Below are 54,035 nucleotides of genomic sequence, written 5' to 3'. Positions count from 1 at the left end.
GGCTGCGGTTTTCCGACTGACAAGAACACAACAATAATAGCGACCTGGACCAATCTCATGGAAAAGATCCCGATGACCCCCACGGGTCACGCCGCGCTGGAAAGCGAACTGAAGAACCTGAAATCCGTCGAACGCCCGGCGATCATCAAGGCGATTGCCGAAGCGCGCGAGCTGGGCGATTTGTCGGAGAACGCCGAATACCACTCCGCCCGCGAAAAGCAGTCCTTCATCGAGGGCCGCATCAAGGAGCTGGAAGGCATCCTGTCGCTGGCAGATGTGATCAACCCGGCGAAACTCTCAGGGGCCATCAAATTCGGCGCCAGGGTGACCGTGGTGGACGAGGACACCGACGAAGAGAAAACCTGGCAGATCGTTGGCGAGCATGAAGCCAACATCGAAGCGGGTCTGCTGAACATCAAATCGCCGATTGCGCGCGCCTTGATCGGCAAGGACGAAAGCGACAGTGTGGAGGTGCGCACACCCGGCGGCATCCGCGCCTATGAAATTCTCAAGATCGTCTATTCCTGATCCGCAAAACAGCGAGTGTTCATGACAGGCTCCAGCAGCAGTCCCGGCCCCAATCCGACTCCCGCGGGCAATCGCCCGCTGCGGCGGCTTGACGGAACTTCGGGTTATGGGCTGGGCGGAGCCGAGTTGGCGGCCATCGGCCTGGGTGCGGTCTGGCTGCTGGCGGCGGCGGCTGTGTATCTGGTTGCCCCGGAAGACGCCGGGCTGGCGCATTGGACCGGCCTGATCACTGGCGGCCTTGCCTTGGTGCTGCCGCTGGCGATGCTGTGGGTCGCGGCCTCGGCTGCGCGTTCGGCCCGGGTGATGCGGGAAGAGAGCGAGCAGCTGCAGGCCGCCATCGACGGGCTGCGGCAGACCTATCTGGCCCAGTCCCAGCAGCATGCCGCAGTGGCCGAGCCGGCCATGGTCAAGCGGCTGGAGGAGATCGCCGAGGCCACCCGCAAGACCGAAACCGCGCTGGCCACCTTCCACACCAGCCGCCGCAATCCGCAGCGCCCGCCAATCCCCGCCGAAGCGGCCCAGCTGGCAGCGGCCGAGCAAGGGTCGCTGGCTTTGGGCACCCAGGCCGAGGATGCCGCGCCGCCGCTGCCCGCAGAACATTTTATCCGGGCGCTGAACTTCCCGGAAACGGCTGAGGATCAGGATGGTTTCGCCGCCCTGCGCGCCGCCCTGCAGGACCGCAAGGCCGCCCAGGTGATCCAGGCCGCGCAGGATGTGCTGACCCTGCTCAGCCAGGACGGCATTTACATGGACGATCTGCGCCCTGACATGGCCCGCCCCGAGATCTGGCGCCAGTTTGCCCAAGGCGCGCGCGGCCGTGCGGTTGCCCCCCTTGGCGGCGTGCGCGACCGCACCTCGCTGGCGCTGACGGCGGCACGGATGAAGCAGGACCCGATTTTCCGCGACGCCGCGCACCATTTCCTGCGCCGCTTCGACCAGATGTTTGCCGAGTTCGAAACCGAGGCCACCGACGGCGAGATTTCCGCCCTTGGCAACACCCGCACCGCCCGCGCTTTCATGCTGCTGGGCCGGGTGGCGGGCACCTTCGACTGACAGGGCGGCCCTGAGGGGCCGCTGCCTCCCCTCCCGGCGGCAAAGCCGCCTGCCGGGCAGCGGGACGCGCGTATATTGAGAAAGATGACGCAGCGGGGTGCCACGCCGGGCGCAAGCCCGGCGCCCGGCCAAACGGCGGGCAAGCATCTGTGATGCGCTGTGCCGCGGGCGGGAGCATCCCGCCTAAAGGGTGAAACTGCCGTAGGGGATGAAACGCACCGGATCGCCCGGCTTGATATGCCCAGGCCCGTCGCCAAGCTCCACCAGCCCCTCGGCCCAGCTGAGGCCGCTGATCCGGCCGGAGCCTTCGGATTTGAAAACCTCCGCGCAGCCCTCGCGCACCCGCGCGCGCAGGTATTCGCGGCGGCCCGGCTTCTTGCGCTTTTCGAAAGCCGCCGGAACCTCGAAACCCTGCGGGGCCTGCCAGCCCGCGCCCGCCATCAGCCCCATCGCGGGGCGGGCAAAGATCAGCGTGCAGACCAGCGCTGCAACCGGGTTGCCCGGCAGGCCGAAGACCGGTGTGCCCTGCCACATGCCCAAGGCCAGCGGGCGCCCCGGTTTCAGCGCGATGCGCCATTCCTGCATCGCACCGGCCTCGCGCAGCAGCGCCGACATGTGATCCTCGTCCCCGGCCGAGGCCCCGCCCGAAGTCAGGATCACGTCCGTCCGGGCTGCCGCGCCGTCGAGATGCGCGCGCAGGGCTTCGCGGTCGTCTGCGGCCTTGCCCAGATCCACCGGCATAAAGCCCAGCTGCCGTATCAGCGCCAGCAGCATCGGGCGGTTGGCATCGAATATCTGACCCTTGCCCGCCGGTTCCCCCGCCTCGACCAGCTCGTCGCCGGTGGAGAGCACCCCGGCCCGCAGCGGCAGCCGCACCGTGAGTTCCGCCAGCCCGGTTGCAGCGGCCAGCGCCAGATCGGCAGGCGACACGACACGGCCCGCGGCCAGGATCACCTCATCTGCGGAGACATCCTCGCCTGCCTTGCGGGTGTTTGCCCCGCGCTTCAGCGGACCGTTGAAGGCGATCCGGGCGCCGTCGGTGTTGACGTCTTCCTCCAAAATCACCGTGTCCACGCCATCGGGCAGCGCTGCCCCGGTCAGCACCCGGATGGCGCTGCCGCCGGGCACCGCGCCATCAAAAGGGACACCGGCCGCTGCGCGGCCCTGAACCAGCGGCAGCACATGCGGCCCCTCTGCCCGGCCGCCTGCGAAACCGTATCCGTCCACCGCCGTATTCGGCAGCGGCGGGTTGGCGCGTTCGGCCACCGCATCCTCTGCCAGCACCCGGCCCAGGGCGTCTGCCAGCGGCACGGTTTCCACCCCGGTGACAGGGCCGAGCCGGTCCTTTAGCAGTTGCAACGCATCATCGACCGGGGTCCAGTCGACGCCCGCAGGCAGGGCAAAGCAATCATTGCTGAGCGGCGGCGGTGTCAACCGGCCCGGTTCGTCCGGGGCCAGCGCATTCAAGCGGTCTTCGTATCCGGTGCCCAATATCCAAGCCTCCTCTTGCGCTGCCTTTGGCGCTGCGGCCAGCATCGCCGCCAGTTCTTCTGCAGGCAAACGGCCGAGCGCCTGCGACAACAGCCGCATCTGCACCCGGTCGCGTATCTCTTCCGGGCCTGCAACCGCCATGGCAGCCTTGACGGCGGGTTCGATCAAACCCGGCCAAATTTCCGCCAGCACGGTTTGCGCAGTCTCAACCTTCTCGAACGGCCAGACGGCGGCCTTGTGCCGCAGCCGCAGCCGCTGCAGCACCGGCACCCCCATGAGGGTCTGGCTGCCGACCGTCGGGTTGAAAAACAGCTGAAAACAGGAGGACGACGCCTTGGCCGCCAGATCGGCGCTGCGCCGTTCTGCCACTTCTTCATAGCTTATGCCGGCCTTGAGGTAGGGAATGTCCGGCCAGTTCTTCTGATCCGGCTTGCCCCAGAACGGGCCGGGGCCGGCAAACAGCCGGTTCATTGCAGAGGCCACATCAAACCGGTTGTTGCTGCCGTCCTCAGAGTCTTCGATCCGCTCTTCCAGCCAATGCCACAGGGCAAAGGGATCATCCGAGCCGGTCACCCGGCGCGCAAATCCGCGCGGATAGCCGAAGGGAAAATCAAAAGCTGCCAAGACCCGCCGCCCTGCCGCCTGTTCAACATCAAGGAATTTGCTGATCCACGCCTCTGCCTCCTGCCGGCTGCGGCAATAGATCTGCTGTTCGGCGGTTCCGCCGCGCGCCACCCCGAGCCAGACCGCATCCTTGCTTTGACGCCGGGGTTTGCGCTTGGCAGCGGACCAGTCGACGGTCAGAATGGTGTCAAAGCCGGTCACAGTCCCAAGTCCGTTTGGATGAAATCCGCAATCTCCGAAGTGGCGTTCAGATCAAACACCGGGCAGTCCAGCGCCAGCGGGGTGTCGCTGGCGACGGCCCGGATGCTTGGATCCCGCGGGGCGATCAGATCGGTGCCTGCGTCCTGCCGGCAGGCCTCGACCTTAGGGTGGGGTTCGCGTTTGTAGCCCTCGACCAGCACCAGATCGACCGGATTGAGGCGGGCCAGCAGCTCTGCCAGCGGCGGCTCTGCTGCGCCGCGCAGCTCCTGCATGATCGCCACGCGCCCTGCCGAGGCCAGCACCACCTCGGACGCGCCAGCCTGACGGTGGCGGTAGCTGTCGGTGCCGGGCTGGTCCACGTCCGTTGCGTGATGGGCGTGTTTAATGGTGGACACGGTGAAGCCGCGGGACGTGAACTCCGTTACCAGCCGTTCCATCAGCCCGGTCTTGCCGTTGTTCTTCCAGCCGGTGACGCCGTAGACCTTCATTTCAGAAGCGCCTCGGCGCGGGTCAGATCCTCTGGCGTGTTGATGTTGAAGAACGGGTCGAAACGATCAGCTTCGAACATGGCCTCGCGGCCGCCGTGCCGGTCGGTCCACAGGACCACCTTGCGCAACCCGTCCTGCAATGCGGCGCGCAGGTCATCGCGCAGGGCGACGGGCCAAAGGCCAAAGGCCGGGTGCCGGTTGACGCGCTTGCCACCTCCGGATTTCAGCGCCTCATCGCCGGTGCGCGGAGTGGTGGCCATCACCAGCGGGTGATCCATGTCCGCCGCTGCGGCGGCCAGCCGGGCGACCAGATCCTGCGGAAAGAAGGGCGTGTCTGCGGCAGCGGTGACGATGGCCTCAGCCCCCTGCTCTGCGGCCCAGTCGAGCCCCGCCAGCACGCCCGCCAGCGGCCCGGCGAAACCCTCGATCGAGTCGGCAATCACCGGCAGGCCCATGTCACCGAACCGTTCCGGATCACCATTGGCATTGAGCGCCAGCCCTGAGACCTGCGGCGACAGCCGGTCCACGACGCGGGACAAGAGGCTCTGGCCGCCGACCTGCAGCCGCCCCTTGTCGCCGCCGCCCATCCGGGTGGCGAGGCCGCCTGCGAGAATCACGCCGAGGGGGGGTATTTCTGTCATGCCTTCTCCTCCAGAGCAGGAAAACACGCGTTTCCCGGACCGAACTCCGCGCGGAAACCGGTTAGCCGTCCGCGCTCTTGCGCCGGTGTTTCTTGTCTTCAACCGGCGCGTTTTTCGGGTCCATGTCGCGCAGCAGCCTCTCGTCGCCCGACAGGCAGATGAACCGCTGGCCGCGCATCCGGCCAATGAGGGTGAGGCCGACCTCGCGGGCGATCTCCACGCCCCAGCCGGTGAAGCCGGAGCGCGAAGCCAGAACCGGGATGCCCATCATCGCGGTCTTGATCACCATCTCCGAGGTCAGCCGCCCGGTGGTATAGAGGATCTTGTCCGCGGGTTCGGCCCCTTCGGACAGCATCCAGCCTGCGATCTTGTCCACCGCGTTGTGGCGGCCAACATCCTCCATATAGACCAGCGGGCGGTCCTGGTGGCAGAGCACGGTGCCGTGGATGGCGCCGGCCTCCAGGTACAAGGACGGCGTGCGGTTGATCTTGTGGGCCAGCGTATAAAGCCAGGAGGTTTTCACCTGCACCTCAGGCAGGCGCACGTCCTCCAGCCCCTCCATCATGTCGCCAAAGACGGTGCCGACCGCGCAGCCGGAGGTGCGGGTCTTCTTTTTCAGCTTTTCCTCATGGCTGGTTTCCACCGCGGTGCGGACCACCACGGTTTCCAGGTCCTCGTCATAATCGACGCGGGTGACCTCATCCCCGTCCAGCAGCATGCGCTGATTGCGCAGGAAGCCAAGCGCCAGGTATTCCGGATAGTCGCCGATGGTCATCGCGGTGACAATTTCCTGGGAATTCAGGAAGATGGTCAGCGGCCGCTCCTCGACCACGGCAATCTCGCCGGCCTCGCCGTCCTGGTCCACCCCGGTGACGGTGCGGGTCAGCCGCGGATCGGCGACGCCGGGCGCGATCAGATATTCTGACGTGATATCCATACTCACCAATTGCATTCCTTCTGCCACCGCCTTAGTCCGGGTGCAGGCAATCTAGGACGCGCAGATGGCAATCACCACCACCAAATCGGCCTTCTGGAAGGGGTTTCGCGACAGCGCCCCTTTTATCTTCATGGCCTCGCCCTTTGGCTTTCTGTTCGGAGTACTGGCCGCGGAGGCCGGGCTGATCGTGCCCGAAGCCTTTGCGTTTTCATTGGCGGTCTTTGCCGGCGCCGCCCAGTTCACCGCGCTGCAGCTGATGCAGGAGAACGCGCCGCTGATCATCATCCTGATCTCGGCGCTGGCGGTGAACCTGCGGATGGCAATGTATTCGGCATCGCTGACGCCTTACCTGGGCGATGCGCCGATGTGGCAGCGGGCGCTGGCCGCCTATTTCATGGTGGATCAGTCCTATGCGCTGTCGATCGTCAAATTCGAGGCTGAGCCGGAAATGACCGCACCGCAGCGGATGGCCTATTTCTTTGGCACCAATGGCATTGTGGCCCCGGCCTGGGTGATCGCCACCGCAATTGGCGCGCTGGTCGGCACCCGGATCCCCGACAGCTGGGGGGTTGATTTCGTGCTGCCGCTGGCGTTCCTGGCGATGATCGGCCCGATGCTGCGCACGCCTGCCCATATTGCCGCCTGTTTCGTCGCCGTGGCCACCGCCCTGCCCGCCGCTGCCCTGCCCTATAACCTGGGTTTGATTGTGGCCGGGATTGCCGGCATGATTGCCGGTGCCCAGGCGGAGCTGTGGCTGGAGCGGCAGAAAACCAAGATGGAGGCCGCGCAATGAGCAGTATTCCCGCCCCGCTTCTCTGGACTGTGATCCTTGGCCTGGCCGTGGGCAGCTATGCCCTGCGGTTTGCCTTCATCGGCTTCATGGGCGGCAAGCCGATTGCGCCCTGGCTGATGCGCCACCTGCGCTATACCGCCGTTGCCATCATTCCGGCGCTGGTGGCGCCGCTGGTGGTCTGGCCGGCGCCCACCGACGGCAGCCCCAGCCTGATGCATTTTGCGGCCGCCGCCGCGACCTTGGCAGCGGGTTACCTGACCAGGAACGTGCTGTGCGGGCTTGGCGCAGGCGGAGTATCGCTGCTGCTGCTGTACCTTGCGGCCTAGCGCTCCGCACCGGGCAGCATTATTCAGTAGCGGCGCTCAGCGCGGCGTCGCCTTTGGCAAGGCCCGCCTGCAGATCGGCGCTGTCGTTCTCGTAGTAGCGCTCCGTCACCACGCCCGGAAACTGGCCGAATTGCGCTGACAGCTTTTCCGGATAGAAGGTGCGGTTCAGACTCTCGAACCCGGGGATCTGCTGCAGGATGCCGATGGTGGCCTGAGCGCAATAGGCGCCCGGCACAGGGCCATTGGCGACCGCCAGCCGATAGGCTTTCTGGGCCTGCTCCGGCGTGACCTCGATCCGCTGTACAACCACATGGAAGGTGCTGCGGGCATGAGCCCCGCGATAGGCCTGCTCCACCGCGGGGGTGATGCCATAAAGCACGTCGTTGCGTTCCGGCACCACCGAGGCATAGAAGGAGCCCGCCGGATCAAAGATCACCCGCTCTGACGCATTGATCATCAATGACGCATGGCCGCCCCGGCCGGTGCGGTTGTTGATCATGGTATAAAGGGTCAGCGCGGGCGGCCCGGGATCGCGGTAAGACACCCGGGCCAGGGTTTCGGCATCCGCATTGGGCTGCTGCGGGGCCGCGCAGCCCGCCAGTGCCAGCAAAACCGCGCCAAGGCCCAGAAGATTGCGCACGGCGCGCTCTCCGGATCAGGCGGTCAGGTGGCGAAGATCGCCAGGAAGACGGCGAAAATGACCAGGGCAATGCTGGAGCGGGTGATGAAAGTCAGAAAGCCCGCGTAGACTTTTTCCTGAACCGCGGTGTCCATGGTGCCGTGCTGATGTTCAGCCATGTGAGTTATCCCTCAATTCACGTGCATTTTTCCGGTGATTACTGGATTTGCCGCCCTCTGTCACCACGTCATTCGGGCGCATCAGCCGGAAATACGCAGTGAATTCCGCAGCCATGCCTGCAGTCTTGGCATCCGGCCGGCCCGGCACCGCCGCAGAGGCGAATCGGCCGGGCCCTGCCCCTGAGCTTATACCTGCTCCAAATCCGAAGCGAGCCGGAAGCCGATCCGGTTGGCCGGAGCTTTGTCCTGCGCCTTGGGCACCGCCCGCAGCATCACATTCAGCTGACTGACATGCTGCACCAGCTGGGTGCGCGCACCGGGGCCTTCGCTGCCATAAAAGGTGATGATATCGGGATCGTAATAACCCATGCCTTCGATCCGGAGCACCCCTGCATTGCCGCCGGCAAAGCCCATCGCAACCTCGTGCTCGGCGTCCAGCTGCTGTTCGAAGTTCTGGATATAAAGAATCAGCCGCTCGTAGGCCCAGCGCGCCGGGCTTTTGGCCGCATCCTGAGTTTGCAGTTTGTCCGGAATCTTGCGCAGGCCTGCACAGGCCTCGGGATCGGTATGAACCTCGTGCACGCAGGGCAGCACCGCCGCCTCTGCCGCTTCGGCGCTGGTAGAAATCTCGTCGCTCATGGTGTCTCCCTCGAATGCGGGGTGCGTCACCCCTTGCGCTGATAGAGCCAAGCGCCGTCTTCGCGTTTCCAGCGGTCCACCTGGCCGGTGTGGTACAGATGATTTACATGGGCCACCGCCTCGACCAGCGCAAGCCCGTACTCGCCTTCACCGATTGTGCGCTTGAACAGCGGCGCAAAGCAATCGGCGGCTGTCTGCGGCACACTAAGGTGGTCCATCAGCCGCTCCAGCGCGCCGTGGTGATTGCCGATCAGCTGCTGCATCCGCAAGGGCAGCCGGGTGAACGGCAGCTTGTGCCCGCCCAGGGCCAGATGGTCGGGCCGCGCCAGTTTCGACAGGCGCTCGCAGGCCTCCAGCCATTCGCCCAAGGGGTCCGCCATCGGCTCGGTCGCATAGACGCCGATATTGGGGCTGATGGTTGACAGGATCTGGTCGCCGGTGATCACCAGATTGTCGTCGCGGCTCCAGAAGGTTGCCTGTTCGGGGGCGTGGCCGTTGCCGATATGCACATCCCAGACACGCCCGCCCATGCGGATCACGTCATCCTGCTGAATGCGGGTAAAGCCCAGCGGCATCGGATGAACCGTATCGGCAAAGTTGAAGGGCCGGTCGCTGGCCCGTTTGTCATAGAAAGCCGTGTCCATGCCCGCACTGCGGTAATAGGCCAGCGTCTCCTCCGGCCAGGTCTCCTGCACATCCAGCGTCAGCATGCGGGCAAACAGCCAGGCGGTGCGGGTGGTGACCAGTTCGGCGCCATGCTGCGACTGGAACCAGCCGGCCAGACCGATGTGGTCCGGGTGATGATGGGTGCCGACAACCCGGGTGACCGGCTTGCCCTTCAGCGGGCCCGCCATCAGGCTGTCCCAGATCGCCCGGCTTTTGCGGCTGTTGAAACCGGTATCGATCACTGTCCAGCCATCGCCGTCATCCAGCGCGTAGATATTGACGTGATCGAGCTTCATCGGCAGCGGCTGGCGCATCCAAAGGACGCCGTCGGCCACTTCGATGGCTTCGCCCTGTGCGGGCGGTTCTTCCCAAGGGGTGCGGGGGGAGACGTCGGGAATGTCAGTCACAGATCAACCTGCCAATTCATCAAGGGTGAGGGCAAAGACCCCCGCAGCGCCGGCCTGGGCATGGGCCAGCAGGCTGCTATGTTCTGGCAGCATCCGGGTGATGTAGAACCGCGCCAGTTTTTCGCGCGGACCACCCTGATCCGCCATCGCTGCCGCCAGATGGTAATGGCTGCCCAGCACCCGGGCGAAGGCCCGCAGGTAGGGCACGGAACCGGCAAAGCGGTCCTGCATGTCCTGCTGGGCGACCAGCCACTCGGTGGCTTCGCGCAAGCTTTCACAGGCCTGCCAGACGGCTTCGGCCATGTTCGGATGGGTGGTGCGGGCGCGTTCGGCCTGCTCTTCGATCTCGTCGATCAGGGCAAATCCCATCTCGCCGCCGTCCATCATCTTGCGCGCCACCAGATCCATCGACTGAATGCCATTGGTGCCCTCGTAGATCGCCGTCACCCGCACGTCGCGGTAATATTGCGCGGCACCGCTTTCCTCGATGAAGCCCATGCCGCCATGCACCTGCACCCCGGTCTCGGCCAGCCGGATACCGGTATCGGTTCCGAATGCCTTGGCTATCGGCGTCAGGAATGCTGCGCGGGCGGCCCAGTCCTTTGCACCGGTGGCGGTCTGCATGTCGATGGCCTGCGCACAGGCCAACAGGATTGCGCGGGAGGCAAACAGGTCCGCCTTCATCTCCATCAGCATCCGGCGCACATCGGCGTGGTCCGCAATCGTGCCGCTGGCAGTCTTGCCCTGTTTGCGTTCCAGCGCATATGCCAGCGCATGCTGATAGGCGCCTTCGCCCGCCCCCACGCCCTGGCCGCCGACGCCGAGGCGCGCATTGTTCATCATGGTGAACATGGCTGCCATGCCGCCATGCTCCTCGCCGATCAGCCAGCCGGTGGCACCGTCATATTGCATCACGCAGGTGGGGGAGCCGTGCAGGCCCATCTTGTGCTCGAGGCTGACGACCTTCAGATCGTTTTCCGCGCCCGGATTGCCATCTGCGTCCGGCAGGAATTTCGGCACCAGAAACAGGGAAATCCCCTTGGTCCCCGGCATGCCGTCCGGCAGCCGCGCCAGCACCAGATGGCAGATGTTGCCGCAGAAATCATTATCGCCCCAGGAGATGAAGATCTTCTGGCCGCTGACCGCATAGGTGCCATCGCCGTTCGGCTCGGCCTTGGAGCTGAGCGCCCCCACGTCCGAACCGGCCTGCGGTTCGGTCAGGTTCATGGTGCCGGACCACTCGCCGGAGATCAGCTTGGGCAGATACAGCTCCTTGATCGCATCCGAGGCGTGATGCTCCAGCGCCTCGATCTGGCCCTGGCTCATCAGCGGTGCCAGCTGCAGCGACAGGCAGGCGCCCGCCATCATTTCGTTGACCGCGGTGGCCACCGTCAGCGGCAGCCCCATGCCGCCATGTTCCTCCGGCGCGCTCATGCCGATCCAGCCGCCCTCGGCGATGGCTTTGAACCCATCGCCGAAACCGGGCGAGGTCCGCAGCACGCCGTTGTCCAGAAAGGCCGGGGTCAGATCCCCGTTGCGTTGCAAGGGGGCCATCACTTCGCCGCACATCTTGCCCGCCTCGTTCAGGATCGCACTCACCACATCCGGCGTTGCCTCGGCAAAGCGGTCTGTGGCCGGGATGGCGTCATAGCCGACGACGTGGTTCAGCAGAAACTCATACTCGGAAACGGGGGCACGGAAAGTCATGGGCGTCCTCTGGAGGTCATTTAAGGGGCAACCTGGCACGGGCGGCCTTGGCTTCCCGGCACTGGCCTATTATGGTCACTGGCTTGACCGATTACCTAATCGGACGCTCATCTCAATCAACCAAAACGCCGCGTCACCTGGAATGCCCCTGCACAGCACCGAAACTCTTGCCGCCACGGCAACCGGCATTGCCCGCGCCGCCCAATTGCTGCGGGACGGCAAGCTGGTCTCTTTCCCGACCGAGACGGTCTATGGCCTTGGCGCCGATGCCCGGCAGGGCAAGGCTGTGGCAGCGATCTATGAGGCCAAGGGGCGGCCCTCCTTCAACCCGTTGATCGCACATGTGCATTCCGCAGAGGCCGGCCGCCGCTATGTGGTCTGGAACGAAACCGCTGAGCGGCTGGCACAGGCCTTCTGGCCCGGTCCGCTGACCCTGGTGCTGCCGCTGCGCGCGGGCCACGGAATATCGCCGCTGGTCACTGCCGGCCTCGGAACTTTGGGCTTGCGCGTGCCAGCGCATCCCGCAGGCCAGGCCCTGCTGCAGGCGCTGGACGGTCCGGTGGCCGCGCCCTCCGCCAATCCCTCGGGCAGGATCAGCCCCACCACCGCGGCCCATGTGCGGGCCGGGCTGGACGGCCGCATCGCCGCGATTCTGGATGACGGCGCCTGCGGGGTCGGGCTGGAATCGACCATTGTCGGGCTGGCAGGCCCGGCGCCGATGCTGCTGCGCCCGGGCGGGCTGGCGGCAGAAGATATCGAGGCCGTGCTGGGCAAACAGCTGGTACTGCGCGACGTCGAGGACCCGCTGACCGCCCCGGGCCAGCTGCTGTCCCACTACGCCCCGGGCGCGCCGGTCCGGCTGAACGCCGTCAAGGCTGAGGATGGAGAGCTGTATCTTGGGTTCGGCCCGGGAGGAGGCGATCTGAACCTCTCCGCCAGCGCAGACCTGGCCGAGGCCGCCGCCAATCTTTTTGGCCACCTGCACCGTCTCGACGCCCTTGGCAAACCCATCGCGGTGGCGCCGGTTCCGGATCACGGATTGGGCGAAGCCATCAACGACCGGCTTGTCCGCGCTGCCGCGCCCAGGGATTGAGCCGCCCCGGCACCCGGCCGTCCGACCAAGACACTCCCGCCCGATTGAACCGATCAAAGACGAGTGCCAATCTGTTTGGCATAGCGCTGCGCAAGCGCGGCGCGGCGTCTCATATCAGCCGCTCAGGCGTGGCCGGCGCTGGCTGACAATGTCAGCGGATCGACCCCAAGGGTTTTTAGCGATGCTTCCCATTTGCTGTCGTCCGCCAGGCTGAAAACAAGCTCCGGGCTGGCGTCGGCCGTCAGCCAGCCGTTCATGGCAATCTCCGCTTCCAGCTGACCCGGCCCCCAGCCCGCATAGCCCAGCAGCACCAGCAGTTGCTCCGGTCCCTGCCCCAGGGCGATGTCTTCCAGGATGTCCAGCGTCGCGGTCATCGAAAACCCGCCCGGCACCTTCAGCGAGCTGACGTCCGATTCGTAATCCGGCGTGTGCAGCACGAACCCGCGCTGGGTCTCCACCGGACCGCCGAACCGCACCGGCAATGCCGCTGCCGCGCTGCCCTCTTCGCCCATGTCCAGCTGCTCCAGCAGATCGCCCAGCGCCACCCCGTCCGCAGGCTTGTTGACGATGAGGCCCATCGCCCCTTCCTCACCATATGAGCACAGGAAAACCACCGAATGCTCAAACCTTGGGTCGCCGATTCCGGGCATTGCAATCAATAGCTTGCCAGTCAGATCCATGTAATTCCGTCTTTCCTGCTGCCTGTCTCCACCATGACGCCCCCCCGGGCCGCACGCAAGGGGTGCAAAGGGTCAGCCCGGTCAAGCCTCCGGCAAAATTGCCGCAAACCTGCCCATACTCCAAGACAATGACCGGAACGTGACTTGGCAAACCCTGCTGCCAGGCGCATGTATCGGGGCATGAGACCGAAGCTGAACAGACCCATGGCCGCCCTGGCGGTTTTGCTTGCCGCGGCATCAGGCGCCCCGGCCCTTGCCGGCGCCGCCGACGGCGGGATCGTGCAGATAGAAGTGCTGGACGGCGGCATGACCCCGCGCGGCACCTATATGGGGGCGCTGCGGATCAAGCTGCAGCCCGGCTGGAAGACCTATTGGCGCGCGCCTGGCGACGCCGGCATTCCGCCCAGCTTTTCCTGGCGCGGCGCGCGCAATGTGGGCGGGCTGTCGATCACCTGGCCCGCACCCGAGGTTTTTCAGACCTCCGGCTACCGCACCATCGGCTATCACGACCAGCTGGTGCTGCCGCTGGAGATCACTCCGGAAACGCCGGGCAAGCCAGTGCGCCTGAAAGGCCGGATGCAGCTGGGTGTCTGCAAGGACGTCTGCGTGCCGGCCGAGCTGAGCTTTGACCACCAGCTGGACAGCACCGCAGGCCGCAACCCGGCAATTGCCGCTGCGATGGCCAGCCGCCCCTGGTCGGCCAAGGAAGCCGGTGTGCGCCATGCCGCCTGCAGCCTGCACCCGTCCGAATACGGCATGAAGATCACCGCCCGCATCTCGATGCCCTCTGCCGGCGGCAAGGAGGTTGCGGTGATCGAACCGGGCAATCCCAAGCTGTTTGCCGGTGAGACCACCACGCGGCGCGAAGGCGGGCAGCTGGTGGCTGAAGCCGAATTCCTGCCTGCCGATGACAGCGCCTATGCCATTGACCGCTCGCAACTGCGGATCACGGTGCTGGGGCAGAACCACGCGGTGGACATCCAGGGCTGCAGCGCCGGATGAGCCCTGCCGCCAGTCCCCAGCGTCCGGTTCTGGGCACCATTGCCGTGGTCTGCCGCCGCATCGGCGGCCGGGACCAGGTGATTCTGGTCCAGCGCGGCAAAGAGCCGAATGCGGGCTGGTGGGGCTTTCCCGGCGGCCATGTGGAGATGGGGGAGACCGCCCTGCAGGCCGCCGCGCGTGAGCTGCAAGAGGAAACCGGGGTTATTGCCAGACCGCTGGAGTATCTTACCAATGTCGATGTGATTGCCCGCGGCGAGACTGGCGCGGCACAGCGCCAGTATCTGCTGACGGTGGTCCTGTGCGGCTATATCAGCGGCGAGCCGGTGCCGGATGATGACGCCGAACAGGCCGAGTGGATCCCGATTGCCGAGATCGAAACCCGCGGACTGCAGCTGCTGGAACAGGTGGCGGATGTGGCCCGGCTGGCTCAGGCCCGCTGGCGGGCGTTGAACCGGTAGGCGGCGCTTCCGGCCAGATAGGCCAGCAGCGCCAGAACCAGCGCCCCCGCAACGCAGGCCAGCAGCCCGGCGCGCACCGGCTCCATCGCCGCCAGCGCGGGAAAAGCCCGCAGCACCGGATGCAGCGCGCCGGTGGCCATGGCCCAGCCCAGCGTCAGCACCAGCCAGCCAAGCTGAGCCAGCGCGGTGCCCAGCACCAGCCAGCGCAGCCCCCCTGCGCCGCGCCGCAGAGCCCGGCGCAGCGAAGTCATCGGGCGCGTCAGATCCCGCTGCATGGCCACCAGTGCAGGCACCACCAGCAGAACCAGGAACATGCCGAACCCAAGGCCGTAGACGAGCGTGATCACCGTCGGTTTCAGGAACTGCGCCTGTTGCGAGCGTTCGAACAGCAAGGGCGCCAGACCCAGAACCGTGGTCATCGTGGTCAGCATCACCGGCCGCAGCCGGTCCGCCGCCGCATCGATGATCGACGGCACCAGCCCGCGGTCTTCGGCGTACTGGTCGATGGTGGTCACCAGCACGATGGAATCGTTGATGATGATCCCGGTCATCCCCAAAAGACCCACCACAGTGAACATGCTCAGCGGCACCTCCCACATGTAATGCCCCCAGATCGTCCCGACGAGACCGAAGGGAATGATTGCCATCACCACCAGGGGCCGGGTCCAGCTGGCAAAGATCCAGGCCAGCACCAGGTAGATTCCCGTCAGGCACAGAATCAGCCCGGTGCCGGCCTCTTGCAGGAAGGTCTGCTCCTGCTCTGCGAGGCCCGACAGGGTCCATTCCACCTGCCGCTCGCTGGCAATCTTCGGCAGGATTTCGTCCTGAAGCGCTTTCATCACCCCTTCGGCCCGGGCGGGATCGTCCTCGGAGATATCGCCCGAAACACTGATCACCCGGATGCCGTTTTCCCGCCGCACGGTGGAAAAGCCAGTGCGCTGGGTGACCGAGACGATATCGGCCAGCGGCACGTAGATGCCGCTGGGCGCCCGCATCAGCGTGCGCTCCAGGAAATCGGCGGTCAGCTCATTTTCGGGCAGCTCTACCCGGATGGTGGCACTGCGCGGCCCGTCCGGGTAGGTGGCCGCCTCAATTCCATTCAGCCGCGCCCGCAGTGCCTGGCCAAGGCTGCCGATGGTGAAATTCAGCGCCTGCCCCTGCGGGGTGAGGTCGAGGATCACCTCCTCCTTGTCGTAGGCCAGATTGTCCTCGACGGCTGAAACCTCGGGAAAGCGCAGCAGTGCGGTTTTCAGGTCTTCCGAGGCATCCTTCAGCACCTGCACGCCGGGGCCGGAGAACTGCACGTCAAGCGCATCGCCGCCCGGTCCGGAACGCCAGCTGCGGAAAGACACCGTCTCGGCCATCGGATGCCGTGCCACCCGCTCCTGCAGCTCAGCGACAAACGCAAAGCTGGAATAGGGGCGCAGGTCGGCGTCGATCAATTCAATCGAGATCCCGCCCAGCAGATCTGTGTCCTTGGCCTCCACCCCGCCCAGGCCGCGGCCGGCATTGCCGCCCACCTCGGCCATGACGAAATCCAGCGGATTGCGGCCATAGCGGGTGGCATATTCCGCGCCCAGCGCCTCGGTCGCGCGTTGCATTTCCTGCATCATCGCCAGGGTGTCACTGCGGCTGGCGCCCTCCACCATGGCGAAATTGCCGGTCACCGAGCCGCGCTCAGGCGCGTTGAAAAAGCGCCACTGCACATCGCCGCTGATGAACAGCGCCGCCTGGCTTGCCAGAACTGCAAGCGCCCCGGCCAGCACGGCATAGCGGGCCTGGACCACCCAGCCCATGAACGGGCGGAACGCGTTGTCGCGCAGCCAGCGGAAGCCGCGGTTCACCATCCGGTTCGGCCAGTCATACCAATGCCGCGCCTGGGCATGTGTCAGCGCATGGGCCAAGTGGTTGGGCAGGATCAGAAAACATTCCACCAGCGAGGCCGCCAGCACCGCGATCACGGTGAAAGGGATATCGCGGATCAGCTCGCCAAAACGCCCCCCCACAAGGGTCAGGCCAAAAAAGGCGATGATGGTGGTCAGCGTTGCCGCGAAGACCGGCATCGCCATGCGCCGGGCCGCGTTCTCGGCGGCCTGAACCGGGCTTTCGCCCAGCCGCCGCACCCGGAAATCGGCGTGTTCACCCACCACGATGGCATCGTCCACCACGATCCCCAAGGTGATGATCAGGCCGAACAGGCTGACCATATTGATGGTGATCCCGGCAGCATACATCAGCGCCACGGCGGCAAACATCGAGGCGGGGATGCCCATTGCCACCCAGAAGGCAATGCGGGTGTTGAGGAACAGGAACAGCAGGCACAGCACCAGGGCGAGCCCCATCAGCCCGTTGTCGACCAGGATATCCAGCCTGTTGGTGATGTGCTCGGCCCGGGTGCGGATCAGCTGTGCCGTCACCCCCTGCGGCAGGCTGGCCTGCATTTCCGCAACCACCTCCTGGACCTTGCCCTGCAGGCGGATGGCATTGCCCTGGTCCGTGCGGTCAACCCGGATCGACATCGCCGGATGCTCGCCGACGAAATAAGAGCGGTTGCGGTCCACTCCCTCCACCCGCACCTGTGCCACATCCGCGATCGTCAGCACCGAGCCGTCGGGATTGGTGCGCAGAACGATCGCTTTCAGCTCATCGGGCTGGCGTTTCTCGCTGCCGGTGCGGACCCGCGCATTGGCGCCGGTCACATCGCCTGCGGGGTCGGCGTCCACCTCGGCGGCAATGGCCCCGGCGATCTCGCGCATGCTGATGTCATGGGTGATCAGCTTGGCAGTGGGCACCTCGACGATGGTCTCCGGCGCCGCCACGCCGCGGATGGTGGTCCGGGTGACGCCGGCCTCGAACAGGCGGGCGACCAGTTCGTCTGCGAAAAGGCCCAGCTGCGCCGCCCCGACCGGCCCGGTGATCACCACATCGGTCACCCGGTCGCGCCAGGCGCCGCGGCGCACTTCCGGCTCCTCTGCCTCCTCCGGCAATGTGGTGATGCCGTCGACCGCTGCCTGCACATCGTCGGTTGCCTGCCCCATGTCCGAGCCCGGCTCAAACTCCAGGGTCAGCGTTGCCCATCCTTCACGCGAGCTGGAGACGGTCTCCTCCACACCGTCCACGGCCAGGAGCGCCGGTTCCAGAACCTGCACGATGCCGCTGTCCACATCCTCGGGGCCGGCGCCCTCCCATTCGACGGTGACGGTGACGCTTTCGACAATCACATCCGGGAAGAACTGCGCCCGCATGTTGGGCATTGCTGCGGCCCCCAGCACCAGCATGATCACCAGCAACAGGTTCGCGGCGGTGCGGTGGCGGGTGAAGTAACTGAACAGCCCGCGGGCCGGCCGGGGGAGCTTGCGGGCCATGCGCTTCAGCCTCCCATCCGGGTTTCGATGCGGGAGACCAATTGCGCGGGCACCTTGGCCTCGGCCAGCTGCTGCAGCATCCTGGCCTTCATCTCCGACGGCATCCGGCTGTTGCCTTCCACCATGGCCACCAGTCTTGCCCGGCGCTCATCGCTCAGTTCGATCAGCTCGGGCAGCGCCGGTGCCGCGGCGCCCTGGCGCAGCGGACGCACTTTGATGCCAGGCCCCAGAAGCGGTGTGCGGCCGGTCACAACCTCGCGCCCTTCCAGTCCCGATCCGCGGATCAGCACGTCGCCGCCCTGACGGCGCACCAGCTCAACAGCCAATGCTTCCAACCGGTCCCCGGCGCCCAGCACCAGAATAGAACCATCCGCGCCCAGCGCCGAGGCCGGAACACGGGCCACCGCTGCGACCTCAGGCTCAGTCACTTTCACGGTGACAAAATCGCCCGGTTCAAACCCCGGCGCGGCCTGCAGCCGGGCATAAACAAGCCGCCCGGTCTGCCCGTCGCCGGCAGCGCCGCTGGCGCGGGAAATCTGCCCCGTGGCGCTGAGACCCGCCCCGGCCGCATCCAGTGTCACCCGTACCGGCGCCTGCAGCAGATCGCCATCAGCGCCGAGCAGCCTTGTGTATTGCGCGGTTGAGACCCGGAACGCTGCCTCCAGCAGATCCGGATCAACCAAATCCGCCAGCTTTTCATTGGCTGAAACCAGCCGTCCCTGCACCAGGTTCACGGCTTGCAAGGTCCCGTCAAAACCCGCTTTGATCGTGGTATCGTCCAGCTCGCGCCGTGCCTCGTCCAGCGCGATTTTCGCCCGGGCCACACGGGTGGCAGCCTGATCGGCGCGCGCTTCGGCCTGGCTGACGGCCTGGCGGCGCGAGATCACCGCCTGGCGCGCCTGAACCGCCGCAAATTCTGCTGTTTCCACGGTGGCAGCGGTGCCGACACCGCGCTCCTGCAGGTCCACTTGCCGCTGAAACGCCCGCTGGCGCAATTGCGCCTGGTCCTGGGTGGCCTGCAATTCGTCCTGCGCCAGGATCAGCGCCCGGCCGGCATCGCGTTCCTCGGCGCGGGCATCCATCATGTCAGCCTCGGCCCGGTCCAGTGCGGCTTGCGCGTCCACCGGATCGATTTGCACCAGCACCTCGCCCGCACGGACCGCGCCGCCTTCCTCGAAATCCTCGGCCAGCTGCACCACCCGGCCGCCAACGGCCGTGCGCAGCTCCAGCGTGCGGCGGCTTTCCACCCGGCCAAAGGCGGTCAGCTCCGGCGCCACAGTCTGCAGGTCCGCCGTCACCACATTGACCGCAAACACCCGTTCGCGCACCGGCGGCGTCTTTTTCTCCGCATTCAGCTGTGCATCAATCGCACTGAAAATCAGCTGCCCGGCATAAAGCAGCAGCGCCACCGTTACGGCCGCCAGGAACACCCCTGTCACACTCTGACGCAAAAAGCGCATGTCTCTCCCTTCCGGTGGCGGATGCTGCCGGGGCCGCCATTGCAGCCAGCCAAATTGCAAATGCCTTGTGCCCGCTTGGAAATATACGATTTTCCGCACAGGTTTACGAGGTTACACGCCGTACCGGATTACTTCCGGCGCAGTTGTTCCTCCAATCTGGGCATAATTTCCACGAAATTGCAGGGCCGGTGGCGGTAATCGAGCTGTTTTGACAGGATTTCATCCCAGCCGTCCTTGCAGGCGCCGGGGCTGCCGGGCAGTGCAAACAGATAGGTGCCGCCCGCAACGCCGCCGGTGGCCCGCGACTGCACCGCGCTGGTGCCGATCTTCTGCATCGAAACCAGGGTGAAGACGGTGCCGAAGGCCTCGATCTCCTTTTCATAAACGTCGCGGTGCGCCTCGACGGTGACGTCCCGCCCCGTCAGCCCGGTGCCGCCGGTTGAGATCACCACATCGACTTGACGGTCGGCGATCCAGGCACGCAGCTGCGCGGCGATCGCTGCCCGCTCGTCCGGGATGATTTTGCGGGCTGCCAGAGCATGGCCCGCGTCCCGCAGACGGTCTACCAGCACCTGGCCGGAGCGGTCGTCCTCCAGCTTGCGGCTATCCGAAACGGTCAGCACCGCAATGCGCACCGGGATGAATTCCATGCTTTCGTCAATCCGGGACATTTCCTGTCACGCCCTTTCCATAATGGCCAGCCGCATGGCCAGCCCTGCAAAAATTCCGGCCGAAACCCGGCCCAGCCAGCGCGCAAACACCGGCGAGCCGGTCAGCCGCCGCCCGGCCTGGCCGGCAAAGATGCCGACCAGCCCGTTGATGAAGAACCCGCCCACCGCCAGGATCAGCCCGAAGATCAGGAACTGGACCAGCACCGGGCCTGCCTCGGGTTTTACGAATTGCGGCACAAAGGCCAGCACGAACAGGATCACCTTCGGATTGGCCAGGTTGACCAGCAGCCCGCTGCGAAAAGCGCTGGCGCCGCGCCGCTCGGGCAGTTCATCCGCCGCAAGACCGCCGCGCAAAGCACCCCAGGCCAGGTACAGCAGATAGGCGACACCAAACCAGCGGATCACGTCGAACAATGCGGGCATGGCAGAGACCGCCGCGCCCAGCCCCAGCCCGGCCAGCGCCACATGCACCATGCTGCCCGCCGAGATCCCTGCGCTGGCCGCCACCGCCGCACCGCGCCCCGAGCGCAGCCCCTGGCCAAGGCAGAACATCATGTCCGCCCCCGGCGTCAGGTTCAGCGCCAGCGCTGCCGGGACAAAAGCCAGCAAAGTCACCGCATCGATCATGGTATCACCTCGAACCAGCTCACCGCAGGACCAAGATTGGCCACCTGCGTTTTTCCTAAATTTCCGCGAAAGCCCCAGCAATCATGCACATGGCCGCAAAGCAGCAGCTGCGGCTGGATCCGCTCCGCCGCTGCCCTGACCGCCGCTGAGCCCACGGACAGCCCGCCCGAGGTGATATCCCCCAGCCCCTTGGGCGGCGAGTGCGAAATCAGGATATCCGCATGATCACAGGCTGCCAGCATCGCCGCCGCCTGAATCTCGCTCAGGTCGCAGGACCAGCTGCCAAAGGGTGTTTCCGGCACGCCATAGCCCAGACCGAACAGACGCAGGCCCTCAAAGTCCATTCCCTCGCCATGCAGCACGGTTGTGCTGGGAAACCCCGCCGCACGCAGTTCACCGGCGCTTTCGCCATTGCCGGGAACCGCCACCATCGGCACCTTCAGACCCGCCAGCATCGCCATCGCCCGGTCCATTCCCTGGCGCATGTTGCAAAAATCGCCTGCACCGATCACCAGATCAGCGCCGGCGCTGGCCGCCACGATCTCCGCCGCATGGCTGTTTGACAGATGCAGATCCGAAAATGCGAGAATCTTCATGACGCTCCTCCTCCGTCAGGACAGGGCGCCCAGCCGTGCCTTCAGCTCCAGCAGATCCCCCCAGGCCAGCCGCTTCTGCTGCGGCTGGCGCAGCAGATAGGCAGGGTGGAACATCGGCAGTACCGGCTTGCCCCAGGCCTGATCCCATTGCCCGCGCAGCCGGGTTATGCCGCGTTTGCCCAGCACTGCCTGGCAGCTGACATTGCCCATCAAGACCAGAATATCCGGCTCCGCCAGGGCAACATGCCGCTCCAGAAACGGCGTCAGCATAGCAATCTCCGCGGGCAGCGGGTCACGGTTCTGCGGCGGCCGCCAGGGCAGCACATTGGTAAGATAGACGCTCTCGGCACGTGATAGCCCGATTGCCTCCAGCATTTTGTCCAGCAGCTGCCCGTCCCGGCCCGCAAACGGTTTGCCCTGCAGATCCTCATCGCGCCCCGGTGCTTCGCCGATGATCATCACCCGCGCCCCCGCCTGGCCGTCCGAGAACACCAGATTGCGCGCGCCGCGTTTCAGGTCGCAGTGGCTGAACCCCTCCAAGGCATCGCGCAAGCCAGGCAATGACGCAGCCCCTTTGGCGGCTTTACGGGCCGCCTCGACCGGATCCGCCTCCTTGGGCTTGGGCGGCGGCGCAGGCACGGCCCCCGGTTTCGGCTTGGGTGCCGCCTGTTCCAGCGCGTACCGGTCGATTGGTTCGTCGCACAGCGCTTCGGTCGCGCCAAGCTCCGCCTGCCACTCCAACAGCGCCCGGGCGCTCCAGTAATCCAATGCCGATTCCATGCGCCCAAGCTACTCCGCCTGCGCCCCAAGCGGAACACCTCCCCTTTCATCTTGCTGCAAATACTCAAATTCCCTAGCTTCGCCTGTGCCGGCCGTTGCCCGTCTGGCCCGCCCCGCCTATAAGAACCCGCAAATCACGCGGAGCTGCCCCCATGTCTTTCGAACACCGCCACCTGCTTGGCATCGAACCGCTGAAACCGCATGAGATCACCGCGATTCTTGATCTGGCTGACGAATATGTCGCCCTGAACCGCCGCCCGGAAAAACACTCCGACGTGCTGGCGGGGCTTACTCAGATCAACATGTTCTTCGAGAATTCCACCCGCACCCAGGCCTCGTTCGAACTGGCGGGCAAACGGCTGGGCGCCGATGTGATGAACATGGCGATGCAGGCGTCCTCGATCAAAAAGGGCGAGACGCTGATCGACACCGCGATGACGCTGAACGCGATGCACCCGGACCTGCTGGTGGTACGGCATCCCCATTCGGGCGCGGTGGATCTCTTGGCGCAAAAGGTGAACTGCGCGGTGCTGAACGCCGGCGACGGCAAGCACGAACACCCGACCCAAGCGCTGCTTGATGCGCTGACCATCCGCCGCTCCAAAGGCCGGCTGCACCGGCTGAACATTGCAATCTGCGGCGACATTGCGCATTCCCGCGTCGCCCGCTCCAACCTGATCCTGCTGGGCAAGATGGAAAACCGCATCCGTCTGATCGGCCCGCCGACCCTGGTGCCCGGCCAGTTCGCCGAATTCGGCGCCGAGATTTATGACGACATGCGCGAAGGCCTGAAAGACGTCGACGTCGTGATGATGCTGCGGCTGCAGAAGGAACGGATGGACGGCGGTTTCATCCCGTCGGAGCGCGAATACTATCATCGCTACGGCCTCGACGCCGACAAGCTGGCACAGGCGAAACCCGACGCCATCGTCATGCACCCCGGTCCGATGAACCGCGGGGTCGAGATCGACGGGACGCTCGCCGACGACATCAACCGCTCGGTCATTCAGGAGCAGGTTGAGATGGGCGTTGCGGTGCGGATGGCGGCAATGGATCTGCTGGCTCGCAACCTGCGCGCCGAACGGCAGGCCAAGGCGGGCTGAGCAGCATGGAGGGCGTCATCCATATCCCTGCAGGCGAACGCGGCGTGATCCGGTTGTTCAGGCTCGACATGCGGCCCGAGCAGGCGGCCTTTCTCAAGGAGCCCGGCGCGCTGGCGCAGGTTTTAGGGGTCGCGGCGCTCGACCCGGATCAGGTGGAGATCTTTCCGGTCTCCGACCTGGAGGACATCGGCCTGGCTGGTTACCTCACAGACGGCTGCGGTGTGCCGCGGGCGCAGGTCGAGGAAGACCGCGGCATGCTGGACGCGCTGGAGGGCCATGTGCTGCTGATCCGCTCGCGCGCCTTTGACGGAGCCGAAACCCGGCTGACCCCGGCCGGGCAGATCAGCCTGATCGGCACCTACGGCGAGCGGCAGACCAATTGGAACGCTCCGCCCGTAACCGCCGAAAGCGCCAAGCCCTATTCCGCCCCGAAACTTCCCCCGCGGCAAGCCCGCAGGCAAGCCCGCCGCATTGGCGCTGTCCTGTTTGCCGTGGTGATGCTGCTGGCCGCATTGCTGGTCTGGGTTGTTGCAGTTTGATGGCGGAGACCGAATTGAAACCGGACCGCCGTGCCTATGTCCGCGCCCATGCCTGGATGGCGGCGATCGGCATGGGCGGCGCCATGGCTGTTCTTTGGGCCGTTGACAGCCCGCATATCTGGACCGGCGCTGCCGGCGGGCTGGCCGCCATAGCTTTGCGCGGCTGGTATATGGCCAGCGAGGAGCTGGCGGTGGTATGGACCCTGACAGATACGGCCCTCACCGGCCCTGCGGAACGCTACATCCCGCTGACCCGGATCAAGACTATCCGCACCATGGGCAGCTATGTGCAGGTGATCACCAGGACCGGCGACAAACACCTGATCAAATACCAGGCCGACCCGGCCGCGACCCTCCATGCAATCGAAAGAGCCAAGGCATGACCACTCTCTTCATCAACGCCCGCCTGATTGATCCCGAGGCAGGCACCGATGCACCGGGCACGGTTCTGGTGCAGAACGGACGGATCGCGGCAGTTGAAACGAACACCGCCGATCCTGACCAGCTGCTGCGCGCACGCAACATCAGGCCAGAGGATGCGGCCCTTCTGGAGTGCGGCGGAAAATGCCTGGCGCCGGGCATTGTCGACATCGGCGTCAAGGTTTGCGAGCCGGGCGAGCGGCACAAGGAAAGCTATAAATCCGCAGGCCTCGCGGCAGCAGCGGGCGGGGTCACCACCATCGTCACCCGTCCCGATACAACACCTGCCATCGACAGCCCGGAGACACTGGAATTCGTCACCCGCCGCGCCCAGGCCGATACGCCGGTGAACGTGCTGCCGATGGCGGCGCTGACCAAAGGCCGCGAGGGCCGTGAAATGACCGAGATCGGCTTCCTGATGGATGCCGGCGCGGTGGCGTTTTCCGATTGCGACCATGTGACCGGCAATACCAAGGTCTTTCAGCGCGCGCTGACCTATGCCCGCTCCTGCGGCGCCTTGGTCATTGCCCACCCGCAGGAACCGGTGCTGAGCGCCGGAGCGGCCGCCACCTCCGGCAAATTTGCCGCCCTATACGGGCTGCCGGCCGTCTCTCCGATGGCCGAACGGATGGGCCTGGACCGCGATATCGCGCTGCTGGAGATGACCGGCGCCAAGTATCACGCCGACCAGATCACCACAGCCCGCGCCCTGCCCGCACTGGAGCGCGCCAAGAGCAACGGTCTCGACATCACAGCGGGCACTTCGATCCACCACCTGACACTGAACGAGCTGGACGTGGCAGGCTACCGCAGCTTTTTCAAGGTGAAGCCGCCGCTGCGCTCCGAGGACGACCGGCTGGCCGTTGTGGAAGCGGTGCGCACAGGTCTTATCGACATCATCTCCTCGATGCACACGCCGCAGGACGAAGAAAGCAAACGGCTGCCTTTTGAAGAAGCCGCTGCCGGTGCCGTGGCGCTGGAAACCCTGCTGCCCGCGGCGCTGCGGCTTTATCATGCTGAACTGCTGGACCTGCCAACCCTGTTCCGCGCCATGTCGCTGAACCCGGCAAAACGTCTGGGGCTGGACAGCGGCCGCCTGGCCGAGGGCGCGCCAGCCGATCTGGTGCTGTTCGATCCGGACGTGCCCTTTGTGCTCGACCGCTTCAAGCTGCGCTCGAAATCGCAGAACACGCCATTTGACACTCAGCGGATGCAAGGCCGGGTTGAGGCCACATTTGTTGCGGGTGAGCCCGTCTACCGGAGGGACTGATGCCTGTTCTGGAAAGCTCTGCCGCGGTTTTGATCCTGTGGGCCGTGATTGGCTACGGCCTGGGGTCGGTGCCCTTTGGCATGGTTGTCACCCGGCTGTTCGGGCTGGGCAACCTGCGTGAAATCGGCTCCGGCAATATCGGCACCACCAATGTCTTGCGCACCGGAAGCAAAGCCGCCGCGGCACTGACACTGGTCCTGGATGGCGGCAAGGGCGCGGCGGCGGTGCTGCTGGCCCGCTCCCTGGCCGGCGAAGATGCGGCGCAAGCGGCGGGGCTGATGGCCTTTCTTGGCCATTGCTTCCCGGTCTGGCTGGGGTTCAAGGGCGGCAAAGGGGTTGCCACCTTCCTCGGCTTGATGCTGGCGCTGGCCTGGCCGGTCGGCATTGCCTGCTGCCTGACCTGGCTGGCGGCTGCGGCAGCCAGCCGGATTTCGTCCATGGGCGCGCTGGTCTCGGCAGCTTCGGCAGCTGTTTGGGTATTGGTGCTGGGCTATCAGCCAGTGGCGGTGCTGGCGCTGCTTCTGGCAGCGGTGGTGTTGATCCGCCACGCGGCCAATATCGCACGCCTGCGTGCCGGCACCGAGCCGCGGATCGGCCAGAAGTGAGCCGCCCCAGGCTGGAGCCGTTTCCCGCCGCCTTGAATGCTCTGTCTTCAGGTGCTTTTTACGGTACTGCGGCCGGGCAGCAAGGCCCGGAAACTGGCAACCGGTAAACTTGGCGGCAGGGATTGCATCAGCCGCGACTTGTACCGGCTGGCCGCCGGCCTGCAGCTGAAACCCTGCGGCATGCCCGAGGAATAAACGGTTCGCGTCGTACTGGTGCTGAATCTTACGGAATAAGACGCTCCAGCGCGCGGCCATTGCCCCAGGTGCCGTGCAACTCACCGCTGGGCATCCGTACATAGACCACCGGATGGGTTTGGCCCCAGTTCACCCAGATCACATCACCGTTGCGCGAACCGCTGCCCGAATAAGATTGGCCGGCAATCCGCCACTGCATCTCCACTGCCCCGTCATTGTCTTGAATCTGCACGGTGCCGGAATAACTGCTGCCGTCGGGATTACGCCCCTCCGCGCGGTAAACACCGCCGACGCTTTGCGCGCTGGCCGGGGCTGCAAAGAGAGCAAAAGCTGTCAGCCCGCTCAGGATCGCGCGGCGGCTGGGTAATGCACCTGTCACTCTCATCTCCATTTTGGCTGCCGCCACTGTGACTGCCGCGAACCATTCTGTCACCTGCCCTGCGCAGGCATGCACAGAAACACTCTGCCTGCCGCACATTCAAATTGAGTTGTTTTGAACGTGATCGCCGGGCTCTCCACATCAGTGCCGTGACCCGCAGCAAACCGCGGCACAATTTATGAAACTTCAGCCGGGCGCAAATTTTCTGCAGTCCCGGCCGGGACCGAAAGGACGGGATCCATGAACAAAGTAAAAGCTCTGGTAAGCGGTGTGGCGCTTTCAGTTGCTCTGGCGACTTCTGCTATGGCCGCTGGCGTAGAACTCAACGCATCCTCAACCGGCCTTGCCCTGCAGGGATACGACCCGGTTGCGTATTTCACCGTTGGGGAACCGACCCCGGGCAACTGGAAAATCACCGCATCCCACAATGACGCGATGTACCGGTTCGCCTCGGAGGAAAACAAAGCCGAATTTGAAAAGAACCCGGAAGCCTACCTGCCGGCATACGGCGGATACTGCGCCTTCGGCGCCGCCATGGGCTTTAAGTTCGACGGCGATCCGACGCTTTGGAAGATTGTCGACGACAAACTGTATTTGAACCTCGCCAAAGACATTCAAACCCGCTGGGAAGGCGACATCCCGGGCTTCATCGAGAAGGCTGATGTGAACTGGGACGATATTGCGGACAAGGACCCGGCCGCGCTGCAGGCGCAATAAGGCCTAGGCCGCCACTCACTTACGTACAGCCGGCGGCGGGTCAACCTGCCGCCGGTTTTCCTTCTGTCCGCGCGGGCAGGATGCCGCGGGCCCATTAAACCTGCCGGGCGGCTTCACCGGATTGCGGAAGCTGTTCTTGGCTGCATAAAGCGCTTCATCCGCCTCGCGCAGGACCGCCTCGGCCGTCCGGCTGCCGTCACGGTAGCCCAGCCCGGATATCAGCCGGAAAAGTGATCGCGGCTGTGCAGCGACGTCATCCGGTCATGCGCCGCCAAGTTCATCAGCTTTTCATTAAACACGTGGATTTCAAGCAGGCGGCCCCGTCCGGGCCGCCTCTGCAGGTCAATAAGCAAATTCGCCATAGATCCGGCTGAGATCGCCTTCCCAGGCGCCGTTATAGCGCGCCAGCAACTCATCCGCCGGGACCTTACCGCTGTCCAGGCTGTCCTTCAGCGCATTCAGGAAATGGGTTTCATCCGGCACCAGCCCGCCGGCGCCAGGCTTATGCCGGGCTTTCAGCCCGCTCTCCGAAATCGCCACAACCTCGCGCGCCAGTTCATGCATGCTGATGCCGCCGACCTTGGCCTGCAGCCCCTGTTCGGAGGCCGCCACACGCAAGGCTTCACGGGTTTCCGCGTCCCAGCCCTTGACCAGGTCCCAGGCCGCGTCCAGCGCCGATTGGTCATAGGTCAATCCGACCCAGAGCGCAGGCAGCGCGCACAGACGCCGCCAGGGGCCGCCGTCGGCGCCGCGCATTTCGATGAATTTTTTCACCCGGGCCTCGGGGAAAACGGTGGTGAGGTGGTCGGCCCAGTCGCTGAGCGTCGGTGTTTCACCGGGCAGCGCCGGCAGTTCGCCCTTCAGGAAATCGCGGAAGGACATGCCCAGCGCGTTCACATATTCGCCGTTGCGGTACACAAAGTACATCGGCACATCGAGCGCATACTGCACCCAGGCCTCGAAACCGAAACCCTCGTCGAACACGAACGGCAGCATGCCGGTGCGGTCGGCGTCCAGATCGCGCCAGACCCGGGCACGCCAGGATTTATGGCCGTTCGGCTTGCCGTCCAGGAACGGTGAATTGGCAAACAGCGCGGTTGCCACCGGCTGCAATGCCAGTGCAACACGCATCTTCTGCACCATGTCGGCCTCGGAGGAAAAATCGAGGTTCACCTGCACGGTACAGGTGCGGCGCATCATGGTGGTGCCCATGCTGCCGACTTCCTGCATGTAGCCGTCCATCAGCTTGTAGCGGCCCTTGGGCATCAGCGGCATGTCTTCATGCTTCCAGACCGGAGCGGCGCCCAGGCCGATGAAGCCGACGCCGATCTTGTCGGCGATGTCCTTCACGTCGCGCAGATGGGCGTTCACCTCATCGCAGGTCTCGTGAATGGTCTCCAGCGGCGCGCCGGAAAGCTCCAGCTGCCCGCCCGGCTCCAGCGAGATATTGGCGCCGTCCTTGGTCAGGCCGATGAGGTTATCGCCTTCGGTCAGCGGCGCCCAGCCGTGGCCGTCGCGCAGGCCTGTCAGCACCGCAAGGATCGAGCGTTCGCCCTCATAAGGCAGCGGCTTCAGCGTGTCCTTGCAATAGCCGAACTTCTCATGCTCGGTGCCGATGCGCCAGTCTTCCTTGGGCTTGCAGCCATCAGCAAGATATTCGGCAAGCTGTTCGTGGCGCTCGATCGGTCCGCCGCCGGACTGGGGAATGGACATGCCTGGCACTCCGTCCTGTTAGGTCTGTCATGAAGGGTCAGTGGTGGGCGGAATCGCCGCCGGTGTCAATGCAGCCGCTGATGTTCCGGCCGGCTCGAGGAGCGCTCCCAGATCACGACCTGGTGAGGGCCGCGGCGGCGCAGTTCGGTCAGCATCCGCTCGGTTTTGAGGCCGGGAAGAGCGGCAAAGACGTCAAACAGCGCTTCATAGCCTTCGGCATTCACCGGGATCGCCAGCGGCGGCTGGCCGGGTTGTTCCAGCAGCCAATGCGGCGGTTTGGAGGATTGATCCAGCGCCAGCCGTTCCAGTTCGGATGCGGCCACTGCGCCGCCGGTGAGCGGCCCGAAATAGGCGATCTGCCCTTCGTCCACCTGCACCACCCCGGGGCCGCCGGTGCCGCGGCGAAAGCGCATCCGCTGAGCACCGATAACAGCAGTCACCAGACCGGTGGCGACAAAGGCCCAGCCGGTGATGGCGGTGAACCCGGCTGAGGAGAAGGCCCACTTCAACCCCAGCAGGAACATCATTACCGCAGCAAGGACCTCGCGCCATTGCCAGATCGCGACGCGGGCTTCCGGGCGGATGAAACTCATGTGTATCGCCTCATAACTACGTCCGGCAGGCGGAACGGCCTGCCACGCCTCCCCTATTTGTGGCGCTGCAGCACCGGATGCAATGGTCCGCAAGCCGATTGCCGGCGTTTGCAGCATTCATGGCCTCACTGACGCCAGAGATTTAGGACTCTGCCGGTTGTACGGCATTGGCACCGCGGCCCAGTGCAACAGCAAATGGTTTCCAGTCTCTGACCGAGGCGGATGTCTCTCCGCTACCAGTCCCCCAAGCTTTGCTGCCACAGGGTCATCGCCGCTACCGCCGCGGTGTCGGCCCGCAGGATGCGGGGGCCGAGACTGACCACATGGGATTGCGGATGGCTGTGCAGCCGCTTGCGCTCTGCTTCGGAAAAGCCGCCCTCGGGGCCGATCAGGATCGCCCAGGGCGCGCCTTTCTGAGTTTCTGCGGCCAATTGCAGCGCATTGCCCACCTCGGCCTCGTCGCAGAACATCAGTTGCCGGTCGTCGGGCCAATCCTCCAGCAGGCGCGGGAGCTTCTGCAGCTCCGCCACTTCCGGCACATAAGTGCCGCCGCATTGCTCGGCCGCCTCGACCGCATGGGCCTGCAGCCGGTCCTGGCGGATGCGTTCGGCATTGGTGAACTCGGTCTGCACCGGCAGGATGCGGGCGGCGCCCATCTCAGCCGCTTTTTCAACGATGAAATCGGTGCGCGCCTTTTTGATCGGGGCAAACATCAGCCACAGGTCCGGCGGCAGCTGCAAAGGTTTGCTCTGCTCCTGACAGATCAGCGTGCCGCCGCGCTTGCCGGCCTCGGCGACCCCGGCCTGCCATTCGCCATCGCGGCCATTGAACAGCGCCACAGGGGCTCCAACCGCCAGCCGCATCACCCCGAACAGGTAATGCGCCTGATCACGATCCAACGGAACCGATTGCCCTGCCCCCAAGGGGTGTTCTACATACAGTCTGATTTTTGCACTCATGAGGTCCTACATATGCAAGGCCAGAAGCCAGCGCCAGAGGGTCAGGTCGCGGATGCGGTCACCGGAAACTGGGTCGACACCTATGCCCCGGAATGGGCGCGGCCCTATCTGCGCCTTTCCCGCGCCGACCGGCCGATCGGAACCTGGCTGCTGCTGATCCCCTGCTGGTGGGGGCTGGCCCTGGCGATCCTGTCGGATCAGAGCCCGCGCTGGCAGGATCTGTGGATCGCCATCGGCTGCGCTGCGGGCGCCTGGCTGATGCGCGGCGCGGGCTGCACCTGGAACGATATCACCGACCGCAACTTCGACGGCCAGGTGGAGCGCACCCGCTCGCGCCCGATCCCCGCAGGCCAGGTCACGGTCAAGGGTGCGCTGGCCTGGATGGGGCTGCAATGCCTGCTGGGGCTTATGATCCTCCTGACCTTCAACCAGGCGGCCATTGCCATGGGCGTTCTGTCGCTGCTGCCGGTAACGGTCTACCCCTTTGCCAAACGGTTCACCTGGTGGCCGCAGGTGTTCCTGGGCCTCGCCTTCAACTGGGGCGCCATGCTGGCCTGGGTGGCGCATACCGGCACCCTCAGCTGGCCGCCGGTTCTGCTGTATCTGGCAGGTATCGCCTGGACGCTGTTTTACGACACCATCTATGCCCATCAGGACACCGAGGACGACGCGCTGATCGGGCTGAAATCCACCGCCCGGCTGTTTGGCTCTGATACCCCGATGTGGCTGCGCCGGTTCATTGTTGCCTTTGTCAGCCTGATGGCGCTGGCAGTGCTCCTGGCGGTTCAGAACAATGCCTCGGTGCTGGCGCTGGTTCTGGCGCTGGCCGCGCCCTGGGCGATGGGCTGGCACCTGACCTGGCAACTGCGCGCCTTTGACGCAGAACATTCACAGCGGCTGCTGCAATTGTTCCGCTTGAACCGCGATACCGGCCTGATTCCGCTGATCTTCTTTGTGCTGGCCATGTTCGTGTGATTGAACCGCAGCCGCGCGCGGGGTAAGAGCCTGTAACGCAAACTGGGAAGATACTGCCATATGCGCCTGTCTAAGCTGTTGATCCCGGGCTTGGCCTTTGCCGCTGCGGCCGGGCTGAGCCTTGTTGCCGCCGGATTTGCCGTCACCGCTGTCGAGCGCAGCACAGAAACAAGTGTGCGCCGGGCGCTGGATGACGGCGGCTATACTTGGGCCGAGGTAACTGCCGACGGGTTGCAGGTGCTGCTGGAAGGCACCGCACCTGATGAAGCCACCCGGTTCTCGGTCAAATCGCGGGTCGGTACGGTTGTCGATGCAGCGCGGATCCTCGATGGCATCGAGGTGCCGCCCGCCAACGGCCTGGCCCCGCCGCGGTTCTCTGCGGAAATTCTGCGCAATGACAGCGGTATATCGATTATCGGCCTGATTCCCGCTGGATCCGGCCGCGCAGCGCTGGTCAAAGAGCTTGAGGCGCTGGCGGGCCCTGAGAACGTGGCCGATTTGCTGGAAACCGCGAAATACACGATCCCTGACGGCTGGCAGGAGTCAATGCAGTTTGCGGTGGAAGCGCTGAAGCTGCTGCCGCGTTCAAAAATCTCGGTGGCAGCCGGGGAGGTCTCGGTCACCGCCATTTCCGGCAGCGAGGAGGCCAAGGCGCGGCTGGAGGAGCAGCTCGGCCGCAAGGCTCCGCCGGGGTTGCGGCTGGCGCTCGACATCGCGGCGCCGCGCCCGGTGATCACTCCTTTCACCCTGCGCTTCCTTCTGGGGCCTGACGGTGCAGAATTCGATGCCTGCTCCGCCGAGAGCGAGGAAAGCCGCAACCGAATTCTGGCCGCCGCCCGCAAGGCCGGGCTGCAGGATGACGCGGATTGCGTGATCGGCATGGGTGTGCCTTCCCCCAACTGGGCCCGCGCGGCGGAACTGAGCATTGCAGGCCTGGCCGAACTTGGTGCTGGCGCGGTGACCATTGCCAATGCGGATATCACCCTGGCCGCCGCAGAAGGCACCGACAGCAAACTGTTCGACCATGTGGCGGGGGAGCTGGAAAACGCCCTCCCCAAGGTCTTTGCGCTGCATGCGGTCCTGCCGGTACCGGAATCCCAGGACGCCGGGGGGATCCCTGAATTCACCGCGACACTCAGCCCTGAAGGCCAGGTGCAGCTGCGCGGGCGCCTTACCGATGCCGCGCAGCGCACAGTGGCCGACAGCTATGCCAAAGCGCGGTTCGGGTCGGACAACGTGCACACAGCGGCCCGTGTCGTCGCCGACCTGCCTGCCGACTGGCCGGTGCGGGTGCTGGCAGCACTGGAAGCGCTCTCCTATCTGCAGCGCGGCGCGGTCACTGTAACGCCCGGCAATCTGGAACTGCGCGGCATGAGCTACCGCAAGGACGCCCCGGCTGAGATTGCCGGTTTCCTGTCCGCCAAACTGGGCGAGGCCGATACCTATGACCTCGACATCACCTATGAAAAGCCGCCCGAACCCAAGGACAAGCCGCTGCCGCCGGAACTGTGCGAGGCGCAGCTCGCCAGCGCCCAGAGCGAGGCCAAGATTGCCTTTGAACCCGGCTCGGCCACGATCGCGGTGCAAAGCACTGGAACCATGGACCGTATCGCAGGCGTCCTCGGCCGCTGCGGCCCGGTGCGGCTGGAGATCCAGGGCCACACCGACAGCCAGGGCCGCGAAGCGATGAACCAGGAGCTGAGCCAGGCACGCGCCCAGTCGGTGCTGAACGAACTGCGGGCGCGGCGGGTGGTGACCTCGACCTTTGCCGCCAAGGGCTATGGCGAAAGCACGCCGATCGCGGACAACGGCACCGAAGACGGCCGCGAAGCCAACCGCCGCATCGAATTCAAACTGATCCGCCCCGCCGCGGCAGAAGACACCGCAGACACGGGCAACGGCGAACAGGCCGCCGAACGCGCAGAAGACGCACAGGAGACCACAGAATAATGAACAGGACTGAGTTCATCATCACCACCGCGATCATCCTGTTCGCGGCCTTTGCGCTTGGCTGGTTCGCCAACTGGCTGGTGCACCGCTTCACCCGGGTGCGGCAAAGCGATGTGGCCGACCTCGACCGGATGAGCCAGGAGCTGCATGAGGCGGAAGAAACCCGCGACCAGGCGATCACCTATCTGCAGCAGCGCGAGGCAGAGCTGACCAACCAGCTGACCCAGACCGAGGCCGAATTGCGCGCCACGATGGACGGACTGCGCGAAGCCCGCAGGGAAGCCGAAGAGCTGCGCAGCCAGATCCCCCATTGAGCTTGGGGCAGCGGCGCACTCCCGCGCCTGCAGACCGCGCCGGCTGCGCCAGCACCGTCCGGGCAGCCTTGGGCGCGGCGCCGTGCCGGCGCACGGCGGCCCCGCTCGCGGCCCTTACGGCGCTCGAGGGGCAAGGCGGCTGCAGGCCCCGCGAAGCGGCTTGTCCTTGACGCACCAACCTGAACAGAAACAGGACCGGCCTTGAAGGCAGACCTGTTCTTCAAGGCCATCTCCGAAAATAAAGGCGCAGCGCGCAGCGCGGCGCCGGGCCCAACAGGCGGAAATCATCCTTTGAGGATTGAAAACCTGGCGGGAGCACCCCGCATCGCCCCGCTGGCAGGGCTCACCAGCGCTTCAGCGCATCCTCGTCGGCGTCCTTGGCGGCAACCCAATCGGCATCGCCGCCGGTCAGAATTTCCTTTTTCCAGAACGGCGCGCGCGATTTCAGGTAGTCCATCAGGTATTCCGCCGCCTCAAACGCATCCCTGCGGTGGCGGGCGGCAGTTGCGACCATCATGATGCGCTCGCCCGGGGCCAGGCGGCCATACCGGTGGATCACCAGCGCATCCGCCAGCGACCAGCGTGTGCAGGCCTCCTCGGCAATGGCAGTCAGCGCCTTTTCGGTCATTCCTGGATAATGCTCGATCTCCATTGCCTGCAACCGGCCCTGATCCGCATCACGCACCACGCCGGTGAAGGTCACCACGGCGCCTGCACCCGCGGCGCCGGCCGCAAAGGCGTCGCTTTCGGCACCCGGTGCGAACGGCGTTTCCTGAACGGAGATCCGCACCGCGTCAGCCCCCGGTCATCGGCGGGAAAAAGGCAACCTCGCGCACGCCAGCCAGCGGCGCATCGAACTCGGACAGCTCCTGATCCAAGGCAACACGCAAGGCAGAGAGATCGGCAAAGGCAGCGGCATAGCGTTCGTCGCAGGCGCGCAACTCCTCAACCAGCTCCGCAACGGTGGCTGCCGAAGTTTCCACCTGCTCGCGCGGCAAGCCGATGCGTTCGCGCACCCAGGCGAAATACAGAATATCCATCAATGGGCCTCCTTCAGATGCGGCAGCGCCTTGCGCAGGTAATCAGCGCCAGTCATCAAGGTGAGCGCTGCTGCAATCCACAGCAGCCACAAACCCAAGCGCCCCGTCCAGATCACACCGGCCTCTTTCCAGCGCAGCCCGAACAGATCCTCCAGTTCGCCTTCGATGATCTGGGAGTAGATCTGATCATCCATGCCAAAGGAAGACATCACCAGGTAATGTTCAAAGATGCCTTGCGAAAACAGCGTAGCGATGGCGATCATTTGCGCGGTGGTCTTCCATTTGGCCAGTTTGGTCACTTTCAGCGTGCCGGCCGTATCGCCCAGATATTCGCGCAAGCCCGAGACAAACACCTCGCGGAACAGGATCACCGTGGCGGGCAGCACCAGCCAGGGGGTCCAATGCTCGGCAGCATAGCCGACGATAATCATCAGCGCGATTACCACCATCGCCTTATCGGCAATCGGGTCCAGCATCGCACCCATCTTGGTTTCCTGTTTCCAAGCCCGCGCCAGGTAGCCGTCAAACCAGTCGGTCACCGCCGCGGTGACAAACAGCAGCAGGGCAAACCAGTCCGCATAGGGACGGGAGAAGTACAGAAACATCACAGCAAGGCCAGGGGCGGCAACGAGCCTCAGCAGCGTGAGAATATTTGGCAAGGTCCACTTCATGCCGCGCACATTATCCGGCTGTTTCGCAAGAGGAAAGCGGCTCTGGTGCAAAATTCCGCCGCTGAGGCGGCGGAAGCCTCCGGCGGACGTATTTTCGGCCAGAAAGAAACTGCAGGAACCAGAATCTCAAGGTCTGCGCCTAGCTGCTGCCGTGGAAGTGGTCATAAATCCGCTCGGCCAGCGCCTCCGAGATCCCCTCCACCGCCCTGAGGTCGGCCAGATTGGCACGGCTCACCGCCTTGGCACTGCCGAAATGGGCCAGCAGGGCGCGTTTGCGGGAGGCGCCGACGCCGGGCACCTCGTCCAGCGGTGTTGCGCTCATCGACTTGGCGCGCTTGGCGCGGTGGGTGCCAATGGCGAACCGGTGCGCTTCGTCCCGCATCCGCTGGATAAAGTACAGCACCGGATCGTTGCGCTGCAGGGCAAAGGCGCTTTCACCGGTGCGGTAAAATTCCTCCTTGCCGTGGTCGCGGTCGACGCCTTTGGCAACCCCTACCATCGGGATGTCCTGCACGCCGTGCTCTGCCATGATCTCGGCCACTGCCGAGACCTGCCCGGCACCGCCGTCGATCAGCAGCAGATCCGGCCACAGGCCCTTGTCGCGATCCGGGTCTTCCTTCAGCAGGCGCGAGAAACGGCGGTTCAGCACCTCCTTCATCATGCCGAAGTCATCGCCGGGCACCAAGTCGTCGCCTTTGATGTTGAACTTGCGGTAGGCGTTTTTCATGAACCCGTCCGGCCCCATCACGATCATGCCGCCCACCGCATTGGTGCCCTGGATGTGGGAGTTGTCGTAGACCTCGATCCGCTGCGGCGGCCCTTCCAGGCCAAACGCCTCGGCCAGGCCGCGCAGCAGCTTGGCCTGCGTCGCGCTTTCGGCCATGCGCCGGGCCAGGCTCTCGCGGGCGTTGCGCACCGCAAAAGCCACCAGCTCGGTCTTTTCGCCGCGCTGGGGCACCAGCAGCTCGACTTTGCGGTCTGCCTTCTCGCTCAGCGCCGCCTCCATCAGATCGGCGTTTTCAACCGCATCCGACAGGATCAGCTGGCGCGGCGGCTCCTTGTTGCCGTAGAACTGCCCGAGGAAGGCCTCCATGACCTCCGCCGGGCTGTTGTCGGCATCCACCCGCGGATAGAAGTCCTGATTGCCCCAGTTCTGATTGGCGCGGATGAAAAACACCTGCACGCAGGCCTGGCCGCCGTCCATATGCAAGCCGATCACATCCGCTTCGGCGACGCCGCGCGGGTTGATGCCCTGGCTGGACTGCACTTGGGTCAGCGCTTTGATGCGATCGCGCAGCGCCGCCGCGCGTTCGAATTCCATTGCCTCCGAGGCCGCCATCATCTGTTCTGCCAGCTCCTCCTGGATCTTGGAGGACCGGCCGGACAGGAACCGTTCGGCGTCGCGCACGCTTTCGGCATAGCCCGCTTCGGAAATCAGTCCCGTGCAGGGTGCCGAACACCGCTTGATCTGATACTGCAGGCAGGGGCGCGTGCGGGCCTCGAACATCGCGTCCGAGCAATTGCGCAGCAGGAACGCCTTTTGCAACTGGTTCAAAGTCCGGTTCACAGCGCCTGCACTGGCAAAGGGGCCGAAATAGCTGCCCTTCTGCTTGCGCGCCCCGCGGTGTTTCTTAATCTGCGGAAACCCGTGATCCTTGGCGACCAGAATATTCGGGAAGCTTTTGTCATCGCGCAAGAGCACGTTGTATTTGGGCTTCAGCTGCTTGATCAGGTTCTGTTCCAGCAGCAGCGCCTCGGTTTCCGTCCGAGTGGTCAGGAACATCATCGAGGCTGTAAGCGCGATCATCCGCTCGATCCGCGGGCTGTTGCCGGGGCGGCTGTAGTTCGACACCCGGGCCTTGAGGTTGCGCGCCTTGCCGACATACAGCACCCGGCTGTCGGCATCCAGCATCCGGTAAACCCCGGGCGACCCATCCAGTGTTTTCAGGTAATCCTGGATCACGGCATAGCCGGTTCTCGGCTTTTCGGCGGGCGAATCCGCGGGGGGGGCAGCGGGCTGGTCAGTCATGTGCCCAGACATATGATTCCCCGCCCCTGGCTGCAATGTTTGCCTGCCCGGATCAAGAGCGGGGAAATCCACCGAAGCTGTGGATAACTACGGAGATATCTTTGGGCTATCCCGCCTTTTCCCTTATTATTTGGTGTTTTCGGACGATTGCTCAATAAATAGGCAATTTGATAACGTGCTGTTTTAAATGCAAATTATTAACCACCCCTGTCAAGGCTTTGAAAACAAATACACTTTTGTAACGCTTTCATGTCAGCAGGTGAACCGGTGCAAAACTTCCAGGGACACAGACATTCCGGCCCCTGTTTGCGTTATTCCAGCCCGTCGCTGTCGGGGGTCTGCCAGCCCAGATGCTGGCCGCCATCAGTGCAAATCATCTGCCCCGTAACCGCCTTTGCCTGCAGCAGATATGACAATGCAGCTGTGATGTCCCCGGCATCCGCGCCCCGCTGCAAGATCGTTGCTGCGCGCTGGCGGGCAAATTGCTCCTGGCTTTGCCGCGGCCCCTGCAAGGTCGGCCCCGGGCCGATGGCGTTGACCCGGATCCGCGGCGCCAGCGCCTGCGCGGCTGTCTGTGTCAGTGTCCACAGTGCAGACTTCGCCAGCGTGTAGCTCATGAAATCAGGTGTCAGCTTGCGCACCCGCTGGTCGATCATATTGACCGCCAGCCCCCAGGCACGCGGCTCACCGCCTGCATCCCGCAGCAGCGGCACCTGCTGTGCAGCCATCGCCTGCAGCAGCACGAAAGGGGCTCGCAGATTGCTGTTCAGATGCCGGTCCCAGCTGTCCCGCGTGGCAGAGGACAGCGTGTCATGCTCGAAAACCGAGGCATTGTTGACAAGGCAGGTGACCGGCCCGCCCAATGCCTTGGCCGCGCGGGGCAGCAGAGCCTGGGCCTGGTCTTCATCCAAGAGATCCGCCTGCAGCACCGCCGCGGCCCGCCCCAGGGCGCGGATCTGCCGCGCTGTGTCCGCAGCCTCCTGAGCTGAGGACACAAAATGGACCGCAACGTCATAGCCGCGCGCGGCCAGCTCCAGCGCCATCGCCCGGCCCAGCCGCCTGCCCGCTCCGGTCACCAATGCCCGCATCTGCTTCTCCCTGCTGCCGCTGCAGTGAAAGAGTTAGAACAGCACGGCCATATACGCCAGATAGAGCGCCGTAAGAATTACGCCCCAGAGGCGGGTGATGTCCTGTTTTAAGAAGACAAAGGGGATCAGAAGCAGCGAGGCGCCCAGCATCACCCAAAGATCGAACCGCAGGAATTCCGGGTCCACACTGATCGGGCCGATAAAGGTGGCGACGCCGATGATGGCCAGCAGGTTGAACATGTTGGAACCGATCACATTGCCCAGCGCCACATCGGCCTGGCGGCGCAGCGCCGCCATCATGGTGGTCGCCAGTTCCGGCAGCGAGGTGCCGACCGCCACCAGCGTCAGGCCGATTACGGTTTCGCTGATGCCGTAGGAATGGGCAATGATGGTGGCATTGTCGACCAGCAGATCGGCCCCCAGCGGCAGGCCGATCAGGCCCAGCAGCAAATAGGTGCCGACACGCCAGTAGGGCATGTCCGGATCGGCTTCCTCGATCTCTTCCAGGTCCGCGTCTGCTGCGCAGCTGTTGCCATTGCGCCGGTGGTTGCGTGCTTCGCGAAAGGCCACGCCCAGTACCAGGAACAGCGCCGCCAGCAGGATCAGACCTGACCAGACGGTGAAGGTGCCGAAATAGGCAAGTGCGATGAACAGCACCGAAGCGGCCAGCATGAAGACATAGTTTTTGCGGGTGCTGCACTCGCTGGTGTGCAAGGCCCGCATCAATGCGGGGATGCCGAGCACCAGCAGGATATTGGCGGTGTTGGAACCGACCACATTGCCCATCGCGATGCCGTCAGCGCCCTCATGCACCGCATTGATGGCAATCAGAAGTTCCGGCGCCGAGGTGCCGAAGGCCACGATCGTCAGGCTGACGATCAGCGCGGGCACCCCCAGCCGCAGGCTGAGGTTCACTGCCCCGCGCACCAGCGCATCGCCTGCCAGCAGCAGGATCACCAGGCCCAGAGCCGAATAAAGCCATGGCATCATTTGCCACGATCTCCTTTTTTGCAGGCACAGGGGCCTTTGCCGATCCGGAAGCGGCCGCAGGAGGGGCAACGCCTGGAATTAATCTGCTTCTGGCCGGGAAACCGCAATTTGCCGAACATGGCCAGCACTGCCATTACCACCAGAAAGAGTGCAACAATCTTGAACAGCACGTCAGAGCCCGAAACGCGCGAATTCGGCCCGCTCCTCGATCCCGGCCAGCGCGTCCTGGGCGGCCTGCATGCCAATGCGGCTGAGCAGCGGTTTCCTGAGGCCATAGCGGCGGAACCGGACCTTGTCGCCAAAGCGCTCCTGCATCTTGGGTTTCAGGTGGCCGATGCCATCAATCAGCCCCAGATCCAAAGCCCTGCGGGCAAGCCAGATCTCGCCTGTGAACAGGTTTTCCTCGCTATCCAGCTTGGCACCGCGGCGGTCTGTGACATGGTCGATGAAATTGGCGTGGATGTCGTTCAGGATCACCTTCAGGCGCTGCACGTCCTCGGGATTTTCCGGCCGGAACGGGTCCAGCATGGATTTGCTCTCACCGGCGGTATAGACCCGGCGCTCCACCCCCTGGCGGGCCAGCAGCACATGGGCGCCGAAACCGGCGGAGATCACCCCGACCGAGCCCAGCACCGAGCTGGCATCCGCCCAGATTTCATCCGCGGCAGCGGCCAGCCAGTAGCCGCCCGACGCCGCCACGTCTTCGACAAAGGCGTAGACCGGGATGTTCCGCTCTTCCGCCAGGCTGCGGATACGGGCACCGATCAACGAGCTTTGCACCGGCGAACCGCCGGGCGAGTTGATTTCCAGCGCCACCGCAGCTGGTTTGCCCTTGCGGAAGGCACGTTCCAGCACCGGCGCCAGCGCGGCATCGCTAAGCGCGCCGCGGCCGGGCATTCCAATGGCGCCATTCAGGCGTACTACTGCCACCAAGGGCTGTCTTTTCAGGAAAGGCAGGTGAAATCTCATGGCGCCGATGTAGAGAGCCGCCCGGGGTGAAACAAGATGCGCGTCCTGGGGAATTGGCGTGAAATGCAAAATCCGCACAGCCGCGGGCATAAATGCAACGCTGGTTTGCACCCGGCAATTACCCAAGGCGGCTCCCGCCCGTCAGGCCGGCGGCTTGCAGCAGCCGCCTTCCCGTTGGGCCGGGCGCCGCGCCGCCGCGCGGCGCAGCCTGCTCTGCCGGTCAAAGACGCAACACCCGGCACGCGCAGCGTGCCGGGCCCAACCGGGAGGGCGCCCAACGGGCACCCGCAGCGGGCGGGAGCCTTCCTGCCCCGCTTCCAGCCCCCGGATCAGGACCGGATGCGCCAGCCGGTCTTGAAGATCCACCAGATGACGCCCATGCAGGCCAGGGTGAAGCCGCCGATTGCGCAGAGGCTCAGCAAAACCGGTACATCCGCCTGGCCGAAGAACGCCCAGCGGAAGCCCGACACCAGGTAGACCACCGGGTTGAACAAGGTGATGGTCTGCCACACCGGCGGCAGCATCGAGATTGAATAGAAAGAGCCGCCCAGGAATACCAGAGGCGTCACCACCAGAAGGGGCACCAGCTGCAGCTGCTCGAAATTCCCGGCCCAGATGCCAATGATGAACCCCATCAGCGAGAAGCTGAGACAGGTCAGCAGCAGAAACGCCACCATGGCAACCGGGTGCTGGATCGACAGATCCACAAACAGCGACGCGGTGCACAGGATCACCACGCCGATAAACAGCGACTTGGTTGCCGCCGCCCCGACAAATCCCGCAACCACCTCCAGGAAATTGATCGGCGCCGACAGGATTTCGTAGATGTTGCCGATGAACTTCGGGAAATAGATCCCGAAGGAGGCATTGGAGATGCTCTGGGTAATCACCGACAGCATGATCAGCCCCGGCACGATGAAGGCGCCGTAGTCTACCCCGTCCACTTCCTGGATCCGGCTGCCGATGGCGCTGCCGAAGACGACGAAATAGAGCGACGTGGACAGCACCGGCGAGATGAAGCTTTGCAGAAACGTGCGCCAGAACCGCGCCATTTCCGCCCTGTAGATGGTGGCAACCGCTGTCCAGTTCATGCTGCGTCCCCTTGAACTGCGTCAGCCGAAGCCCCATCCCCTGAAACAAGCCCGACAAAGATATCTTCCAGACTGGATTCCCGTGTCTGCACATCCGCCAGCACCAGCCCGGCCTGTGCCACGTCATTCAGCAGTGTGGTAATGCCGGTCCGTTCGGCCCTGGTGTCATAGGTGTACAGCAGGGCACCGCCGCCATTCACCAGCTGCAATTCATGCTGCGCCAGCGTTTCGGGTATCGCGTCAACCGGCGTCGTCAGCTGCACCTCCAGCTGCTTCTGCCCCATCCGGGCCATCAGCTGCTCCTTCGCCTCGACCAGCAGCAATTCACCGCCGGTGATCACACCGACCCGGTCGGCAATCGCTTCTGCTTCCTCGATGTAGTGGGTGGTCAGAATGATGGTGACGCCGCCGGCCTTCAGTTCATCCACGATCGCCCACATGTCCTTGCGCAGCTCAACATCCACGCCCGCCGTCGGCTCATCCAGGAACAGGATGCGCGGATCATGCGCCAACGCCTTGGCAATCAGCACCCTGCGCTTCATGCCGCCGGACAGCTCCATGATCTTGGCGTCCCGCTTTTCCCACAACGACAGCTTGCGCAGCACTGCCTCGATCCGCGCCGGATCGGCAGGTTTGCCGAACAGCCCGCGCGAAAAGCTGACGGTGTCATGCACCTTGGCAAAAGGCTCCAGGCTGATCTCCTGCGGAACCAGCCCGATCAGCGCACGGGCGGCGCGGAATTCGGCCACATTGTCGAAGCCGCCGACGCTGACATGGCCCGACGTCGCGGTCGTGATACCGCAAATTGTTGAAATCAGAGTGGTCTTGCCAGCCCCATTGGGGCCGAGCAGAGCCAGGATCTCACCTTCCTCAATATCAAGCGAAACGCCTTTCAGCGCCTCGAAACCGCCGTCATAGACCTTGCGCAGATCGCGGATGGACAGAATGGACGCCATGGTGCCTCCGGCATGTTCTGAAATCGCGGCCACCCTAACGGCGGCCTGCCGCCTCTGCCAGCCCCCGCCTTGCAGACGCGCCTGTGCACCTGCGCAGGGGGGGCAGGCTGGCTCAGCCGCGGCCAGTTACCTTGCTGAACCAGCCCTTCTTTCCGCCCTCTTCCTGCGGACCATCATCCGCGCCCGCCTCCTCCGGCGCCAGATGCGCCTGGAGATTGGCAAAAAACTGATCGGCCATCTTCTTGGCAAAGCCGTCGATGATGCGGCTGCCAAGCTGTGCCAGCTTGCCGCCGACCTTGGCCTCCACCTCATAAGACAACAGCGTGCCGGTTTCCGATGGCGCCAGCGTCACCACCGCCCCGCCCTTGGCAAAACCTGCCGCACCGCCCTTGCCTTCACCGGAAATGGTCAGCGTTTCATTCTCCACCAGATCCGACAGGCTGACCTGGCCCTTGAAGGTGGCCTTCACCGGGCCGACCTTTTGCGTGACCTTGGCCTCAAATCCCTCTTCGGGCGTGCCGGTCACCTCCTGCGCACCGGGCACGCAGGCTTTCAGAACTTCCGGGTCCAAAAGCGCGGCGTATACCGTGGCGGGATCGGCGGCGATTTCCTTCTGGTCAGTCATCTGCATGGCTTGGCCTCCCTGGCGTTATCTCGTTGCCTTCCAGACCTAGCCGCCCGGCAGCAGCCTGCCAAGCCATCTGTCAAAACCAACGGCAGGCCCCACGGGGAATTTTATCTTGACGTCAAGATTAATACCCCCTATCTCGACATCAAGATAAGCAATAGGAAGCATCCGATGAAAATCCTCATCCTTGGCGCCACTGGCGACGTTGGCGGCGCAGCCCTGCGCGCAGCGGTGGCACGCGGTCATCAGGTCACCGCGGCAGCGCGCAAACCGCAGGCGCTGGCAAAGATCAGCCCGCTGGTCACGCCCTGCCCGCTGGATCTGCTGGCCGACCCGCAAGCCGCAGCGGTGGCGGCGCAGGGTCATGACCTGATTATCAGCGCCCTGCGCCCGCCCGCAGGCCGCGAGGCTGATCTGGTGCCGCTGACCCATGCGGCGCTGGAGGCGGCGCAGCAGGCGGGCATCCCGGCTCTGGTCACCGGCGGCGCGGCAACGCTGAAGCTGGCCGATGACAGCGGCCACACGGTGCTGACAGCACCCGGCTTCCTGCCCGCCAGCGTCCGGCCTATTGCCGAGGCTTGTGCCGAACAGGACGCCCTGCTGGAGACCACCGTCTCTGCCAATTGGAGCTGCCTGCGCCCGCCCGCAATCCTGACCGAAGGTCCGGCCACCGGCCGTTATCGTTTCGGCATCGACACGCTGGTGGTGGATGAAGACGGTAACTCACAGATTTCCTTTGCCGACTTCGGGGCTGCGCTGGTGGATCTGGCTGAAACCCCGCGCGGCAACCGCAGCAAACTGACCGTCGCCTGGGGCGCTCCCGCCCCGGCCCTGGCGGTCGGATGACGCCCAAACTTGGGCTGCGTTGAGCCGGGCTGCGCACGTCAGCGCTGCCCGGTTCAACATTTTGACTGGCATCTATGAATGCAAGGCAATGGCAGGCGCTACGTCAATACGGCAGGCCCACATAATTCTCTGCCAGCGAGGCCCGCGCCGCCGCCGAGGAAAACAAGTAGTCCAGATCCGCCCGCTGCAACCGCAGATCGGTCTCGGTTCCTTGCGGGAACCGATGCAGCAGATTGGTCATCCACCAGCTGAAACGCTCCGCTTTCCAGACCCGTGCCAATGCTTTCCCGGAATAGCCGTCCAGCCCGCTGCTGTCGCCCTGCAGATAGTGGTCCTGGAAGCCGTGATAGAGATAGTAAATGTCCGAGGCCGCGGAATTCAGCCCCTTGGCGCCTGTCGGCGGCACGATATGGGCGGCGTCGCCCGCCAGGAACAGATTGCCGTACCGCATCGGCTCCGCCACGAAACTGCGCAATGGCGCGATGGATTTCTCAATCGACGGACCGGTTTCCAACTGCCCGGCCACCTGCTCCGGCAGCCGGCGCTTCAGCTCCGCCCAGAAGGCTGCGTCGCTCCAATCCTCTGCCCGGTCGGTCAGCGGCACCTGGATGTAATAGCGGCTCAGCACCCGGCTGCGCAGCGAGCATAAGGCAAATCCCCGGTCATGGCGGGCATAGATCAGCTCTTCCGCCACCGGCGGCGTTTCCGACAGAACCCCAAGCCAGCCAAACGGATAGACCTTCTCGTATTCTCTCAGCACCTCCGCCGGGATGGATTTGCGGCTGACCCCGTGAAAGCCGTCGGCCCCGACGATGAAATCGCAATCTGCCCGATGGGCCGCGCCATCCTGCTCCCAGGTCACATAGGGGCGCGCGTCCTTCAGCCCATGCGGCTGCACATTCTGCACATCGTGCAGGATCACCCCGTCCATCGCGTCGCGCGCCTCGTATAGATCGCGGGTCACTTCGGTCTGACCGTAGACCATCACCGTCTCACCGCCGGTATGCTTTGCCAGGTCGATCCGGTCCAACCGCCCCTGATGGGCAATATGGAACCCTGCGTGGAGCTCCCCTTCGCTGTCCATCCGCCCGCTGCAGCCCGCCTCGCGCATCAGATTGACGAAACCATGTTCCAGCACCCCTGCCCGGATCCGGCCCAGCACATACTCCCGTGTGTGTTTTTCCAGCACGATCGAGCGGATTCCTCTGCGATCAAGCAGCTGCGACAGCAGCAGCCCCGAAGGCCCGCCGCCAATGATGACAACCTGTGTCTGATGCGTGGACATATGCGTTCCCCATTTTTCCGGCCTAGGCGTGCTGTGTGGATTATGCGCCGCGCGGGCATGTTTGCGAATGGACCCAACACGCCAGTTCTTGTATATTTCGCACATGCCTTCACAGCCCCCCATCGACACCTACAACCTGTTTGGCGAGACCGCTGAACTTGCCGATGTCCTGCATGCGGAAACCATTCGCGCCCGGTCCGAGATGTATGACTGGGAGCTGAGACCGCACCGCCATGCCCGGCTGCACCAGATACTGGTGCTGACCGGCGGTGCGGGAGAGGCGGATCTTGACGGAAACAGCCACACCCTGTCCCCGCCCTGCCTGATCAATGTGCCCCGCGGCGTGGTGCATGGCTTCCGCTTTGGCAACGGCACCGGCGGCTGGGTGATCACGCTCGCTTCGGATCTGCTGGACCAAAGCCTGGCGCCGGGCGAAGGACTGCGCGCAGCGCTGGATCTGCCTGCCGTCCAGCCCTTGCCCGAAGGGTTGCAAAGCCTGGCTGCGCGTCTGTTCCGTGAATACGGAAACAAGGGCTTTGGCCGCGCGCAGATGCTGCGCGGGCTGGCGCTGTCGGTTACCGCGCTGGCGGCCCGCGCCATTGACGCCGCCCAAGGAGAGGATCCGCAAGCCCGGACCAGCCCGCTGTTTGCCAGGTTCGAGGCGTTGGTGGAGCGCGACTTCCGCCTGCGCCGCCCGCTGGCGGACTACGCTTGCGCGCTGGCGGTTTCCGCGACCCACCTCAACCGCATTGCTCATCAGGCCACCGGCCAGCCTGCCTCGGCCCTGATCCGCGCCCGTGTCCTGCGTGAGGCGCGGCGGCTGCTGATCTACACCAACCTGACCGCAGCCCAAGTCGCCTATGAGCTCGGCTTTACCGATCCCGCCCATTTCAGCCGGGTCTTTGCCAAGGGCACCGGACTGCCGCCACGGAAATTCCGCCAGCAGCTTGCCGGAAGCGGCTGATCCGCCGCAGACTGATCCAGCCAGCCATCACGAAAGGGGCCGCAATGCTGCAAGGGATCCGCATTCTGGAGGTCGAAGGCCTGGGCCCCGGCCCCTTCGCGGCAATGACACTGGCCGACCTCGGGGCGGAGGTGATCTGCGTCAATCGCAAGGGCGGCGCCGTTCCCCCCGGAATGCCGGAACGCTCGCTGCTGGACCGGGGCAAACGATCAATTGAGCTGGATCTGAAAGAGCCAGCTGATGCCGGAACGTTTCTGGCCCTGGCCGCCACCGCCGACGGGCTGATCGAGGGGTTCCGCCCCGGCGTGATGGAGCGGCTGGGCCTTGGCCCCGATGCCTGCCGCGCGGCCAATCCGGCGCTGGTCTATGGCCGCATGACCGGCTGGGGACAGGTAAGCCCGCTGGCCCATGCCGCAGGGCATGATCTGAATTACATCGCCCTGTCCGGTGCGCTTTGGTATGCGTCCGCCCCGGGCGATGTGCCGCAAACACCCGCCACGCTGGTCGGCGACATTGGCGGCGGCGCATTGTATCTGGTGGCGGGAATGCTGACCGGCATCCTCAAGGCCAGGTCCACTGGCGAGGGATGCGTGGTGGACGCTGCAATCTATGACGGCTCGGCCCATATGATGAACCTCTTGATGAGCATCCGCCAGGCGGGCAATTTCGGTGCGCAACGCGGTGCAAACCTGCTCGACGGGCCGCATTGGAGCCGCACCTATGCCTGCGCCTGCGGCGGCTTTGTCTCGGTGCAATGCCTGGAGCCGAAATTCTATGCGCTGTTTCTGGAAAAGCTGCAGCTGGCCGATGACCCGGATTTTCAAGAGCAATTCAACACGGCGCTGTGGCCTGTCCTCACCGGCAGGCTCGCCGGGGTCTTTGCCAGCCAGCCGCGTGATCACTGGGCAGCGCTTTTCGTGGGCACCGACGCCTGCGTGGCACCGGTGCTGAACCCCGACGAGGCCCAGGCGCACCCGATGAACAGCCGCGGCACATGGGCCGAGGCGCAGGGCGTGCTTCAAGCCGCCCCCGCCCCGCGGTTTTCAGATCAGCCGCAATGGACGCCGCCGGATATCCCCGAACGCGGCCAGCATACGGAAGAGATCCTGACAGAGCTGCGCCGCCCGTAAGCTCAGTCTTCTGTCTTGGTTTTCTCGGCGGCCGCCTTCATGCGCTTCAGCAGCTCGCTTTTGTCGGTTTGCTTGCCAAACGGGTTCTTCTTGGTCCCTTTGGCATTATGTTCGGCGTGACGAGGTTTGTTCTTGCCCATTTTGGGTGCTCCAGATTTACCGTAATCCACCGTTCAGTCCTTATTCGCGGGGCGTGTTGCAGCGCTGATGCCTGAAACCGCCGCCCGGCACAAGGCCGGGCCGCCGCTGAACCGCTCAGCCGCCGCGGACCGTGTCAATCATCAGCTGCACATTGTCCGGGCTGGCATCGGGTGTGATGCCATGGCCCAGGTTAAAGATATGCGGGCCGTTTTTAAAGGCTTCGACAATACGCCGGGTCTCATCCACCAGATCCTGCCCGCCGGTCACCATATGGCGGGAGGCCAGATTGCCCTGCACGCAACCATCCGCCTGCACATGCGCCGCTGCCCAGGCCGGATCGACCGAGTTGTCCAGCGCCACGCAGTCAATTCCGGTGGCCTTGGCAAAGCCCGCGTATTTCCCGCCCGCTTCCCGCGGGAAGCCGATCACGGGAATGCCCGGATGGCGCGCCTTCAGCGCCGCGGTGATCTGGCGGCAGGGATCCAGCGCATATTTTTGGAACGCCTCCCCCTTCAGCGACCCGGCCCAGCTGTCGAAGATCTTGACAACTTCGGCCCCCGCTTCGATTTGCTTGGACAGGTAATCAATGGTCGCCTCGGTGATCCGCGCCAGCAGCGCCTCGAACAGCGCGGTGTTTTCCTCGCGCAGGGCATGGGCCGGACCCTGATCGGGGGTGCCGCGGCCCGCGATCATATAGGTCGCAACAGTCCAGGGCGCGCCGGCAAATCCGATCAGCGGGGTCTCAGCCGGCAGTTCGCGCGACAGAATGCGGACGGTCTCATAGATCGGGTTCAGGGTCTCGTGGATATCGCACGCGGGGCCGAGCTTGGCAAAGTCGCTCTCCGTGGTGATGGTCGACAGCCGCGGGCCTTCGCCGGTCACAAACCACAAATCAGCCCCCAGCGCCTGCGGGATCAGCAGGATGTCGGCAAACAGGATCGCCGCATCAAAACCATAGCGGCGGATCGGCTGCAGGGTCACTTCGGCGGCCAATTCAGGATTGTAGCACAGCGACAGGAAATCCCCGGCTTCGGCCCGCGTCGCGCGGTATTCCGGCAAATAGCGGCCCGCCTGGCGCATCATCCAGATCGGCGGCACATCCTGTTTTTCACCCGCCAATGCACGCAGCAGCTTCTTTTGTCCGGCCATGTCATCCTCGCTATCATTCGCCCCTGAGGTCACGCCTGCGCGGCCGAATGTCAAGAGCAGGGGCGATCTGCCGCGCCCTGCCCCGGTGCGCCTTGTTCTATATCAAAGCCGGCGCTCTGCCCCCGTGGGACTAGCGCAAAAAACCGGTTTCCTCCGCCGCGCAATCTGATTTAAGGCTTCTTTCATGAAACTGACCCTGCCCTCCCCCGCTTCGCCCCTGAAAATCGGCACCCGCGGATCGCCGCTGGCGCTGGCCCAGGCTTATGAGACCCGCTCCCGCCTCGCCGCCGCCTTCGGCCTGCCGCAGGACGCGTTCGAAATTGTCCCGATCACCACCACCGGCGACAACAAGGCGCTGATCGCGGCCGACAAGCCGCTGAAGGAACTGGGCGGCAAGGGGCTGTTCACCAAGGAGGTGGAAGAGGCCCTGCTGGCAGGCAGTATCGACATTGCGGTGCATTCGATGAAGGACATGCCGGTGCTGCAGCCGGCGGCACTGGCGCTGGACACTTATCTGCCGCGCGAGGATGTGCGCGACGCGTTTATCTCCCCGTCGCTGACCTCGCTGCACGACCTGGCCGAGGGCGCGGTGGTCGGCACCTCTTCCCTGCGCCGCCGCGCACAGCTGCTGAACCGGCGTCCCGGCCTGAAAGTGGTGGACTTCCGCGGCAATGTGCAGACCCGGCTGGGTAAACTGGCCGAGGGCGTTGCCGAATGCACCTTCCTGGCGATGGCCGGTCTCAACCGGCTGGCAATGGACGGTGTGCCGGCCACTCCGATCGAAACGAACGACATGCTGCCCGCCGTGTCCCAGGGCGCCATCGGCATCGAGCGCCGAGCTGACGACAGCCGCGCAGCAGAGATGCTGTCAGCAATCCACCACAGCGAAACCGGCCAGCGGCTGGCCGCTGAACGCGCCTTCCTGGCGGCGCTCGACGGCTCCTGCGAAACCCCGATTGCGGGCTTGGCGGAACTCGACGGCACGACCCTGCGCCTGCGCGGCGAGGTGCTGCGCCTGGACGGTTCGGAAGCGATCAGCGGCGATCAGACTTGTCCGGTCGAAGACGGTGCGGAACTCGGCCGCGAGATGGCGGCGAAGCTGCTGAAGCAGGCCGGCCCGGGCTTCTTCGACTGGAGAGCCTGAGCCGGCCCTCTGAATACACCTCTTGCAAGGCCCCGCCTGCCGCTGCGGGATATTTTCAGCCCGAACAACCGGGCTTCTTTCTGGTTTGCAAATACTCTGGGGGGCCGGCGCCCGGCCAGGCAGTGGGGGCAAAGCCCCCCCTGTTCCCTGCGTCAGATCTGCCCTGACCACCTCAGCCAGGCCTCCGGGCTGCCGCGGAAGGTGTTAAGATCCACGTCGCCCGCCACCCCCGGCACCTCACCGGTGCCGGAATACTGCCAGAAGCTCCAGCTTTCGCCCGGGTAGACCTTGCGCGGATGGCCTGCGACCGAACGCAGCCAGAACTCGGTGCCGCCGAGGCTCCCGATGCCGGTATCGCGGTAGAAATCCACCGTCGTGTAGACCACCGGGCGCTTGCCGTAGTGGCGCTCCAGGATATTCAGGAACTTTCGCGCCTCGGACCGCACCTTGGCGCCGCCGGGCCGGGTTCTGCAGGTGCGGGAGCGGTGGTTCCACTCCATGTCCAGCACGGGCGGCAGCGCGTTTGCATCCTTTGGCACGTTGCGGATGAACCAGCGCGCCTGCTCGGCGGCAGGGCGGCAGAAATAATAATAGTGATAGGCGCCGCGTTTCAGCCCCGCAGCACCCGCGCTGCGCCAGTTGCCGCGGAACATGGCGTCGGTGTGGTCGCCGCCCTCAGTCGCCTTGATATAGGCAAAAGACACGCCCGAACGGCGGACTTTGCGCCAGTCGATATCGCCCTGATAGCGGGAGACATCGATGCCGTGAACCGGATAGGACCAGGGCTTGCGGCCCTCCCAATCATGCGGGTCACGGTCGCCGAACCGGGGATAGGTCCGCAGCCCGGACAGCCGCGCATTGGCAGGCTCGGTGCGGGTGACTTCCGGCACGGCCACCGCCCTCTCGGCCGGCCTGCCGCACCCCGCTGCCAATGCCATTGCCAGAATCCCCAGAACCAGTCTGCGCATGTGATCTGCTCCCTGCCTCGACCTGTTATCAGCTGCTCTTGTCGTTTGGCAGCTGCAATTCACTCTAGCGCAGGCAGGCGCAAAGTCGCGGCCGGCGGCGGTAAATCAGCATAAATCCGCCGGGAGAAAAAACGCGCCGCATCGGGGCGGCGCGTTCGCAATGTCACGGTTGCAGCAATCTCAGACCCATTTGGCCAAAGGCGGCAGGCTCATCAGCACGGCGTTGGCGTCATGGCCGGTCTCCAGCCCGAATTTGGTACCGCGGTCATAGACCAGATTGTATTCCGCATAGAGCCCGCGGTGGATCAGCTGCGCATCCTTGTCGGCCTCGTCAAACTCCTGCACCCGGCGCTTTTCCACCAGCGGCACAAAGGCCGGCAGAAAGGCGCGGCCGATGTTCTGGGTCAGCGCAAAATCCGCCGCCCAGTCGCCGGTGTTCCGGTCATCCATAAAGATCCCGCCCACCCCGCGGGCGCGCTTGCGGTGGGGGATGTAGAAATACTCGTCCGCCCATGCTTTCAGCCGCGGGTACTGGTCCGCCCCATGCGGATCCAGGTGCTGCTTCTGCGTGGCATGGAAATGCGCGGTGTCCTCATCGTATTCGATGCAGGGGTTCAGATCCGAGCCGCCGCCGAACCACCAGGTGTGCGGGGTCCAGAACATCCGGGTGTTCATATGCACCGCCGGCACATGCGGATTGCGCATATGCGCCACCAGCGAAATACCCGAAGCCCAGAACCGCGGATCGTCCTTCATCCCCGGAATGCCCTTGCGCGCCGCCATCGCATTCTGCGCCCGTTCGCCCAGGGTGCCGTAAACTTCGGAAATATTGACGCCGACTTTTTCAAACACCCGGCCGCCGCGCATCACGCTCATCAGCCCGCCGCCCGCGTCCGCGCCATCCTCCGCGCTGCGCTTGGTTTCCGTCACTTCAAACCGGCCCGCCTCCATGTCTGCAAACGGGCCTGCGCCGTGGCTGTCCTCCAGCCCCTCAAAGGCCGCAACGATCTGACCGCGCAGCTCCCGGAACCAGGCTGCAGCCCGGACCTTCTCGTCTTTCATCTCAGCAGTCATTCGGGGTCTTTCCAATCAGTGGACTGGTGCCGCCACCGGATCCAGCAGCGTGCGGCCGCCGTCCAGCGTCAGCACCTGGCCGGTCATGAAACCAGAGGCGTCGGAGGCCAGATACTGCGCCGTCTCGGTCAATTCAGTGGGCGAGGCGATACGGCCCAGCGGCGTATGCGCCTCGATATCCTCGCGGTAGCTGCGATTGTCCTTCAGGGTCGTCCGCATCGACGCGCTCATCACCGATCCGAAAGCAATCGAGTTCACCCGGATCTTGTACGGCGCCAGCGCCACCGACAGGGACCGGGTCGCCTGATCCAGCGCGGCTGAGGCCACCGAATAGGCCATCAGCCCGGGGTGGGTACGGCGCGCGGCAATGGAGGACAGGTTGATGATGCTGCCCAGCGAGCCGCTGCTGTTCTCGTCTTCCTCACCCTGCCGGATCATCCGCTTGGCCACCTGCTGCGACAGGCGCACAGCGGGCAGCAGGCTTTCCATCAGCAGCTGGTCCAGGGTGTCATCGGCGGGGTCCAGCGGATCTGTTGCCACCATCTGGCGCGCGCCGTTCACCAGGATGTCCACCCCGTCAAACGCGTCGATGGTGGCCGACAGCAGGTTGGCAATGGTCAGCCGCTCGCGCAGATCGCCTGCGAAATAGCGGATATTGCTTTCCTCCGCCTGCTCGCCCAGCTCGGCCACCAGCTGCTCCTCATGGGTGTCGGCGAACATCACATTGGCGCCGGCATCAGCAAACTGCTTGCCGATCGCCAGGCCGATGCCGCTCGAGGCGCCGGTCACGATGGCGGTCTTGCCGGAAATCGAAAAAGACATGAAAGGGCACTCCCCTGGGGCAATCTGGGCCGCACGTTAGACCGTGCCTGCCGGTTTGAAAACCGGCATTGCGCCCGGCGCGCAGTTACTTGCGCCGGCGTTTCGGCCGGGCGGCGTGCAGAATCTTGAAGCGGTTGTCGCCGCCCTCCTCGCGCACCTGGGCAAAGCGTTCGCCCAGCACCACCTCATAGGGCAGATGCCGGTTGGCCACCATCCACAGGCTGCCGGAAGGCGCCAGCATGGCCGCCGCCGCGCCGATGAAGGCCTGGCCCAGTGACGGTTCCGCCGTGCGGGTGGTGTGGAACGGCGGGTTCATCACCACGGTGTTCACAGGGCCCGGCGCCTTCCATGTCCGCGCGTCGGCCCAATGAAACTGCGCCCGGCTGTCCGCCGCATTCCGCCGCGCGCAGGCCAGCGCATGGTAATCGGCCTCGGCCAGATGCAGCTCCTCGACACCCTCGCGCTTCAGCACCTCCGACGAGAGAAATCCCCAGCCCGCCCCCAGATCGGCGACACAGCGGCCCAGCTTCTGCGGCAGCGCCGCCGCCAGCATCCGGGAGGCCGGATCGATCCCGTCCGCCGAGAACACGCCCGGCGCGGTGATGAAGCCTTCAACCTGCTGCGGTTCCGCGGGCAGCCACCCGGACAGATCGGTGCCGCCGTCGATCCAGAACACCTTGCCATGCGCTTTGGAGACCGGGGCCGAGGGGGCGCAGCTTTTGCGCAGATCCTTCAGAACCGAATCAATGCCCTCGATCTTGGCGCCGTCAATCAGCACCTGCCCCTGCGTTGCAGCCGCCGCCTGCGCGATCAGCATCCGCGCCAGCGCCTTGGCCCGCGGGATGAAAACCACGGCAGCGGCCAGCACCTCATCCGGTTCCAGCACCGGGGTGCAGGCATAGCCTTGGCCGGCAAAATGGTCGTGGTCCGGGCGGAACGGCTGAACGATCAGCAGCTGGTCCTTGGGCAGGGCCGAAAGATCGTGATCGCTGCGCGGGTGGAACACGGCAATGCGCCCCTCCGGCGGAACAGCAAAGCCGCCCGATTGGGCGGCCAGTGACAGGCGAACAGACATCTAAGAGCCTCTTTATTCTTCTTTTTCCATGGTGCACTGCAGCGGGTGCTGGTGGCGGCGGGCGAAATCCATCACCTGTCCCACCTTGGTTTCAGCCACCTCATGGCTGAACACGCCAACCACGGCAACGCCTTTCTTATGCACTGTCAGCATGATCTCGAACGCCTGCGCGTGGGTCATGCCAAAGAACCGTTCCAGCACCATCACGACGA

The 54,035-nt window shown here is 64.8% G+C and carries 57 protein-coding genes and 1 pseudogene (1 of these 58 cut by a window edge); 20 read left to right on the top strand and 38 right to left on the bottom strand.

Features of this window, described 5'->3' with window-relative positions; genetic code table 11:
• Nucleotides 1–57: 57 nt before the first annotated feature.
• Together greA and AC0KW6_RS07585 are read left to right on the top strand one after the other, a co-directional pair.
• Nucleotides 58–528, top strand: a complete 471-nt coding sequence (greA, locus tag AC0KW6_RS07590; protein ID WP_024088931.1) for a transcription elongation factor GreA — start codon at nt 58–60, stop codon at nt 526–528.
• A 21-nt stretch (nt 529–549) separates the two neighbouring features.
• Nucleotides 550–1,581, top strand: a complete 1,032-nt coding sequence (locus AC0KW6_RS07585; RefSeq protein ID WP_474034591.1) for a hypothetical protein — start codon at nt 550–552, stop codon at nt 1,579–1,581.
• Nucleotides 1,582–1,764: 183 nt separating this feature from the next.
• Here AC0KW6_RS07585 and AC0KW6_RS07580 read toward each other — a convergent pair whose 3' ends face one another.
• The 4 genes from AC0KW6_RS07580 to AC0KW6_RS07565 form a co-directional block, all read right to left on the bottom strand.
• On the bottom strand, nt 1,765–3,897 hold the full coding sequence (locus AC0KW6_RS07580; RefSeq protein ID WP_474034590.1) for a molybdopterin-binding protein: 2,133 nt from the start codon (nt 3,895–3,897) through the stop codon (nt 1,765–1,767).
• Nucleotides 3,894–4,385 carry a molybdopterin-guanine dinucleotide biosynthesis protein B gene (gene mobB / locus AC0KW6_RS07575; protein WP_323783695.1) on the bottom strand — a complete coding sequence of 164 codons (492 nt, stop codon included), beginning with the start codon at nt 4,383–4,385 and terminating at the stop codon, nt 3,894–3,896. The genes AC0KW6_RS07580 and mobB overlap by 4 nt, the downstream gene beginning before the upstream one ends.
• On the bottom strand, nt 4,382–5,026 hold the full coding sequence (gene mobA, locus AC0KW6_RS07570) for a molybdenum cofactor guanylyltransferase MobA (protein ID WP_323783697.1): 645 nt from the start codon (nt 5,024–5,026) through the stop codon (nt 4,382–4,384). The genes mobB and mobA overlap by 4 nt, the downstream gene beginning before the upstream one ends.
• A 61-nt stretch (nt 5,027–5,087) precedes the next feature.
• Entirely contained in the window at nt 5,088–5,963 is an 876-nt protein-coding gene (locus AC0KW6_RS07565; protein ID WP_474034653.1) for a formate dehydrogenase accessory sulfurtransferase FdhD, read from the bottom strand.
• Between the two features lie 64 nt (nt 5,964–6,027).
• Between AC0KW6_RS07565 and AC0KW6_RS07560 the strand changes: the two genes are divergently transcribed.
• Together AC0KW6_RS07560 and AC0KW6_RS07555 are read left to right on the top strand one after the other, a co-directional pair.
• Nucleotides 6,028–6,756 (top strand): AzlC family ABC transporter permease, encoded by a 729-nt coding sequence (locus AC0KW6_RS07560; protein WP_323783701.1) that lies wholly within the window; start codon nt 6,028–6,030, stop codon nt 6,754–6,756.
• The gene (locus AC0KW6_RS07555; protein ID WP_323783703.1) at nt 6,753–7,082 is read left to right on the top strand and encodes an AzlD domain-containing protein; all 330 of its coding nucleotides are present in this window, start codon (nt 6,753–6,755) and stop codon (nt 7,080–7,082) included. Before AC0KW6_RS07560 ends, AC0KW6_RS07555 begins: the two co-directional genes overlap by 4 nt.
• 19 nt (nt 7,083–7,101) lie before the next feature.
• On the opposite strand, the gene AC0KW6_RS07550 is transcribed toward AC0KW6_RS07555, so the two are convergent.
• The 5 genes from AC0KW6_RS07550 to AC0KW6_RS07530 form a co-directional block, all read right to left on the bottom strand.
• A complete protein-coding gene (locus AC0KW6_RS07550; protein WP_474034589.1) occupies nt 7,102–7,722 on the bottom strand; it encodes a hypothetical protein in 621 nt (206 codons plus the stop codon).
• 23 nt (nt 7,723–7,745) lie between these two features.
• The gene (locus AC0KW6_RS07545) at nt 7,746–7,880 is read right to left on the bottom strand and encodes an aa3-type cytochrome c oxidase subunit IV (protein WP_323781252.1); all 135 of its coding nucleotides are present in this window, start codon (nt 7,878–7,880) and stop codon (nt 7,746–7,748) included.
• A 186-nt stretch (nt 7,881–8,066) separates the two neighbouring features.
• Nucleotides 8,067–8,519 carry a DUF6173 family protein gene (locus AC0KW6_RS07540; RefSeq protein ID WP_323781247.1) on the bottom strand — a complete coding sequence of 151 codons (453 nt, stop codon included), beginning with the start codon at nt 8,517–8,519 and terminating at the stop codon, nt 8,067–8,069.
• Between the two features lie 26 nt (nt 8,520–8,545).
• Nucleotides 8,546–9,592 carry an MBL fold metallo-hydrolase gene (locus tag AC0KW6_RS07535; RefSeq protein ID WP_474034588.1) on the bottom strand — a complete coding sequence of 349 codons (1,047 nt, stop codon included), beginning with the start codon at nt 9,590–9,592 and terminating at the stop codon, nt 8,546–8,548.
• Nucleotides 9,593–9,595: 3 nt separating this feature from the next.
• Complete coding sequence (locus AC0KW6_RS07530; protein ID WP_474034587.1) at nt 9,596–11,299, bottom strand: acyl-CoA dehydrogenase; 1,704 nt, start codon at nt 11,297–11,299, stop codon at nt 9,596–9,598.
• Between the two features lie 142 nt (nt 11,300–11,441).
• Between AC0KW6_RS07530 and AC0KW6_RS07525 the strand changes: the two genes are divergently transcribed.
• The gene (locus AC0KW6_RS07525; protein ID WP_474034586.1) at nt 11,442–12,392 is read left to right on the top strand and encodes an L-threonylcarbamoyladenylate synthase; all 951 of its coding nucleotides are present in this window, start codon (nt 11,442–11,444) and stop codon (nt 12,390–12,392) included.
• Nucleotides 12,393–12,514: 122 nt separating this feature from the next.
• Here the strand turns inward: AC0KW6_RS07525 and AC0KW6_RS07520 are convergent.
• Nucleotides 12,515–13,084: pseudogene (locus tag AC0KW6_RS07520) on the bottom strand (YqgE/AlgH family protein); the annotation flags it as partial.
• Nucleotides 13,085–13,252: 168 nt separating this feature from the next.
• On the opposite strand from AC0KW6_RS07520, the gene AC0KW6_RS07515 reads away from it, so the two are divergent.
• Nucleotides 13,253–14,074 (top strand): protein-disulfide reductase DsbD domain-containing protein, encoded by an 822-nt coding sequence (locus AC0KW6_RS07515; protein WP_474034585.1) that lies wholly within the window; start codon nt 13,253–13,255, stop codon nt 14,072–14,074.
• Nucleotides 14,071–14,532, top strand: coding sequence for an NUDIX hydrolase (locus AC0KW6_RS07510; protein WP_323781232.1), 462 nt, complete (start codon nt 14,071–14,073; stop codon nt 14,530–14,532). The genes AC0KW6_RS07515 and AC0KW6_RS07510 overlap by 4 nt, the downstream gene beginning before the upstream one ends.
• Here the strand turns inward: AC0KW6_RS07510 and AC0KW6_RS07505 are convergent.
• The 6 genes from AC0KW6_RS07505 to AC0KW6_RS07480 all read right to left on the bottom strand — a co-directional run bounded on the left by AC0KW6_RS07505 (nt 14,502) and on the right by AC0KW6_RS07480 (nt 22,031).
• A complete protein-coding gene (locus AC0KW6_RS07505; RefSeq protein WP_474034584.1) occupies nt 14,502–17,897 on the bottom strand; it encodes an efflux RND transporter permease subunit in 3,396 nt (1,131 codons plus the stop codon). The genes AC0KW6_RS07510 and AC0KW6_RS07505 overlap by 31 nt on opposite strands.
• A 5-nt stretch (nt 17,898–17,902) precedes the next feature.
• A complete protein-coding gene (locus AC0KW6_RS07500) occupies nt 17,903–19,357 on the bottom strand; it encodes an efflux RND transporter periplasmic adaptor subunit (RefSeq protein WP_474034583.1) in 1,455 nt (484 codons plus the stop codon).
• Nucleotides 19,358–19,485: 128 nt separating this feature from the next.
• On the bottom strand, nt 19,486–20,028 hold the full coding sequence (gene moaB, locus AC0KW6_RS07495) for a molybdenum cofactor biosynthesis protein B (RefSeq protein WP_474034582.1): 543 nt from the start codon (nt 20,026–20,028) through the stop codon (nt 19,486–19,488).
• A gap of 6 nt (nt 20,029–20,034) precedes the next feature.
• Nucleotides 20,035–20,655, bottom strand: a complete 621-nt coding sequence (locus AC0KW6_RS07490) for a LysE family translocator (RefSeq protein ID WP_323779593.1) — start codon at nt 20,653–20,655, stop codon at nt 20,035–20,037.
• Entirely contained in the window at nt 20,652–21,251 is a 600-nt protein-coding gene (locus tag AC0KW6_RS07485; RefSeq protein WP_323779595.1) for a metallophosphoesterase family protein, read from the bottom strand. Before AC0KW6_RS07485 ends, AC0KW6_RS07490 begins: the two co-directional genes overlap by 4 nt.
• Before the next feature lie 15 nt (nt 21,252–21,266).
• On the bottom strand, nt 21,267–22,031 hold the full coding sequence (locus AC0KW6_RS07480; protein ID WP_323779597.1) for a uracil-DNA glycosylase: 765 nt from the start codon (nt 22,029–22,031) through the stop codon (nt 21,267–21,269).
• 152 nt (nt 22,032–22,183) lie between these two features.
• Between AC0KW6_RS07480 and AC0KW6_RS07475 the strand changes: the two genes are divergently transcribed.
• From AC0KW6_RS07475 to plsY, 5 genes are read left to right on the top strand one after another with little or no spacing between them, the layout of a single operon-like run.
• A complete protein-coding gene (locus AC0KW6_RS07475; RefSeq protein ID WP_024088907.1) occupies nt 22,184–23,134 on the top strand; it encodes an aspartate carbamoyltransferase catalytic subunit in 951 nt (316 codons plus the stop codon).
• A 5-nt stretch (nt 23,135–23,139) separates the two neighbouring features.
• The gene (locus tag AC0KW6_RS07470) at nt 23,140–23,673 is read left to right on the top strand and encodes a hypothetical protein (RefSeq protein ID WP_323779599.1); all 534 of its coding nucleotides are present in this window, start codon (nt 23,140–23,142) and stop codon (nt 23,671–23,673) included.
• Nucleotides 23,673–24,056 carry a hypothetical protein gene (locus AC0KW6_RS07465; protein ID WP_323779601.1) on the top strand — a complete coding sequence of 128 codons (384 nt, stop codon included), beginning with the start codon at nt 23,673–23,675 and terminating at the stop codon, nt 24,054–24,056. The genes AC0KW6_RS07470 and AC0KW6_RS07465 overlap by 1 nt, the downstream gene beginning before the upstream one ends.
• Nucleotides 24,053–25,363 carry a dihydroorotase gene (pyrC, locus tag AC0KW6_RS07460; protein WP_474034581.1) on the top strand — a complete coding sequence of 437 codons (1,311 nt, stop codon included), beginning with the start codon at nt 24,053–24,055 and terminating at the stop codon, nt 25,361–25,363. The genes AC0KW6_RS07465 and pyrC overlap by 4 nt, the downstream gene beginning before the upstream one ends.
• Nucleotides 25,363–25,968: a glycerol-3-phosphate 1-O-acyltransferase PlsY gene (plsY, locus tag AC0KW6_RS07455; RefSeq protein WP_323779605.1), complete on the top strand. Its 606-nt coding sequence runs from the start codon at nt 25,363–25,365 to the stop codon at nt 25,966–25,968. Before pyrC ends, plsY begins: the two co-directional genes overlap by 1 nt.
• A 223-nt stretch (nt 25,969–26,191) precedes the next feature.
• On the opposite strand, the gene lfb1 is transcribed toward plsY, so the two are convergent.
• Entirely contained in the window at nt 26,192–26,542 is a 351-nt protein-coding gene (gene lfb1 / locus AC0KW6_RS07450) for an LIC10280 family protein (RefSeq protein ID WP_323779607.1), read from the bottom strand.
• Nucleotides 26,543–26,782: 240 nt separating this feature from the next.
• Here lfb1 and AC0KW6_RS07445 point away from each other — a divergent pair, with 240 nt between their 5' ends.
• Nucleotides 26,783–27,259, top strand: a complete 477-nt coding sequence (locus tag AC0KW6_RS07445; protein ID WP_024088899.1) for a YHS domain-containing (seleno)protein — start codon at nt 26,783–26,785, stop codon at nt 27,257–27,259.
• Nucleotides 27,260–27,601: 342 nt separating this feature from the next.
• Here AC0KW6_RS07445 and AC0KW6_RS07440 read toward each other — a convergent pair whose 3' ends face one another.
• From AC0KW6_RS07440 to AC0KW6_RS07430, 3 genes are all read right to left on the bottom strand, one after another.
• Nucleotides 27,602–28,972, bottom strand: coding sequence for a glutamate--cysteine ligase (locus AC0KW6_RS07440; protein ID WP_474034580.1), 1,371 nt, complete (start codon nt 28,970–28,972; stop codon nt 27,602–27,604).
• Nucleotides 28,973–29,037: 65 nt separating this feature from the next.
• The gene (locus tag AC0KW6_RS07435) at nt 29,038–29,565 is read right to left on the bottom strand and encodes a hypothetical protein (protein ID WP_474034579.1); all 528 of its coding nucleotides are present in this window, start codon (nt 29,563–29,565) and stop codon (nt 29,038–29,040) included.
• Nucleotides 29,566–29,798: 233 nt separating this feature from the next.
• A complete protein-coding gene (locus AC0KW6_RS07430; protein ID WP_474034578.1) occupies nt 29,799–30,524 on the bottom strand; it encodes a 16S rRNA (uracil(1498)-N(3))-methyltransferase in 726 nt (241 codons plus the stop codon).
• A gap of 12 nt (nt 30,525–30,536) precedes the next feature.
• On the opposite strand from AC0KW6_RS07430, the gene ubiA reads away from it, so the two are divergent.
• The 3 genes from ubiA to AC0KW6_RS07415 are packed head-to-tail and all read left to right on the top strand — an operon-like array spanning nt 30,537 to nt 33,763.
• A complete protein-coding gene (gene ubiA, locus AC0KW6_RS07425; protein ID WP_474034577.1) occupies nt 30,537–31,499 on the top strand; it encodes a 4-hydroxybenzoate octaprenyltransferase in 963 nt (320 codons plus the stop codon).
• A 60-nt stretch (nt 31,500–31,559) separates the two neighbouring features.
• Entirely contained in the window at nt 31,560–33,449 is a 1,890-nt protein-coding gene (locus AC0KW6_RS07420) for an OmpA family protein (protein ID WP_323779617.1), read from the top strand.
• The gene (locus AC0KW6_RS07415) at nt 33,449–33,763 is read left to right on the top strand and encodes a hypothetical protein (RefSeq protein ID WP_024088891.1); all 315 of its coding nucleotides are present in this window, start codon (nt 33,449–33,451) and stop codon (nt 33,761–33,763) included. The genes AC0KW6_RS07420 and AC0KW6_RS07415 overlap by 1 nt, the downstream gene beginning before the upstream one ends.
• Nucleotides 33,764–34,106: 343 nt before the next feature.
• On the opposite strand, the gene AC0KW6_RS07410 is transcribed toward AC0KW6_RS07415, so the two are convergent.
• From AC0KW6_RS07410 to AC0KW6_RS07365, 10 genes are all read right to left on the bottom strand, one after another.
• Nucleotides 34,107–34,553, bottom strand: a complete 447-nt coding sequence (locus AC0KW6_RS07410) for a molybdenum cofactor biosynthesis protein MoaE (RefSeq protein ID WP_323779620.1) — start codon at nt 34,551–34,553, stop codon at nt 34,107–34,109.
• A 4-nt stretch (nt 34,554–34,557) separates the two neighbouring features.
• Nucleotides 34,558–34,803 (bottom strand): molybdopterin converting factor subunit 1, encoded by a 246-nt coding sequence (moaD, locus tag AC0KW6_RS07405; protein ID WP_024088889.1) that lies wholly within the window; start codon nt 34,801–34,803, stop codon nt 34,558–34,560.
• On the bottom strand, nt 34,803–35,474 hold the full coding sequence (pgsA, locus tag AC0KW6_RS07400) for a CDP-diacylglycerol--glycerol-3-phosphate 3-phosphatidyltransferase (protein ID WP_474034576.1): 672 nt from the start codon (nt 35,472–35,474) through the stop codon (nt 34,803–34,805). The genes moaD and pgsA overlap by 1 nt, the downstream gene beginning before the upstream one ends.
• Nucleotides 35,475–35,613: 139 nt before the next feature.
• Nucleotides 35,614–37,503: an excinuclease ABC subunit UvrC gene (gene uvrC, locus AC0KW6_RS07395; RefSeq protein WP_323778384.1), complete on the bottom strand. Its 1,890-nt coding sequence runs from the start codon at nt 37,501–37,503 to the stop codon at nt 35,614–35,616.
• Between the two features lie 311 nt (nt 37,504–37,814).
• Nucleotides 37,815–38,591, bottom strand: a complete 777-nt coding sequence (locus AC0KW6_RS07390; protein ID WP_323778382.1) for an SDR family oxidoreductase — start codon at nt 38,589–38,591, stop codon at nt 37,815–37,817.
• A 33-nt stretch (nt 38,592–38,624) separates the two neighbouring features.
• Nucleotides 38,625–39,581 (bottom strand): calcium/sodium antiporter, encoded by a 957-nt coding sequence (locus AC0KW6_RS07385; RefSeq protein ID WP_474034575.1) that lies wholly within the window; start codon nt 39,579–39,581, stop codon nt 38,625–38,627.
• Between the two features lie 171 nt (nt 39,582–39,752).
• Nucleotides 39,753–40,550: a S49 family peptidase gene (locus AC0KW6_RS07380; protein WP_474034574.1), complete on the bottom strand. Its 798-nt coding sequence runs from the start codon at nt 40,548–40,550 to the stop codon at nt 39,753–39,755.
• A gap of 329 nt (nt 40,551–40,879) precedes the next feature.
• On the bottom strand, nt 40,880–41,641 hold the full coding sequence (locus AC0KW6_RS07375; protein WP_323778377.1) for an ABC transporter permease: 762 nt from the start codon (nt 41,639–41,641) through the stop codon (nt 40,880–40,882).
• Nucleotides 41,638–42,597: an ABC transporter ATP-binding protein gene (locus tag AC0KW6_RS07370; protein ID WP_323778375.1), complete on the bottom strand. Its 960-nt coding sequence runs from the start codon at nt 42,595–42,597 to the stop codon at nt 41,638–41,640. The genes AC0KW6_RS07375 and AC0KW6_RS07370 overlap by 4 nt, the downstream gene beginning before the upstream one ends.
• A gap of 112 nt (nt 42,598–42,709) precedes the next feature.
• Complete coding sequence (locus AC0KW6_RS07365; protein ID WP_474034573.1) at nt 42,710–43,228, bottom strand: CoxG family protein; 519 nt, start codon at nt 43,226–43,228, stop codon at nt 42,710–42,712.
• A 168-nt stretch (nt 43,229–43,396) separates the two neighbouring features.
• Here AC0KW6_RS07365 and AC0KW6_RS07360 point away from each other — a divergent pair, with 168 nt between their 5' ends.
• On the top strand, nt 43,397–44,071 hold the full coding sequence (locus AC0KW6_RS07360; RefSeq protein ID WP_474034572.1) for an NAD(P)-dependent oxidoreductase: 675 nt from the start codon (nt 43,397–43,399) through the stop codon (nt 44,069–44,071).
• A 103-nt stretch (nt 44,072–44,174) separates the two neighbouring features.
• Here AC0KW6_RS07360 and pobA read toward each other — a convergent pair whose 3' ends face one another.
• Entirely contained in the window at nt 44,175–45,356 is a 1,182-nt protein-coding gene (gene pobA / locus AC0KW6_RS07355; RefSeq protein ID WP_474034571.1) for a 4-hydroxybenzoate 3-monooxygenase, read from the bottom strand.
• A gap of 103 nt (nt 45,357–45,459) precedes the next feature.
• Between pobA and AC0KW6_RS07350 the strand changes: the two genes are divergently transcribed.
• The gene (locus AC0KW6_RS07350; RefSeq protein ID WP_474034570.1) at nt 45,460–46,320 is read left to right on the top strand and encodes a helix-turn-helix domain-containing protein; all 861 of its coding nucleotides are present in this window, start codon (nt 45,460–45,462) and stop codon (nt 46,318–46,320) included.
• A gap of 44 nt (nt 46,321–46,364) precedes the next feature.
• Nucleotides 46,365–47,450 (top strand): CaiB/BaiF CoA transferase family protein, encoded by a 1,086-nt coding sequence (locus AC0KW6_RS07345; protein ID WP_474034569.1) that lies wholly within the window; start codon nt 46,365–46,367, stop codon nt 47,448–47,450.
• Between the two features lie 2 nt (nt 47,451–47,452).
• Here AC0KW6_RS07345 and AC0KW6_RS07340 read toward each other — a convergent pair whose 3' ends face one another.
• Nucleotides 47,453–47,590 carry a hypothetical protein gene (locus AC0KW6_RS07340; RefSeq protein WP_169731229.1) on the bottom strand — a complete coding sequence of 46 codons (138 nt, stop codon included), beginning with the start codon at nt 47,588–47,590 and terminating at the stop codon, nt 47,453–47,455.
• 115 nt (nt 47,591–47,705) lie between these two features.
• Nucleotides 47,706–48,740 carry a uroporphyrinogen decarboxylase gene (hemE, locus tag AC0KW6_RS07335; protein ID WP_474034568.1) on the bottom strand — a complete coding sequence of 345 codons (1,035 nt, stop codon included), beginning with the start codon at nt 48,738–48,740 and terminating at the stop codon, nt 47,706–47,708.
• A 184-nt stretch (nt 48,741–48,924) separates the two neighbouring features.
• Between hemE and hemC the strand changes: the two genes are divergently transcribed.
• Nucleotides 48,925–49,884, top strand: coding sequence for a hydroxymethylbilane synthase (gene hemC / locus AC0KW6_RS07330; RefSeq protein WP_474034567.1), 960 nt, complete (start codon nt 48,925–48,927; stop codon nt 49,882–49,884).
• Between the two features lie 152 nt (nt 49,885–50,036).
• Here the strand turns inward: hemC and AC0KW6_RS07325 are convergent, their stop codons facing one another.
• The 5 genes from AC0KW6_RS07325 to clpS all read right to left on the bottom strand — a co-directional run.
• The gene (locus tag AC0KW6_RS07325; RefSeq protein ID WP_323778360.1) at nt 50,037–50,852 is read right to left on the bottom strand and encodes a glycoside hydrolase family 25 protein; all 816 of its coding nucleotides are present in this window, start codon (nt 50,850–50,852) and stop codon (nt 50,037–50,039) included.
• A 180-nt stretch (nt 50,853–51,032) separates the two neighbouring features.
• A complete protein-coding gene (gene hemF, locus AC0KW6_RS07320) occupies nt 51,033–51,926 on the bottom strand; it encodes an oxygen-dependent coproporphyrinogen oxidase (RefSeq protein ID WP_323778358.1) in 894 nt (297 codons plus the stop codon).
• A gap of 15 nt (nt 51,927–51,941) precedes the next feature.
• Nucleotides 51,942–52,748 carry an SDR family NAD(P)-dependent oxidoreductase gene (locus AC0KW6_RS07315; RefSeq protein WP_474034566.1) on the bottom strand — a complete coding sequence of 269 codons (807 nt, stop codon included), beginning with the start codon at nt 52,746–52,748 and terminating at the stop codon, nt 51,942–51,944.
• 85 nt (nt 52,749–52,833) lie between these two features.
• The gene (locus tag AC0KW6_RS07310; RefSeq protein WP_474034565.1) at nt 52,834–53,823 is read right to left on the bottom strand and encodes a class I SAM-dependent methyltransferase; all 990 of its coding nucleotides are present in this window, start codon (nt 53,821–53,823) and stop codon (nt 52,834–52,836) included.
• Between the two features lie 12 nt (nt 53,824–53,835).
• Nucleotides 53,836–54,035, bottom strand: partial view of an ATP-dependent Clp protease adapter ClpS gene (gene clpS, locus AC0KW6_RS07305; protein WP_036762377.1) — the 3' portion only. The gene runs 124 nt beyond the window's last position; the window shows 200 of its 324 coding nt (coding positions 125–324); the start codon falls outside the window, past its right edge; the stop codon is at nt 53,836–53,838.

This window comes from Leisingera sp. SA215 (assembly GCF_055902035.1).
Note: the sequence above shows the minus strand (reverse complement) of the source record. Positions and strands in the feature narration are given on the sequence as shown.

What these genes read in the sequence shown, in the direction of transcription:
- greA (WP_024088931.1), top strand. Translation starts at nt 58, where the DNA reads ATGGAAAAGATCCCGATGACCCCCACGGGTCACGCCGCGCTGGAAAGC.
- AC0KW6_RS07585 (WP_474034591.1), top strand. Translation starts at nt 550, where the DNA reads ATGACAGGCTCCAGCAGCAGTCCCGGCCCCAATCCGACTCCCGCGGGC.
- mobB (WP_323783695.1), bottom strand. Translation starts at nt 4,385, where the DNA reads ATGAAGGTCTACGGCGTCACCGGCTGGAAGAACAACGGCAAGACCGGG.
- mobA (WP_323783697.1), bottom strand. Translation starts at nt 5,026, where the DNA reads ATGACAGAAATACCCCCCCTCGGCGTGATTCTCGCAGGCGGCCTCGCC.
- AC0KW6_RS07565 (WP_474034653.1), bottom strand. Translation starts at nt 5,963, where the DNA reads ATGGATATCACGTCAGAATATCTGATCGCGCCCGGCGTCGCCGATCCG.
- AC0KW6_RS07560 (WP_323783701.1), top strand. Translation starts at nt 6,028, where the DNA reads ATGGCAATCACCACCACCAAATCGGCCTTCTGGAAGGGGTTTCGCGAC.
- AC0KW6_RS07555 (WP_323783703.1), top strand. Translation starts at nt 6,753, where the DNA reads ATGAGCAGTATTCCCGCCCCGCTTCTCTGGACTGTGATCCTTGGCCTG.
- AC0KW6_RS07545 (WP_323781252.1), bottom strand. Translation starts at nt 7,880, where the DNA reads ATGGCTGAACATCAGCACGGCACCATGGACACCGCGGTTCAGGAAAAA.
- AC0KW6_RS07540 (WP_323781247.1), bottom strand. Translation starts at nt 8,519, where the DNA reads ATGAGCGACGAGATTTCTACCAGCGCCGAAGCGGCAGAGGCGGCGGTG.
- AC0KW6_RS07530 (WP_474034587.1), bottom strand. Translation starts at nt 11,299, where the DNA reads ATGACTTTCCGTGCCCCCGTTTCCGAGTATGAGTTTCTGCTGAACCAC.
- AC0KW6_RS07525 (WP_474034586.1), top strand. Translation starts at nt 11,442, where the DNA reads ATGCCCCTGCACAGCACCGAAACTCTTGCCGCCACGGCAACCGGCATT.
- AC0KW6_RS07515 (WP_474034585.1), top strand. Translation starts at nt 13,253, where the DNA reads ATGAGACCGAAGCTGAACAGACCCATGGCCGCCCTGGCGGTTTTGCTT.
- AC0KW6_RS07510 (WP_323781232.1), top strand. Translation starts at nt 14,071, where the DNA reads ATGAGCCCTGCCGCCAGTCCCCAGCGTCCGGTTCTGGGCACCATTGCC.
- AC0KW6_RS07505 (WP_474034584.1), bottom strand. Translation starts at nt 17,897, where the DNA reads ATGGCCCGCAAGCTCCCCCGGCCGGCCCGCGGGCTGTTCAGTTACTTC.
- AC0KW6_RS07500 (WP_474034583.1), bottom strand. Translation starts at nt 19,357, where the DNA reads ATGCGCTTTTTGCGTCAGAGTGTGACAGGGGTGTTCCTGGCGGCCGTA.
- moaB (WP_474034582.1), bottom strand. Translation starts at nt 20,028, where the DNA reads ATGTCCCGGATTGACGAAAGCATGGAATTCATCCCGGTGCGCATTGCG.
- AC0KW6_RS07490 (WP_323779593.1), bottom strand. Translation starts at nt 20,655, where the DNA reads ATGATCGATGCGGTGACTTTGCTGGCTTTTGTCCCGGCAGCGCTGGCG.
- AC0KW6_RS07485 (WP_323779595.1), bottom strand. Translation starts at nt 21,251, where the DNA reads ATGAAGATTCTCGCATTTTCGGATCTGCATCTGTCAAACAGCCATGCG.
- AC0KW6_RS07480 (WP_323779597.1), bottom strand. Translation starts at nt 22,031, where the DNA reads ATGGAATCGGCATTGGATTACTGGAGCGCCCGGGCGCTGTTGGAGTGG.
- AC0KW6_RS07475 (WP_024088907.1), top strand. Translation starts at nt 22,184, where the DNA reads ATGTCTTTCGAACACCGCCACCTGCTTGGCATCGAACCGCTGAAACCG.
- AC0KW6_RS07470 (WP_323779599.1), top strand. Translation starts at nt 23,140, where the DNA reads ATGGAGGGCGTCATCCATATCCCTGCAGGCGAACGCGGCGTGATCCGG.
- AC0KW6_RS07465 (WP_323779601.1), top strand. Translation starts at nt 23,673, where the DNA reads ATGGCGGAGACCGAATTGAAACCGGACCGCCGTGCCTATGTCCGCGCC.
- pyrC (WP_474034581.1), top strand. Translation starts at nt 24,053, where the DNA reads ATGACCACTCTCTTCATCAACGCCCGCCTGATTGATCCCGAGGCAGGC.
- plsY (WP_323779605.1), top strand. Translation starts at nt 25,363, where the DNA reads ATGCCTGTTCTGGAAAGCTCTGCCGCGGTTTTGATCCTGTGGGCCGTG.
- AC0KW6_RS07445 (WP_024088899.1), top strand. Translation starts at nt 26,783, where the DNA reads ATGAACAAAGTAAAAGCTCTGGTAAGCGGTGTGGCGCTTTCAGTTGCT.
- AC0KW6_RS07440 (WP_474034580.1), bottom strand. Translation starts at nt 28,972, where the DNA reads ATGTCCATTCCCCAGTCCGGCGGCGGACCGATCGAGCGCCACGAACAG.
- AC0KW6_RS07435 (WP_474034579.1), bottom strand. Translation starts at nt 29,565, where the DNA reads ATGAGTTTCATCCGCCCGGAAGCCCGCGTCGCGATCTGGCAATGGCGC.
- AC0KW6_RS07430 (WP_474034578.1), bottom strand. Translation starts at nt 30,524, where the DNA reads ATGAGTGCAAAAATCAGACTGTATGTAGAACACCCCTTGGGGGCAGGG.
- ubiA (WP_474034577.1), top strand. Translation starts at nt 30,537, where the DNA reads ATGCAAGGCCAGAAGCCAGCGCCAGAGGGTCAGGTCGCGGATGCGGTC.
- AC0KW6_RS07420 (WP_323779617.1), top strand. Translation starts at nt 31,560, where the DNA reads ATGCGCCTGTCTAAGCTGTTGATCCCGGGCTTGGCCTTTGCCGCTGCG.
- AC0KW6_RS07415 (WP_024088891.1), top strand. Translation starts at nt 33,449, where the DNA reads ATGAACAGGACTGAGTTCATCATCACCACCGCGATCATCCTGTTCGCG.
- moaD (WP_024088889.1), bottom strand. Translation starts at nt 34,803, where the DNA reads ATGGATATTCTGTATTTCGCCTGGGTGCGCGAACGCATCGGCTTGCCG.
- pgsA (WP_474034576.1), bottom strand. Translation starts at nt 35,474, where the DNA reads ATGAAGTGGACCTTGCCAAATATTCTCACGCTGCTGAGGCTCGTTGCC.
- uvrC (WP_323778384.1), bottom strand. Translation starts at nt 37,503, where the DNA reads ATGACTGACCAGCCCGCTGCCCCCCCCGCGGATTCGCCCGCCGAAAAG.
- AC0KW6_RS07390 (WP_323778382.1), bottom strand. Translation starts at nt 38,591, where the DNA reads ATGCGGGCATTGGTGACCGGAGCGGGCAGGCGGCTGGGCCGGGCGATG.
- AC0KW6_RS07385 (WP_474034575.1), bottom strand. Translation starts at nt 39,581, where the DNA reads ATGATGCCATGGCTTTATTCGGCTCTGGGCCTGGTGATCCTGCTGCTG.
- AC0KW6_RS07380 (WP_474034574.1), bottom strand. Translation starts at nt 40,550, where the DNA reads ATGAGATTTCACCTGCCTTTCCTGAAAAGACAGCCCTTGGTGGCAGTA.
- AC0KW6_RS07375 (WP_323778377.1), bottom strand. Translation starts at nt 41,641, where the DNA reads ATGAACTGGACAGCGGTTGCCACCATCTACAGGGCGGAAATGGCGCGG.
- AC0KW6_RS07370 (WP_323778375.1), bottom strand. Translation starts at nt 42,597, where the DNA reads ATGGCGTCCATTCTGTCCATCCGCGATCTGCGCAAGGTCTATGACGGC.
- AC0KW6_RS07365 (WP_474034573.1), bottom strand. Translation starts at nt 43,228, where the DNA reads ATGCAGATGACTGACCAGAAGGAAATCGCCGCCGATCCCGCCACGGTA.
- AC0KW6_RS07360 (WP_474034572.1), top strand. Translation starts at nt 43,397, where the DNA reads ATGAAAATCCTCATCCTTGGCGCCACTGGCGACGTTGGCGGCGCAGCC.
- pobA (WP_474034571.1), bottom strand. Translation starts at nt 45,356, where the DNA reads ATGTCCACGCATCAGACACAGGTTGTCATCATTGGCGGCGGGCCTTCG.
- AC0KW6_RS07350 (WP_474034570.1), top strand. Translation starts at nt 45,460, where the DNA reads ATGCCTTCACAGCCCCCCATCGACACCTACAACCTGTTTGGCGAGACC.
- AC0KW6_RS07345 (WP_474034569.1), top strand. Translation starts at nt 46,365, where the DNA reads ATGCTGCAAGGGATCCGCATTCTGGAGGTCGAAGGCCTGGGCCCCGGC.
- AC0KW6_RS07340 (WP_169731229.1), bottom strand. Translation starts at nt 47,590, where the DNA reads ATGGGCAAGAACAAACCTCGTCACGCCGAACATAATGCCAAAGGGACC.
- hemE (WP_474034568.1), bottom strand. Translation starts at nt 48,740, where the DNA reads ATGGCCGGACAAAAGAAGCTGCTGCGTGCATTGGCGGGTGAAAAACAG.
- hemC (WP_474034567.1), top strand. Translation starts at nt 48,925, where the DNA reads ATGAAACTGACCCTGCCCTCCCCCGCTTCGCCCCTGAAAATCGGCACC.
- AC0KW6_RS07325 (WP_323778360.1), bottom strand. Translation starts at nt 50,852, where the DNA reads ATGCGCAGACTGGTTCTGGGGATTCTGGCAATGGCATTGGCAGCGGGG.
- hemF (WP_323778358.1), bottom strand. Translation starts at nt 51,926, where the DNA reads ATGACTGCTGAGATGAAAGACGAGAAGGTCCGGGCTGCAGCCTGGTTC.
- AC0KW6_RS07315 (WP_474034566.1), bottom strand. Translation starts at nt 52,748, where the DNA reads ATGTCTTTTTCGATTTCCGGCAAGACCGCCATCGTGACCGGCGCCTCG.
- AC0KW6_RS07310 (WP_474034565.1), bottom strand. Translation starts at nt 53,823, where the DNA reads ATGTCTGTTCGCCTGTCACTGGCCGCCCAATCGGGCGGCTTTGCTGTT.